This window comes from Shewanella sp. TC10, from assembly GCF_009663145.1.
Taxonomy (GTDB): domain Bacteria; phylum Pseudomonadota; class Gammaproteobacteria; order Enterobacterales; family Shewanellaceae; genus Shewanella.
Genome location: NZ_VKHR01000025.1, coordinates 1 through 57,671, shown reverse-complemented (window position 1 = coordinate 57,671; position 57,671 = coordinate 1). Strand labels below are relative to the sequence as shown.

Annotated in this window: 56 protein-coding genes (1 of these 56 running past the window's edge); 25 read left to right on the top strand and 31 right to left on the bottom strand. The window is 41.2% G+C overall.

The window, feature by feature from the left end:
* The 4 genes from FNZ24_RS10590 to FNZ24_RS10575 all read right to left on the bottom strand — a co-directional run.
* On the bottom strand, positions 1-2,020 hold the 5' portion of the coding sequence (locus tag FNZ24_RS10590; protein WP_153914454.1) for a TonB-dependent receptor. It extends 56 nt beyond the left edge of the window; 2,020 of the gene's 2,076 nt are visible here — the first part of the coding sequence; it begins with the start codon at positions 2,018-2,020; the stop codon falls past the left edge of the window.
* Between the two features lie 196 nt (positions 2,021-2,216).
* A complete protein-coding gene (luxS, locus tag FNZ24_RS10585; RefSeq protein ID WP_153914453.1) occupies positions 2,217-2,726 on the bottom strand; it encodes an S-ribosylhomocysteine lyase in 510 nt (169 codons plus the stop codon).
* Positions 2,727-3,021: 295 nt separating this feature from the next.
* Positions 3,022-3,321 (bottom strand): BolA family protein, encoded by a 300-nt coding sequence (locus FNZ24_RS10580; RefSeq protein WP_153914452.1) that lies wholly within the window; start codon positions 3,319-3,321, stop codon positions 3,022-3,024.
* A 152-nt stretch (positions 3,322-3,473) separates the two neighbouring features.
* Complete coding sequence (locus FNZ24_RS10575) at positions 3,474-4,112, bottom strand: alpha-ketoglutarate-dependent dioxygenase AlkB family protein (RefSeq protein ID WP_153914451.1); 639 nt, start codon at positions 4,110-4,112, stop codon at positions 3,474-3,476.
* A gap of 252 nt (positions 4,113-4,364) precedes the next feature.
* Here FNZ24_RS10575 and FNZ24_RS10570 point away from each other — a divergent pair, with 252 nt between their 5' ends.
* The gene (locus FNZ24_RS10570) at positions 4,365-6,077 is read left to right on the top strand and encodes a sensor domain-containing diguanylate cyclase (RefSeq protein ID WP_153914450.1); all 1,713 of its coding nucleotides are present in this window, start codon (positions 4,365-4,367) and stop codon (positions 6,075-6,077) included.
* 48 nt (positions 6,078-6,125) lie between these two features.
* On the opposite strand, the gene FNZ24_RS10565 is transcribed toward FNZ24_RS10570, so the two are convergent.
* Positions 6,126-6,467: a winged helix-turn-helix domain-containing protein gene (locus tag FNZ24_RS10565; RefSeq protein WP_153914449.1), complete on the bottom strand. Its 342-nt coding sequence runs from the start codon at positions 6,465-6,467 to the stop codon at positions 6,126-6,128.
* Between the two features lie 277 nt (positions 6,468-6,744).
* Here FNZ24_RS10565 and FNZ24_RS10560 point away from each other — a divergent pair, with 277 nt between their 5' ends.
* Both FNZ24_RS10560 and FNZ24_RS10555 read left to right on the top strand, forming a co-directional pair.
* Positions 6,745-7,578, top strand: a complete 834-nt coding sequence (locus FNZ24_RS10560; RefSeq protein ID WP_228768449.1) for a PH domain-containing protein — start codon at positions 6,745-6,747, stop codon at positions 7,576-7,578.
* On the top strand, positions 7,571-9,169 hold the full coding sequence (locus FNZ24_RS10555) for a PH domain-containing protein (RefSeq protein ID WP_153914448.1): 1,599 nt from the start codon (positions 7,571-7,573) through the stop codon (positions 9,167-9,169). Before FNZ24_RS10560 ends, FNZ24_RS10555 begins: the two co-directional genes overlap by 8 nt.
* A gap of 132 nt (positions 9,170-9,301) precedes the next feature.
* Here FNZ24_RS10555 and FNZ24_RS10550 read toward each other — a convergent pair whose 3' ends face one another.
* On the bottom strand, positions 9,302-9,733 hold the full coding sequence (locus FNZ24_RS10550; RefSeq protein WP_153914447.1) for a universal stress protein: 432 nt from the start codon (positions 9,731-9,733) through the stop codon (positions 9,302-9,304).
* A 447-nt stretch (positions 9,734-10,180) separates the two neighbouring features.
* Here FNZ24_RS10550 and FNZ24_RS10545 point away from each other — a divergent pair, with 447 nt between their 5' ends.
* From FNZ24_RS10545 to FNZ24_RS10530, 4 genes are all read left to right on the top strand, one after another.
* Positions 10,181-11,605: a coniferyl aldehyde dehydrogenase gene (locus tag FNZ24_RS10545; RefSeq protein ID WP_153914446.1), complete on the top strand. Its 1,425-nt coding sequence runs from the start codon at positions 10,181-10,183 to the stop codon at positions 11,603-11,605.
* A 161-nt stretch (positions 11,606-11,766) separates the two neighbouring features.
* Positions 11,767-12,471: a TetR/AcrR family transcriptional regulator gene (locus FNZ24_RS10540; protein WP_153914445.1), complete on the top strand. Its 705-nt coding sequence runs from the start codon at positions 11,767-11,769 to the stop codon at positions 12,469-12,471.
* 183 nt (positions 12,472-12,654) lie between these two features.
* Positions 12,655-13,749, top strand: coding sequence for an alkene reductase (locus FNZ24_RS10535; protein ID WP_153914444.1), 1,095 nt, complete (start codon positions 12,655-12,657; stop codon positions 13,747-13,749).
* 91 nt (positions 13,750-13,840) lie between these two features.
* Positions 13,841-14,935 (top strand): alkene reductase, encoded by a 1,095-nt coding sequence (locus FNZ24_RS10530; RefSeq protein ID WP_153914443.1) that lies wholly within the window; start codon positions 13,841-13,843, stop codon positions 14,933-14,935.
* A 109-nt stretch (positions 14,936-15,044) separates the two neighbouring features.
* Here the strand turns inward: FNZ24_RS10530 and FNZ24_RS10525 are convergent, their stop codons facing one another.
* The gene (locus FNZ24_RS10525; RefSeq protein ID WP_153914442.1) at positions 15,045-15,428 is read right to left on the bottom strand and encodes an MAPEG family protein; all 384 of its coding nucleotides are present in this window, start codon (positions 15,426-15,428) and stop codon (positions 15,045-15,047) included.
* 471 nt (positions 15,429-15,899) lie between these two features.
* On the opposite strand from FNZ24_RS10525, the gene FNZ24_RS10520 reads away from it, so the two are divergent.
* From FNZ24_RS10520 to FNZ24_RS10510, 3 genes are all read left to right on the top strand, one after another.
* On the top strand, positions 15,900-16,358 hold the full coding sequence (locus tag FNZ24_RS10520) for a hypothetical protein (RefSeq protein WP_153914441.1): 459 nt from the start codon (positions 15,900-15,902) through the stop codon (positions 16,356-16,358).
* Between the two features lie 136 nt (positions 16,359-16,494).
* On the top strand, positions 16,495-17,445 hold the full coding sequence (locus FNZ24_RS10515; protein WP_153914460.1) for a DUF692 domain-containing protein: 951 nt from the start codon (positions 16,495-16,497) through the stop codon (positions 17,443-17,445).
* A complete protein-coding gene (locus FNZ24_RS10510) occupies positions 17,442-18,284 on the top strand; it encodes a DNA-binding domain-containing protein (RefSeq protein ID WP_153914440.1) in 843 nt (280 codons plus the stop codon). The genes FNZ24_RS10515 and FNZ24_RS10510 overlap by 4 nt, the downstream gene beginning before the upstream one ends.
* 15 nt (positions 18,285-18,299) lie before the next feature.
* On the opposite strand, the gene FNZ24_RS10505 is transcribed toward FNZ24_RS10510, so the two are convergent.
* From FNZ24_RS10505 to FNZ24_RS10460, 10 genes are all read right to left on the bottom strand, one after another.
* Positions 18,300-18,749, bottom strand: a complete 450-nt coding sequence (locus FNZ24_RS10505) for a DUF3291 domain-containing protein (protein ID WP_153914439.1) — start codon at positions 18,747-18,749, stop codon at positions 18,300-18,302.
* 7 nt (positions 18,750-18,756) lie between these two features.
* The gene (locus tag FNZ24_RS10500; protein WP_153914438.1) at positions 18,757-20,097 is read right to left on the bottom strand and encodes an ATP-binding protein; all 1,341 of its coding nucleotides are present in this window, start codon (positions 20,095-20,097) and stop codon (positions 18,757-18,759) included.
* Between the two features lie 83 nt (positions 20,098-20,180).
* Positions 20,181-21,617, bottom strand: a complete 1,437-nt coding sequence (locus FNZ24_RS10495) for a sigma-54-dependent transcriptional regulator (protein WP_153914437.1) — start codon at positions 21,615-21,617, stop codon at positions 20,181-20,183.
* A 163-nt stretch (positions 21,618-21,780) separates the two neighbouring features.
* Complete coding sequence (locus FNZ24_RS10490) at positions 21,781-22,989, bottom strand: FtsX-like permease family protein (protein ID WP_153914436.1); 1,209 nt, start codon at positions 22,987-22,989, stop codon at positions 21,781-21,783.
* 22 nt (positions 22,990-23,011) lie between these two features.
* Entirely contained in the window at positions 23,012-24,325 is a 1,314-nt protein-coding gene (locus FNZ24_RS10485) for an ABC transporter permease (protein WP_153914435.1), read from the bottom strand.
* A gap of 20 nt (positions 24,326-24,345) precedes the next feature.
* Positions 24,346-25,095, bottom strand: coding sequence for an ABC transporter ATP-binding protein (locus tag FNZ24_RS10480; protein ID WP_153914434.1), 750 nt, complete (start codon positions 25,093-25,095; stop codon positions 24,346-24,348).
* Between the two features lie 91 nt (positions 25,096-25,186).
* Entirely contained in the window at positions 25,187-25,420 is a 234-nt protein-coding gene (locus tag FNZ24_RS10475; protein ID WP_153914433.1) for a hypothetical protein, read from the bottom strand.
* Positions 25,421-25,466: 46 nt separating this feature from the next.
* Positions 25,467-26,726, bottom strand: a complete 1,260-nt coding sequence (locus FNZ24_RS10470; protein ID WP_153914432.1) for an efflux RND transporter periplasmic adaptor subunit — start codon at positions 26,724-26,726, stop codon at positions 25,467-25,469.
* A gap of 352 nt (positions 26,727-27,078) precedes the next feature.
* Positions 27,079-27,903: a cobalamin-binding protein gene (locus FNZ24_RS10465; RefSeq protein ID WP_153914459.1), complete on the bottom strand. Its 825-nt coding sequence runs from the start codon at positions 27,901-27,903 to the stop codon at positions 27,079-27,081.
* 109 nt (positions 27,904-28,012) lie between these two features.
* Positions 28,013-29,050 carry a DUF2235 domain-containing protein gene (locus FNZ24_RS10460; protein ID WP_153914431.1) on the bottom strand — a complete coding sequence of 346 codons (1,038 nt, stop codon included), beginning with the start codon at positions 29,048-29,050 and terminating at the stop codon, positions 28,013-28,015.
* 333 nt (positions 29,051-29,383) lie between these two features.
* Between FNZ24_RS10460 and FNZ24_RS10455 the strand changes: the two genes are divergently transcribed.
* The 11 genes from FNZ24_RS10455 to FNZ24_RS10405 all read left to right on the top strand — a co-directional run bounded on the left by FNZ24_RS10455 (position 29,384) and on the right by FNZ24_RS10405 (position 40,207).
* Complete coding sequence (locus tag FNZ24_RS10455) at positions 29,384-29,926, top strand: hydrolase (protein ID WP_153914430.1); 543 nt, start codon at positions 29,384-29,386, stop codon at positions 29,924-29,926.
* 835 nt (positions 29,927-30,761) lie between these two features.
* Complete coding sequence (locus FNZ24_RS10450; RefSeq protein ID WP_153914429.1) at positions 30,762-31,046, top strand: J domain-containing protein; 285 nt, start codon at positions 30,762-30,764, stop codon at positions 31,044-31,046.
* A 7-nt stretch (positions 31,047-31,053) separates the two neighbouring features.
* Positions 31,054-31,587 (top strand): cold adaptation protein AtcA, encoded by a 534-nt coding sequence (gene atcA / locus FNZ24_RS10445; RefSeq protein WP_153914428.1) that lies wholly within the window; start codon positions 31,054-31,056, stop codon positions 31,585-31,587.
* Positions 31,587-32,348 (top strand): cold adaptation protein AtcB, encoded by a 762-nt coding sequence (gene atcB / locus FNZ24_RS10440; protein WP_153914427.1) that lies wholly within the window; start codon positions 31,587-31,589, stop codon positions 32,346-32,348. Before atcA ends, atcB begins: the two co-directional genes overlap by 1 nt.
* A 12-nt stretch (positions 32,349-32,360) precedes the next feature.
* On the top strand, positions 32,361-33,260 hold the full coding sequence (gene atcC / locus FNZ24_RS10435) for a cold adaptation protein AtcC (RefSeq protein WP_153914426.1): 900 nt from the start codon (positions 32,361-32,363) through the stop codon (positions 33,258-33,260).
* Between the two features lie 325 nt (positions 33,261-33,585).
* Positions 33,586-34,902 carry an ABC1 kinase family protein gene (locus tag FNZ24_RS10430; protein WP_153914425.1) on the top strand — a complete coding sequence of 439 codons (1,317 nt, stop codon included), beginning with the start codon at positions 33,586-33,588 and terminating at the stop codon, positions 34,900-34,902.
* Positions 34,903-35,051: 149 nt separating this feature from the next.
* Positions 35,052-35,861: a subclass B1 metallo-beta-lactamase gene (gene bla / locus FNZ24_RS10425; protein WP_153914424.1), complete on the top strand. Its 810-nt coding sequence runs from the start codon at positions 35,052-35,054 to the stop codon at positions 35,859-35,861.
* A gap of 106 nt (positions 35,862-35,967) precedes the next feature.
* Positions 35,968-36,348: a VOC family protein gene (locus FNZ24_RS10420; protein ID WP_153914423.1), complete on the top strand. Its 381-nt coding sequence runs from the start codon at positions 35,968-35,970 to the stop codon at positions 36,346-36,348.
* A 324-nt stretch (positions 36,349-36,672) separates the two neighbouring features.
* A complete protein-coding gene (locus tag FNZ24_RS10415; protein WP_153914422.1) occupies positions 36,673-38,379 on the top strand; it encodes an RluA family pseudouridine synthase in 1,707 nt (568 codons plus the stop codon).
* A gap of 262 nt (positions 38,380-38,641) precedes the next feature.
* Complete coding sequence (locus tag FNZ24_RS10410; RefSeq protein WP_153914421.1) at positions 38,642-39,061, top strand: GYF domain-containing protein; 420 nt, start codon at positions 38,642-38,644, stop codon at positions 39,059-39,061.
* 81 nt (positions 39,062-39,142) lie between these two features.
* Complete coding sequence (locus tag FNZ24_RS10405; protein WP_153914420.1) at positions 39,143-40,207, top strand: DUF4339 domain-containing protein; 1,065 nt, start codon at positions 39,143-39,145, stop codon at positions 40,205-40,207.
* A 473-nt stretch (positions 40,208-40,680) separates the two neighbouring features.
* Here the strand turns inward: FNZ24_RS10405 and FNZ24_RS10400 are convergent, their stop codons facing one another.
* The 3 genes from FNZ24_RS10400 to FNZ24_RS10390 all read right to left on the bottom strand — a co-directional run bounded on the left by FNZ24_RS10400 (position 40,681) and on the right by FNZ24_RS10390 (position 42,067).
* Entirely contained in the window at positions 40,681-40,962 is a 282-nt protein-coding gene (locus FNZ24_RS10400) for a hypothetical protein (RefSeq protein ID WP_153914419.1), read from the bottom strand.
* Between the two features lie 239 nt (positions 40,963-41,201).
* Complete coding sequence (gene ybaK / locus FNZ24_RS10395) at positions 41,202-41,672, bottom strand: Cys-tRNA(Pro) deacylase (protein ID WP_153914418.1); 471 nt, start codon at positions 41,670-41,672, stop codon at positions 41,202-41,204.
* Entirely contained in the window at positions 41,672-42,067 is a 396-nt protein-coding gene (locus FNZ24_RS10390; protein ID WP_153914417.1) for a VOC family protein, read from the bottom strand. Before FNZ24_RS10390 ends, ybaK begins: the two co-directional genes overlap by 1 nt.
* A gap of 161 nt (positions 42,068-42,228) precedes the next feature.
* Between FNZ24_RS10390 and FNZ24_RS10385 the strand changes: the two genes are divergently transcribed.
* Together FNZ24_RS10385 and FNZ24_RS10380 are read left to right on the top strand one after the other, a co-directional pair.
* Positions 42,229-43,290, top strand: a complete 1,062-nt coding sequence (locus FNZ24_RS10385; RefSeq protein WP_153914416.1) for a DUF3137 domain-containing protein — start codon at positions 42,229-42,231, stop codon at positions 43,288-43,290.
* Between the two features lie 59 nt (positions 43,291-43,349).
* The gene (locus tag FNZ24_RS10380) at positions 43,350-43,919 is read left to right on the top strand and encodes a LemA family protein (RefSeq protein WP_153914415.1); all 570 of its coding nucleotides are present in this window, start codon (positions 43,350-43,352) and stop codon (positions 43,917-43,919) included.
* Positions 43,920-44,112: 193 nt separating this feature from the next.
* On the opposite strand, the gene FNZ24_RS10375 is transcribed toward FNZ24_RS10380, so the two are convergent.
* The 3 genes from FNZ24_RS10375 to FNZ24_RS10365 all read right to left on the bottom strand — a co-directional run bounded on the left by FNZ24_RS10375 (position 44,113) and on the right by FNZ24_RS10365 (position 46,724).
* Positions 44,113-44,748, bottom strand: coding sequence for a Type 1 glutamine amidotransferase-like domain-containing protein (locus FNZ24_RS10375; RefSeq protein ID WP_153914414.1), 636 nt, complete (start codon positions 44,746-44,748; stop codon positions 44,113-44,115).
* Between the two features lie 59 nt (positions 44,749-44,807).
* Positions 44,808-45,050, bottom strand: a complete 243-nt coding sequence (locus FNZ24_RS10370; protein WP_153914413.1) for a DUF1059 domain-containing protein — start codon at positions 45,048-45,050, stop codon at positions 44,808-44,810.
* 327 nt (positions 45,051-45,377) lie between these two features.
* Positions 45,378-46,724, bottom strand: a complete 1,347-nt coding sequence (locus FNZ24_RS10365) for a serine hydrolase domain-containing protein (protein WP_153914412.1) — start codon at positions 46,722-46,724, stop codon at positions 45,378-45,380.
* Positions 46,725-46,887: 163 nt separating this feature from the next.
* Here FNZ24_RS10365 and FNZ24_RS10360 point away from each other — a divergent pair, with 163 nt between their 5' ends.
* Positions 46,888-47,787 carry a LysR family transcriptional regulator gene (locus FNZ24_RS10360; protein ID WP_153914411.1) on the top strand — a complete coding sequence of 300 codons (900 nt, stop codon included), beginning with the start codon at positions 46,888-46,890 and terminating at the stop codon, positions 47,785-47,787.
* Between the two features lie 176 nt (positions 47,788-47,963).
* Here FNZ24_RS10360 and cobO read toward each other — a convergent pair whose 3' ends face one another.
* From cobO to FNZ24_RS10320, 8 genes are all read right to left on the bottom strand, one after another.
* Complete coding sequence (gene cobO / locus FNZ24_RS10355) at positions 47,964-48,596, bottom strand: cob(I)yrinic acid a,c-diamide adenosyltransferase (protein ID WP_153914410.1); 633 nt, start codon at positions 48,594-48,596, stop codon at positions 47,964-47,966.
* Complete coding sequence (locus FNZ24_RS10350; RefSeq protein WP_228768450.1) at positions 48,593-50,110, bottom strand: cobyric acid synthase; 1,518 nt, start codon at positions 50,108-50,110, stop codon at positions 48,593-48,595. Before FNZ24_RS10350 ends, cobO begins: the two co-directional genes overlap by 4 nt.
* Before the next feature lie 178 nt (positions 50,111-50,288).
* Positions 50,289-50,840 carry a bifunctional adenosylcobinamide kinase/adenosylcobinamide-phosphate guanylyltransferase gene (gene cobU, locus FNZ24_RS10345; protein WP_153914408.1) on the bottom strand — a complete coding sequence of 184 codons (552 nt, stop codon included), beginning with the start codon at positions 50,838-50,840 and terminating at the stop codon, positions 50,289-50,291.
* Positions 50,840-51,616, bottom strand: a complete 777-nt coding sequence (locus tag FNZ24_RS10340) for an adenosylcobinamide-GDP ribazoletransferase (protein WP_153914458.1) — start codon at positions 51,614-51,616, stop codon at positions 50,840-50,842. The genes cobU and FNZ24_RS10340 overlap by 1 nt, the downstream gene beginning before the upstream one ends.
* 72 nt (positions 51,617-51,688) lie before the next feature.
* Positions 51,689-52,756: a nicotinate-nucleotide--dimethylbenzimidazole phosphoribosyltransferase gene (gene cobT, locus FNZ24_RS10335; RefSeq protein ID WP_416384832.1), complete on the bottom strand. Its 1,068-nt coding sequence runs from the start codon at positions 52,754-52,756 to the stop codon at positions 51,689-51,691.
* A 4-nt stretch (positions 52,757-52,760) separates the two neighbouring features.
* Entirely contained in the window at positions 52,761-53,882 is a 1,122-nt protein-coding gene (locus FNZ24_RS10330; protein WP_153914406.1) for a FecCD family ABC transporter permease, read from the bottom strand.
* A complete protein-coding gene (locus FNZ24_RS10325; protein WP_153914405.1) occupies positions 53,879-54,700 on the bottom strand; it encodes an ABC transporter ATP-binding protein in 822 nt (273 codons plus the stop codon). The genes FNZ24_RS10330 and FNZ24_RS10325 overlap by 4 nt, the downstream gene beginning before the upstream one ends.
* A gap of 411 nt (positions 54,701-55,111) precedes the next feature.
* On the bottom strand, positions 55,112-55,960 hold the full coding sequence (locus FNZ24_RS10320; RefSeq protein ID WP_153914404.1) for a histidine phosphatase family protein: 849 nt from the start codon (positions 55,958-55,960) through the stop codon (positions 55,112-55,114).
* 405 nt (positions 55,961-56,365) lie between these two features.
* On the opposite strand from FNZ24_RS10320, the gene FNZ24_RS10315 reads away from it, so the two are divergent.
* A partial coding sequence (locus FNZ24_RS10315) for a homocysteine S-methyltransferase family protein (RefSeq protein WP_194945039.1) occupies positions 56,366-57,671 on the top strand: 1,306 nt, incomplete at its 3' end.

Genomic DNA, 57,671 nt, shown 5'->3' with positions numbered 1-57,671 from the left:
CTAAAGTCGATTGTTGGCTCACTAAATCTTCATCTAAAACATTTTCGACGCGAACATAAATTTCATGAACCTCAGAAAGATGATAATTGGCGGCAATATCCACTTTCCACTGGCCATCAATTTGCTCACCACCATTAAATGCGGTCGCATAACCTAGTTCAGATTGATATAACCCTTGCGCCATAAAACTAAATGAACCAAAGATAACACCACTGCTTAAGGCGAGTTGTTGTTCAGGCACCCAAGGTAACTGTTCACCTTCCACATAAAGTCCAATTAAGTCATTAGTGCCTGATTCACCAAATTCTGCTTGGCTATATTGATATTGAACTGAAATCGGAATGGCAAAGCTGTCAAATGCAAACTGGTAGTCCGCTGAGAAATCTACGCCATTCACTGACACGTCTTCGATGTTCTCTTGAACATAACGCTGTGAATAGTCACACGCCATGTTCCACATACAGCTAATATGCTGATTATCAAAATCTTGCATATAAACGTTCATACCAAGGTTTAGCTTATCCGTTTGGTAAGTTAAGCCTAATTGATAGTGCATCGACTCTTGAGCTTGTCTTGTGGCATTACCCGCCGCTGCTGCGCTCCAAGCTTGTTTGGCAGCTAGTGCCGCTTTCCAAGAACCTGTGGTATAGGCAATTTCAAGTGATGGGATCCAGCCCTCATCGGAAAAATCAGCCTCTTCAATTCCGTAAGCTTCGGTACTCACTTCACGAGTGGTACTGACGTTTTCAAAGGCAAGGCCTAAATTAAATGACAAGGCGCCATAATTTAACTTTGCATCCGCAGTGGTAGTGAATACATTGACGTCATCAACGTACGCAAGCACTGCTTTATCAATATTAATGCTAGATAGACTTCTATCGTCACTCCATAACCAATCTTGTTGGCCAAACTTCATTTCAGCTTTATCCGAATGATAAAGTGCACCGTAAGTCACTTGATGCTCACCGTACTGGCTCGTACCTTCAGTTTGTAATCCATAACCAGCGTAATGATTATCTTCCAACATTGAAGAAAGGTTACTTGTGCCAACGGGGTTTGCGTCAAAGTCGGCAATGGCTTGTAACTCGCTAAGACCAATAAAGGTACCGTCTAAAGCATTAAGCTGGGCTTTTTTCTCATCGTAAGATTGATAATAAAAGTCAGACACCATTTGTGTGCCACCAGTTAAATCGACAATATGGCTCACTTGATACTTATGACGTTTACCTTCTTGCTTGTCATTTTGAGTCGCTGAGTATCGTGTTCCTGGGCTTGCAATCCAATCTTGTGCTGTTAACCCCAAATTTGAATAACCGCTATCAGAGTCTGTGTACTGGTACATAAATTCGGTTTGTTGCGGATTACGCGCGCCAACTAAGCTATCAGCATTAATCTTAAACATAATGTCTGTTTGCGTTTGCTCGTTATCAAAGCCGCTAACAAATCCTGCTTCTTCTGCGGTATTTTGATAATCCACCGCTAACATCATGCCGTACTCTTTATTCAAACCACTGGCAATAGCACCAACGTGGCCATCACCGTTCTCATTGATTTCAATATTGGCTCTTCCGCCAAGTTCTTCAGAAGTAATTTGCGCACTGGTGTAATTAACATGACCAAATGATCCCATGCCGCCTTTAGTCACATCCGTTAAGCTCAGTGTAGAGATTTTACTTTGCAGGGCTAAATTGGGTTGTAGCACCAGTTGAGGCGCAGCATAAGGAGAAGGAGAAAAGCTGACACGGTCTTGTGTGATAGCAACACCATTCATAGCGCCGCGATGCACAACTTCAGTGGCTTGACCATGACTACTCGGTAAAACAGTCATACCAGAAAACGCTAAAGGGATTGTGCTATCTCGGTAATGTAATGGAGCCGTCTGCGGCTGGGTTAGCACAACGGTATTGTTTGCTTCATCCATTGAGGCAGTAACTGAGGTTGCTGCAAAGCTTGGACCTGAATGACAAACAAAAAGCACAGCAGAAGCAATTACAGACAAGCTGAATTGACTTTTAGACATGATTAACTCCCAAAATACATCACCAGCATCGTTAAATTCGATACTTTATTGTTATGAATAACATCCTATTATCAACTGATAACAATAACGTTTTCACACAAATAAGAACAGTATTTTAATAAATAATTAACCACTTAAAAACAAAGCGGCCTAAGCCGCTTTTTATTGCACTATATCTAGCTCACTCACTGATGCCTTAGAGCGTACCTAATATGTCTTCGCTTAGCTTAAGGTCATCATTACGATTGACACTTACACCAGCACCGATAATAGCACGTGCAATATCTTGCGCTTGCTCAAGCGAGTGCATTTCAAAGGTGCCACATTGATATTCATTTAATTCAGGAATTTCTGTCTGCTCAACGACATTTAACACATCTTCCATAGCAGCTAACCAAGCATCTGCAACCGTGCGCTCAGACGGCACACCGATTAAGCTCATGTAAAAACCTGTACGACAACCCATTGGCGAGATATCAATAATCTCAACACTGTCACCATTTAAATGATCACGCATAAAGCCAGCAAATAAATGTTCTAGTGTATGAATACCACGTTCACTCAAGATGTCTTTATTAGGAGCACAAAAACGTAAGTCAAATACCGTAATGGTGTCGCCCTTAGGTGTGCTCATGTGTTTAGCTACACGAACTGCAGGAGCTTCCATACGTGTATGATCAACGGTAAAACTATCAAGTAAAGGCATTACACATTCCTTAAGGTTGGTAAAAATTCTGCTTGGCATCATAGCATCAAAATTAAAAGCGAACAGCTAAGCAAAAAGTCTGAGGTGATTCATGGTTACCAGTCAAAGATGTCAGGCACATGACAAGCAGGTTAAAAAGGCAAAATAATATGGCTAATTCAACTCTATATAAGAGCCAATTACTGGAGTATCTGCTGCGGCATCACAGATAAATACTAAGCAATAAAAAACCCCATACAAAGATGAGGTTTAAGGGACAAGATTAATTTTTTCGACGTTTGAATCGCTGATAAAATTAGCCTTTACAGTTAGGTGTTTTAGGCACTGCTTCAAGTGCTTGCCACTCTTCTTTGGTGTAAGCATTTATTGATAAAGCGTGAACACCATTAGCCAGTTCTTCGGCTAAAACACCATTGACAGCGCGATGGCGGGAGATGAGACGTTGCGACTCAAACTCATCACTCACAACAACCACTTTAAAGTGTGTTTCTGAGTTAGGTGGTACGTGATGACGATTACTTTCGTTCAACACATCTAGATGGATGGGGCTAAAAGACTGGTTCAGTTTTTGGGTTATCACTTGTTCAACTGACATAACAAACTCTTTTTATCTACATCTGAAAGGGTGAAGACTACTGTTTAACGTTTCAAAAATCAAACCCGCTTCAATTCAATAAGAGCTGTTTGGCAAAAAATTGTTACAACACAAACTTGCTCACTTTTCATTCCAATTATTCAACATGAAAGTTAATCATGAAAGCCTTTGATTAACTTTCGGAAAGTATAATTGAGTCTAGGTTGAGTCACTTTCATCCGCTTAGGTACACTGTGTTGCCAATTTTGTTGCATGTCGCCATGCATGATAAGCAAATCTCCCGAGGCTAATTCAAAGCTTTGCTTTTTTTTAGTGAGCTTATGCCTTAATACAAAGGTCCGTGTTGCACCTAAACTGATAGAAACTATGTCGCTGTTTGGTTCGATTTCGGCTTCATCATCACTATGCCAGCCCATGCTATCTAGGCCATTTTTATAGCGGTTCACCAACACGCCATTAGTATCGATACCAAATTGCCCCAATAATTGCTTTCTCAGAACTGTTAAACCTTCTGGCCAAGGCGTTGGTGTCACCAGTAAAGAGGAATAACGATACGCGCACCTTTTATCTGCAAACCACACCTGGCTTCGCGGTATTGGATGCTGTTTACCAAATACCGTTATTTCTGGCTGCTCAAACGGATAATTTAACGACTCCTTAAGTAAAGCTTGTTGCTGCTCTATATCTAAAAAGCCCCGAATAAAAGTAACTGGCGCAGTACTATTTTCAGACATGGAACTGAGGGTTTTATCATCTTCATCTGACAGGAAACCTAAGCCAAGTTGCCTCATATATTATTACCTGTTGATTTATAATGTATTTGAATTTTGACAATCTCACTTTTGTGACTAATTCTTTAGTATACAAATAAACATTTTTACATATTTTTAATGTTCAGCTTGATTATATTATGAGAATCTAAATTTCGGTAATGCAGTTACCGCCTCTAGCGCTAGTCACCTGCTCAGGCGTTTAAGAGTGCCTTTGGGCTATAAATGGAATTGCAGCGTGAACAACATAGATAATGGTATTTTATCGCACTTATGAAATGGATATGCATTCTAGCTGTTAGCTTATTATTTTGGTTGAACTTAAACCCAGCTCACGCTGAAGTCTTACACTTATCTGAAAACCACCCTGCTCCAATCGGCTATTCACTTTCAAAGTTTGTTGAGCAAGAAAGACTCAATGCTTCTCAAGCCTATGAAATTTACAAAAAAGGCCATTTTACTCCCGTTAGCCAAAGCATCAGTAACTACGGTATTAATGCTAAGCCCATATGGCTTAGTCTTACCATTGAAAGTGATGCACTAGAGCCAGTTAATAGAATACTTCATGTTGATAACTATTGGCTCGATGAAGTCAGTGTCTTTTGGTTTAATGAAGACAAAATTGCCCATTTTGAACACCAGGGTGACTTATCGCTTTTTTACCAGCAAACCACAATGCAACCGAGCTTCAATTTCAATTATCAATACCCTCCTGGTAAAACTAACGTGCTCATTAGAGTACAAACACCTGATCCCATGGTGATCCCCATTTACTTGTTCAACCAAGCAGAAATGGCACAAAAAAGTGCATTTAATAATTACAGTTATGGTTTCTTCTACGGCGCCATTACTGCCTTATTAATTTACAACTTCATCCTTTTTATTGGTCTGCGGCTCAAAAGTTATTTATTTTACAGCCTGTATCTAATTAATTTTTTACTGCTTCATTTTGCCTACAGCGGCCACGGCTCATTGTGGTTTTGGCCTAACTCCCCCTTTTGGCAACAATGGTCAATCCCATTGCTCATGGTCACCTTTAGCACCAGTGGGATATTATTTGCCTGCCATTTCTTACGGCTTAAATATCAACTGCCAACCCTTAATCGTATTTTAAAAAGCTTATGTATTATTTTCCCTGCGTTAATGCTGATGGCAGTGTTACTGCAAGATAGAATACTTGGACTTATTTTTGCCTTTGATCTTATGCTGTTATTTAGCGGCTTGATGATTGTCTTAGGCGTGTTATCGCTAAACTTTGGCAATATCTCTGCTAGGTTTTTCTTAATTGCCTCTATTTCATCAATGCTGGGTGTCGCGATTACTTGCTTGGCTGTTTGGGGTTATATCCCCTTTAATAATTTCACCTATCGTGCCGCAGAAGTTGGCGTTTTTATCGATGTATTACTACTGGCACTCGCATTAACTGAACGGTTTAGACGGGTTGAGAATGAAAAGACAATTGCTGAGAAAATGGCAAATATGGATCCTTTGACCCGTTTGAATAATCGCCGCGCGTTCTATCAATTAGTCGAGCCTTTATTTACTGAAGAAAAAATACAAAAATCGGCCTCAATATTAATGATAGATATTGATCGCTTTAAAGGTATTAATGACACTTATGGACATAATTTTGGTGACACAGTTTTAGTGAAGGTGGCAGCTCTTATTAGAGATACATTACGTAAAGATGATGTGTTGGCGCGTTGGGGTGGTGAAGAGTTCATTATTTTTTTACCGCACACACAAGATCAAGAAGCCAACACCCTCGCTGCTAGACTCTGCGAAAGTATCGCTAAGCTGCCTTTTAGCCAAATGCAGCATAAAGTAAATGTCACAGCCAGCATTGGGATAGTGACCAGTTGCAGCGCCATCAATCAACTGTCGATGTTAATTGATGTCGCCGATAAACATCTATACCAAGCTAAGCGTTCTGGTCGAAATCAAATTTGTGATGGTCGCGTATCTGAGCCCAGTATGACCGGCTAATGTGCTAGCGCTAGGGCCTGTTGAGACTAAGTCAACTCAATATCAAGACTATGCCAATTCAATATCAAGACTAAGACATATTTCTTCAAGATGCGTAACGATCCATTGTGGGTTAATCGGCCCCCAATCAACAAGTTGGTAGTAGCCAGCATTATGACGTTCACCATCTTGAACAAACTTTATCTGTACGCCAATATCTAACATGGCAGCTAATGTATCTTGGATGGTTCTTCGCGGCATTTTAGTTAATTGATGTAACGATAATAAATTGTGCTGCTGGTGATGAATTAAGTGGCACAAGAATATCTTTCGTAAAAAGGCTTTATGGGCCTTTGAAATCGATTGAGGAGCGCTCGCTTGAGAAACACTTGAAGAGTTAGAAGATTCCATAAATACTATTTCCATGTTTAGATATAAACAAAGTAATAGATTGCACTTTGATTAGAAAGCAGTTTTTAGATTTAATTGTTGAAATTAGCCTATTTATCAAACTGTATATTACTCTAAGTTCAGACTGTATATTACTCTAGGTTCAGACTGTATATTACTCTAGGTTCAGACTGTGTATTACCCTACATATTAGTGCAGTTTCTCTAATTATAAATAGCGATCTTGAAGTTAAAGATTTGCCAAGAATGCCTAAACGGAAACACGATAAGGACAATCAATGACGTCAAAGTCAGACTTACCTACTTCTCCAATCGCTGAGCAGCCCATGGTCAAAGACTCTCAAGCGCCAGATGTATCAGAGCTGGAGCTTCAACAAGCACAAGAAAACCTGCAAGAAGATCCTAAAGAAGAACAGTTACAGGAGCCGCAGCCAAACGATAAACAGTTATTAGACACTTCACAGTGGACGCCTTACACCGACTTAATACTTCAAGCGGTTAATAAAAATTACCCCAAACAAGTCGCACTTCAAACTGCAGCGTTAGTGTGCATTATAATTGCCGCGGTTATGTTTATCATGAACATAAAAGAGCAAGCGGGTTTAACTCTTTCTTTAAAAGTATCTTCAGTATTAGGATTGTTTGGTTTTATTGCGGTTTATCTAATATTTAAAGCCGCAAAGAATCTTTGTTACGGCGTGCTTGAGCATGAACTTGTGGTTCGAAAAGGGCTTTGGTGGATATCAACAACCACACTGCCGTTTACTCGACTGCAGCATGTCAGCCTGTCGCAAAACCCGCTACAAAGACGGTTTTCTCTGGCAACGTTAAAGTGCTTTAGTGCTGGTAGCGGCGCGGCAGAAATTTACTTACCCGGATTACTATTTAATACCGCAGAGCACCTCAGACAGCATTTATTGAATAAAGCCACAATTCATCAATCAACATCCCATCAATTAGCATCCCATCAATCAGCATCCCATCAATTAGCATCAGAGAAGGCTAGCCAAGTAGAACAAGATACCAGCATTCAAATACAGGCTACTAACACAAATAGCGACAAAACGAGCGCCTCTTCTGAATTGACTGAGAGTGACCTAAAAGATGACTGAGCCAAACGATCCACTATCGCCGTCCAAGCAAGTCGATGCTAAAAAGCGCTTTAGCCAGTGGCAATCCCTTTCTCCTTGGTCAATGCTCAGCTTTAGTTTTGGAACTGCAAAAGCGATTTTAACCAATGGTTACGCGCTCATTCCTATTTTTTTTGCAGGCTGGCAGAATGGGTTTAACCTGCAACTAGGTATTATTGCGGCCTTAATCATGATGACTCTACTGAGCATCTTTGCCTTCATTCAATGGCGCAAATATCGCTTTAAACTCAATACACAGCAACTCAATATAAAACGCGGATTGCTGTTTACTCGTAAAGATGAGATCCCTTTTAACAAAATTCAAAATATCCGTTTTGAACAACCTTTTTATTTTAAGCCGCTTAAGCTAGGCACTTTAGTCATTGAGACTGCAGGCTCTAAAGATGATGAAGCGCACTTAGCCGCACTTAATGCCGATGATGCCGCCTTAATCAAGCAGCAGTTATTACAATTATCGCCTGATGCTAATGAATCAGCTTTAAATCAAATACTCAGCACAAATCAATCAGCAGATGACAGTGAAGTTGAAGGTCAAGCAAAAAGCAAGACTAACTCGCCTAGCATCACCCTGATTTTTAAGCGTGACTTAAAACAGTTGGTACAATTCGGGTTTTATCAAAATAATTTAATCTGGTTAGCTGTTATCGCAGGGCCAATACTAGGCCAAGTAAACTGGGAGGACATAGCTGAAATACCCGTTATCCAGCAAATTTGGACAATGATAGTCAGTTTTAGTGGTGAAAGCATCGCCTTGCAAGTTGCCAGCGGCGCGCTGCTATTTATTTTTATTTACTGTCTATTCTCACTGATATCGATTCTCGCTGCAGTATTAAAATACTATCCCTACCGTTTAGAAAAAAGACAGCAAACCCTGCAGCGTAGTGGCGGAGTGATATCCCACCAACAGGATGCATTAGCGATTAAACGAGTGCAATTACTGCATTTTTGTCAGCCAGTACTTGCACGGCTTTTTGGCGTATGGACCCTTTACTTAAAACAAGTAAAAGGCCAAGAAATAGAACAAAAAACAGCGCAACATATGCTATTACCTACCGTTAAGACAGCAGAGATTGCTTCCATATTGAATAAGATCCCTGAGTTGTCTGTAGGAAGTTATGGCATACCTAAAAAGTACCAAAGTATTGCTTTAGCATGGTTTACAAGACGTGGTTTTATCGCCTTTTTACCTGCGATTTTACTCACTGTAATTGAAGGGGTGACGGTAATAACATCAGCCATTTGGTTCGCGGCTTTAATCATAATGGGATTAACGTTTTTACGTTATAAGCAGTGGGGTTATGTCATCGAAGCTGATGCAGTTTGGCAACACACAGGCCTGTTTAGTCGCAACTGGAAAAGAATTCCTTTTAGTAAGGTGCAGCATGTATCGATAACTCAAACAAAGGGGCAAAAGAGCAAAGGCTACGCCTACCTCACTTTAGGGCTTGCTAGCGGCAGCTTAACCTTGCCCTATATCAATCAACAAGATGCGCACCTCATCGCGGAAAAATCCATGTTACGCACCAAACTTGATTCGAGTAATTGGATTTAACTAACTTTTTAACACTAAGCCTCAGTCGCCAGTCACAAGTATCAGGCCCTAGCAATGAGCGACTATATCCAAGTTGCTCAAGTTTTCACTAACAGACAATATTGGTGTTTACGGCTGTAAAGAAGTGAATTGCTACTTAACCACTAACACTGGGCAATCAGCTTGATTAGCCACTTCTTCAGCCACATTGTCATGTAAGAAATGTGCAAGACCTGTTCTGCCATGGCTTGCAATAACAACCATGCCGACATCACCACTATTGGCTTCAGCTACAATCTCTTCAATCGCATCACCGCGTCTAATGAGTGTTTCAATTGAGAGGTCTGTTTGCAATTCAGATAATAGACTACGCATTTTTTCAGCTGCTGCTTCTTCCATGCTTTGAGCTAGCTCTTCTGGCGTTATTGCCAGAATCATATAGTTTTCATCACCTAAGGGCTGATCGACTACATGTAATATACGGATCCCAACTTGATATAAATTGGCCATTTCTATGGCATAACGTAAAGCATGCGATGCGGTTTCAGAAAAGTCTGTCGGCCATAAAATATTACGTGAACGCATAGTGATTCCCTCCTGCAGATTGAAAGTCAAAAAATGATTTACCTATATGGTTCAGATAACTCATCATTCTCGATACTGCTTAAACCTATAACAGGTTAACGATACTCTATTTGAATGTACCAAATATGAATATACCAAGGTTTTTTTAAATACGCTTAATAATTACACTTATAAAATCGATATGTGTCTATTTACCTTCTATTAAGTCTTTGTAAAATCGAAATATCACAACATATTGAGTTAGCTTTCTTGTCAATTTCTCCTGCTATTAAAAGTGTAGTGTATTTCTTAAATCAGCTCCTTGATGTAGCGCAAAATGTAGCTCTAATTTTAAACAACTTGCCATTTTCCTAATAGTAAGTCATAGTAAACTGACTAATCAGTCGGTTTATTTTAACCATTATAATTTAGCAGTCATCCACTTTAGGTTTAATGCTAGGAGATCTTATGAATATGGCAGTCACTGAAAATCAGCAAACGGCATTGCAGCAGCTACTTGAACAACAACGCTGTGCATACCAGTCAATGCCAGCTCCTAGTTACCATAGCCGAATCGATAAACTGAATAAGCTTAAAGCTGGGCTACTTAAATACAGTGATCAATTCGTCAGTGCATTAGCAACTGATTATGGCCACCGCTCAAGTAATGACACCATGATTTCAGACATCATGCCGTGTATTAACAATATTAATTACACCACAAAGAAACTTAAATCATGGATGAAGCCTGACAAGCGTCATGCGGGTTTACTACTTGCGCCTTCTTCTGTGACTGTTCACTACCAACCACTGGGCGTAGTAGGCATAATTGTGCCTTGGAATTTTCCAGTGATGTTGGCTGTAGGGCCTTTGATTACCGCTATTGCAGCCGGTAATCGTGCCATGCTTAAAATGTCAGAGTTCACCCCTGCAACTAACCAAGTGCTCACGACATTGCTAGCAGAAATATTTAATCAAGATGAAGTAGCTGTTGTTGAAGGTGAAGCAGATATTGCCGCTCAGTTTTCGGCGCTGCCTTTCGATCATATGTTGTTTACTGGCTCAACGACTGTTGGACGCCATGTTATGCGTGCGGCGGCTGATAATTTAACCCCCGTGACTCTAGAACTAGGCGGTAAATCACCTGTTGTTATTGCGCCAGATATCGACATTGCCACAGCCGTCGAGCGACTCATTTATGGTAAGTGTTTAAATGCAGGCCAAATCTGTGTCGCACCTGATTACATTTTATGCCCAGAAGATAAGGTTGATGAATTCATCAGTGAATATCAAAAGCGCTTCAATAAGATGTATCCTGACTTCGCCTCTAATCCTGATTACGGCAATGTCATTAATGAACGTCAATATTCACGCTTATTAGCTGTATTGGAAGACGCTAAACAAAAAGGTGCGACGATCCACTCTGCAACCGAATACAATATTGATGCTAATGTTCGTAAATTACCGACACAATTAATCACTGCGACCAGCGATGATATGACCGTGATGCAGGAAGAAATATTTGGCCCATTACTGCCGATCATCAGTTATCAAAATATTGATAAAGCCATTGGTCATATTAACCAAAATGAGCGTCCTCTGGCACTTTACATCATGAGTTTCGATAGTGCGACACAGCTGCACATTATTCAAAACACCCATTCAGGTGGGGTTTGTATTAATGAAACAGTATTCCATGTTGCAGCAGATGACGCGCCATTTGGTGGTATTGGCCCATCAGGCATGGGCCATTATCATGGCAAAGAAGGCTTCTTAACGTTTAGTCACGCCAAAACAGTATTAAAAAGTGGCAAATTTAACTCTGGTATCTTTGTGCACCCGCCTTACGGCACAAAAATCCAAGCATTATTAATGAAGATGTTTTTACGATAAGCAGTTTTCAATAGATTGCTTGTTGATTCAATAAGCTGTTGATTCAATCTATTCATCAATAGCTTATTGTCTCAATAAAATGGAGAATGCATTCTACATAATGCTGCTCCAAACTTTTGAGTACTTTTAGAACAAGAATTAAAACAAGATTTAGGTAACCTATGGCAAATACAGTGAAGCTGACTAAGACAGACAAAAAACAGGCGATACTCGATGCCGCATTGATACTTTTTGTTGAACAAGGTTTCCATGGTACTTCAACAGCCTCTATTGCTAAAAAATCAGGGGTTGCCACAGGTACCTTATTTCACCATTTCCCCACTAAAGAAGCGTTATTAAATCATTTATTCGTATCCGTTAAGCAAGAGTTTGCTGACTCAATTACTGCCTCAATGGCCAAAGCTTCAACTGATGAAGTGGCCATTCAATTAAGTGATGACACTATTATTGGCTCAGATGAATTAAATACCAGTCAGTCTGTTTCAGCAGACGTCAATTCTTTTCATGTAAAAAATGCCGCTACCCTAAAATATAGCGCTAACCGTTTGTGGCAACATGCCATCGACTGGGCGTTACTTTATCCTATCAAGCAGCGATTCTTCTTACAGTTTTCACTGTCATCAGAGATCGATGCAGAAATCCGCTCCCAAGCCATGAGCAGCATTTTGCATTTTATTGTTGAGCTTATTGCCAAAGGTCAGCAGCTAAATATCATTGCTAATTTTCCGTTAGCCCTGATGCTCGAAAATTGTCACGGTCAATACCTCGCTGCCATTCGTTACTTTACTGATAACCCGCAATGGGGCCATGATAAGAGTCATCGTGACGCGAGCTTTGAAATGTTTTGGCGTTCAATGAAAGCATAAACCCATTAGTCCCCTTCATGATTAGCAATAAGCTAACAATAGCTGCCAACTTCAATGAGCCTCAAAATATTACCAATAATGACTTTTGCATTTTTAACAAAAGTCATTTGTAATAATTGCCATTTTTGATAGCTAAGTTTGCCGTTAAGATAACCTCAATTAGCAAATCATTGAGGAAATATCATGACTGCAGCACTCTTTAATCCTATTAAGCTTGGCCAGTTAACTTTGGCGAATAGAATCGTAATGCCTCCTATGACCCGCTCTCGAGCCAGTCAGCCTGATGATAGTGCCAACGATATAATGGCAACCTATTATGCTCAGAGAAGTAGCGCAGGACTTATCATTGGTGAAGGTACTCAAATATCACCTATGGCTAAAGGATACGCTTGGACACCCGGTATTTACTCGGATAAACAACTATCAGGATGGAAAAAGGTGACTGATGCCGTACATACCAACAACGGCATCATGTTTGCCCAGCTTTGGCATGTGGGTCGCGTGACTCACCCAGATAATATTAATCACCAACAACCGATATCTTCATCAGCCATTAAAGCTGAAAACGTTAAAGTCTTTGTCGATGGGGGTGACAATAACCCTGGTTTTGTTGATGTGGTTGAGCCCCGCGAGATGACTAAAGCTGATATACAGCAAGTTGTCGCTCAATTTAAACAAGCTGCACTTAATGCTATTAAAGCAGGCTTTGATGGCATCGAATTACACGCAGCCAATGGTTACTTAATTAATCAATTTATTGATTCTGAATCTAACCTGCGTACTGATGAGTACGGCGGTTCGCTTACCAATCGTTTACGTTTTTTAGATGAAGTGATCGGCGCAATGGCAGCAGCTATAGGTAGCGACAAAATTGGCGTTCGCTTAGCCCCCTTAACCACATTAAATGGCACGGTTGATGCGACACCAGAACTCACTTATACCGCAGCAGCAAAACTACTTAATCAGCACAATATCGCCTATATCCACATCGCTGAGGCTGATTGGGATGATGCGCCAGTGATGAGCACAGAGTTTAAACAAGCGCTTAGAGCAGCATATAGCGGAGTAATGATTTATGCCGGTAAATACACCACACAAAGGGCTGTTTCTGCCATTGAATCTGGGCTTGCCGATATGATCGCTTTTGGGCGTCCTTTCGTAGCTAATCCTGATTTGCCCGCCAGAATTAAACATGGACAGGCTTGGGCAAAACATAATCCAGAAACCCTATTTGGCGGCAATGAAAAAGGGTTAACCGATTACCCTGTTTTCTCATAATTAGCTGACACTTTTTAGAACAGTATTATCAATACGGACTCATATTGACTAGGCCCTAAGCAAATGAGTTCAGTAAAAGTTAGGATTTTATATGTTATTTTCAGAATTTCCCTTAGCCGGTAGCACCCTAGCCAACCGAATTGTAATGGCACCTATGACACGTTCACGCACTTCACAACCTGGTGATGTGCCAAATGATTTAATGGCATCTTACTATCAACAACGTGCATCAGCTGGATTGATTATTGCCGAAGGGACGCCTATTTCTGCGGTAGCCAGAGGCTATTCGTTAACCCCAGGTATTTATACTCAAGCCCATATTGATGGCTGGAAGAAAACCACCGATGCGGTGCATCAACAAGGCGGAAAAATCTTCCTGCAGCTATGGCATGTGGGTAGACGTTCCCACAGCGATATTGCAGGTGAGCAACCCGTTGCGCCATCAGCAATAAAGCAACCAGATCAGGTTTATGGTCCATTACCAGATGGCGGATTTGGGATGGTTGAAACCTCTCGCCCAAGAGCCATGACACTTGAGGATATTGAGCAAACAATCGCAGACTTTGTTCAAGGGGCTAAAAATGCAATTGAAGCAGGGTTTGATGGGGTTGAATTACATGGCGCCCACGGCTACTTAATCGATCAGTTCATCCGAGAAGTCAGTAATCAACGACAAGATCAATACGGTGGTAGTCAGCAAAATAGACTGCGTTTTCCACTTGAGGTGATCAATGCTGTTAATGATGCAATTGGCGCTGACAAAGTGGCTATCCGTTTATCACCATTAGTGGGTGAAGGATTTAAAGAAGTTGATAGCGATATTATTGAAGTCACGGAGCTGCTACTGAAGCAACTCGCTCCTATGAAGCTTGCCTATGTTCATTTTTCAGAGAACATCGGTGACTATACTGAAGCAACTGATTGTTTCAGAAAACAAATTCGTGAAATCTACCCAAACCCAATCATGGTGGCAGGTAAGCTTAATCAACAAAGTGCCCAGGCACTTCTCGACAAAGGTTATGCAGACTTGGTTGCATTTGGTACACCTTATGTCACCAACCCTGATTTAGTAGAAAGGTTTAAACACAATATTGCACTTACAGAGTTTGACGCAGATGCAAGACTAACGCTTTATGGTGGTGATGCCACAGGTTATACCGACTACCCTGCTGCGGCAAAAGCTTAGATCTATTAAATCTGCTTCAATTCAAAAATTAAAACTAAAACTAAAACTAAACAAAAACGCTTATCGGGCACTGGCTACGATAAGCGTTTTTTTATAAATGAAAACTAGACTAAAAAGCTTGAAAGAAAATGCCCAAAGCACTAAAAATTCCCACAAACCATGCAAGGGATCGCATAGTGGCAATCCCCTTCAAATAAAGTAAGTGATAACTCACCCGAGCAACCACGTGCACAATCGCCAAGGTGGAAACTAATGGGCTGACCTTATCTGTTGCTATTACAACAAGGCAGCTAATACCAAAAATAAGCAAAGATTCAAATGCATTTTGGTGTCCTGCTAATGCTCTTGCACCTGCACCCGTTAATTGTGCTTGTTGTGACCTTGGATGCGCATTGTCATACCCTCCTAGCTTTGCCATGGCGACTGCCACAGGTCCTTTAGCTAAATAAGGTAATAGCATCGCGATGAATAAACAGATAAGTAAAGTTTGCATTTATGCTTCCCAGCTTGCAGAGGTAAATTAGCCGACAGTTAATCATTTTTTATTCATATTAAAAAGGCTTTTTCTCTTCAACTTCTATGATTATTTGCTGTTATTTGATTTAAATCGGCCATATTTTCAAATAAATTCTCCATCACTTGCTTTGACTAAACTTGTTTTAAATCAGCTTTAAAGCTGATATTTATCCAGCCTACACAGCAACATTTTCTTTACCTTTTGCAACTTACTTGAAATATCTCAATGGTGACCACGGTCATTATAGGTACCTGCTATTAAGACAGATAACCGCGGATAGTATCTATTAATCAGTAGGAGCAAGTTTAAGGATGGCATGTAAGTGTCTACTTTCTTACTAATTTAGCTTTCAACTTACTTGAACGTTAATTTTGTATCAAACGTTCAAGCCTAAGCAAGGAACTATTACAAAGAGCTCTTATTAATAGATCACACCAAGGAACTATCATGAATACGAAAACACAAACGGCACTATCTGGTGCAGCTCTTGCGATGGCAATGGCAGGATTATCAGGTCAAGCTGTAGCTGGCGAATCTAATACCGCACCATTAGCAGCAGGCGAAACTGATTTGGTCCATTGTTATGACGTTAATATCTGTAAAGGACATAATGATTGCGGCACTGCAGATAACGCCTGTAAAGGTCAAGCAAGTTGTGAAGGTACAGGCTTTGTGGCAATGCCTTCAAAAGCTTGTGGTGATGTGGGTGGTAAAGTCAAAGATGATTGGGTAGGTAAAATAACTAAAGCCGATTTGGTCCATTGTTACGGCGTTAACGTATGTAAAGGTCACAATGATTGTAAAGGTGCTGACCACGCTTGTGGCGGAAAGGCGAGCTGTAAAGGAACTGGTTTTGTGAATACCACAGCAAAATCATGTGCAGATATCGGCGGCAAAGCAGGTTAACGATCATTTGAGCGGACATTCATTAAGTGTTCGTGAATGTGAACAAGTAAAAATTATGGCTTGGCAAGATTCATCCCCTAATTGCCAAGCCATTAATTTTCCCCATCACCCTAAGCGTTCAATAAAAGGTAAACCAATGTCAGAACAGAAAATCACGCAGGACTTCATTGGTTTTGGTTTAGGCCTTCGAACCGATCATTTTGAATACATTCTGCAGCATCAACCGGCAATTGATTGGTTTGAAGTGCTTTCAGAAAACTACTTAGTGGCTGGCGGGAAACCTCGTTATTACCTTGAAGCTATCGCAGAGCAATATCCTGTTGTGATGCACGGCGTGTCTATGTCGATAGGCAGTACCGACCCGTTAGATATGGAATACCTAACCTCTCTTAAAAAACTCAGTAATGACATTAATCCCAAATGGATTTCTGACCACATTTGCTGGACCTCAATCCATGGCGTGAATAGCCATGATTTGTTACCGCTTCCCTATACCGAAGAAACCATCAAGCACGTAGCTGAACGCGTAAGAATCGCTCAAGATGTATTAGGAAGAAGGTTGCTACTTGAAAATGTTTCCAGCTATCTATCTTATAAAGATTCAACCATGGATGAGTGGGAGTTTTTATCTCAAGTGGCCGAAGAAGCCGATTGTCTTATCTTGCTTGATATTAACAATATTTATGTCAGTGCTCGAAACCACTTTTTTAATCCGCTGGATTACTTAAATAAAATCGATCCTCGTCGAGTGCAGCAATTTCACCTAGCGGGTCATTCAGATTACGGCGAATATGTGATTGATACCCATGATCATGATGTGCCACCCAGTGTGTGGACATTATATCAAGCCGCCCTCGAACGATTTGGTCCAGTCAGCACCATGATTGAACGAGATGCGAACATTCCCGACTTTCCAGTGCTGTACCAAGAGTTATTGGAAGCACAAAAGATTGCTGAACTGACTCTTCCGGGTCATCCTGATTTAGCACTATCTAACCTTGTACCATTAGCACAGCAAGCAAAAATCAGTAATAAATCAATGAGTCCAACCGACACTCATTTACCGAGCCGAAAGGTCGCGATATGAGCCAGTTAAAGCAGATCCAACAAGAGTTTATGCAGTATCTTCTCTCTGGTTCTAGTTCTGAGTCAGGATCAGAACCGGAACCTAACACAAGCACGATGCTAGATATCAGGGAGCGAGTGTCACAGCAAAGTGGAATATCGGCTAATGACCGGCTAAAAATCTATGCCAATGCTTATCGAATTCGCCTCAAAGAAACAATGGAAACCGATCATCAGATCCTCGGTTTATATTTAGGTGATGAATTATTTGATAAATTGGCAATTGAATACATAAATGCCCACCCTTCACAGGCGAAGTCTTTAAGAGAGTTTTGTGATAATTTGCCAGCGTTTTTGCGCACAGATGACTTCTTTTGCCAGTATCCAATTTTAGCTGACATTGCCCAATTTGAGCGCTTGTTACTCGCCGCTTTTGATGGTGCTGAATCTGCTCGAGCTGACTTTACAACCTTGCAGACTTTAGCACCTGAATTATGGCCTGACTGCTGCTTACGCTTTCACCCAAGCTTACAAATGTTTAGCTGTAAAAGTAACGCTGTAGAAAGCTGGCAAGCACTTAAAGCTGAAACCGCTCCTGACGCCCCATATTATCAACAGCAAAGGTATTGGGTTTTATGGCGTAACAGTGAAAGATTGACTCAATTTGAGTCTTTAAACCAAAGCCAATACGCGCTATTAACAGGTTTTATCGAAGGAAATGATTTTGCCCATCAATGTGAGGCGATGCTAAATTGGTACGATGAACAGACAGCACCTTTAATGGTGCTGCAGACATTACAATCTTGGTTTGTTAAAGGATTAATCCGAGAGTTAATTACCAGCGTAAAGACTCATAAATGACCGCCAAATTTTGACTTAGTTTTTTACCTCTGCAGCAGTAAAGTTACTCTTAAACGTAAATGCATAAGCACTATCTCCTTGCGCTCTTAAATGCATCAAACGTGCTTTAGCCTCACTGACATCTGGAACATGATCGTCAGCAATCCACCACAATACATAAGTATCTTCAGGTAAACGATAGAACCATTCTGCTTTACGACGCATAAAATCTCGATGATGAGTGCGAAACATAAAGTTTTTAAGTGCTTCAACATCCTCCCATACCGACATATTGACGATAAGTGTGGGGTCATCAAATGCTTGTATTTGAGTAGCATCACCAGACTCATCTTTTAGCCGCCAAATAAATCCCTTGCTAGCTTCTGCAATTGCGTTCACCTCATCGAGATTATCAACAAAATCTTTCATCTCTGGTGCTTCCAATGGGAATTTACACTTAGCGATATTTAATTGAGCCAGCTTCATATTGACCTTACTCCTTTGGTAGCCAAAGCTTAACGCTCAGCCCACCTTTAGTACGATTTTGCATAGTGATATGGCCGCCATGGGCTTCGACAATTTCACGGCAAAGCGGCAAACCAATCCCTGTGCCGGACTGTTTAGTCGAGTAAAACGGTAATAACGCTTGAGACAAGACCTCGCTGGACATCCCACTACCACTATCTTCAATGATAATAACAATGCCAGATACTGGATGTGTCACATCCTGCATGGCTAGCGTGACCAACTCTTTTTCCGAGCCAGATTCATGGGCATTTTTAAGCAAATTAATCAGCACTTGTTCAAGCTGCACACTGTCTAATTCAAGTGGCACCTGAGGTAATTCAGAGATTAACTTGAAAGGATATTGCTGAGCTAATTGCTGAACTAACTGTGCCCAATCAACCGGCGCTTTTCGTGGCAGTGGCAATTTGGCAAATTGAGCATAGTGGGAAATAAACTGGCTTAAATGAGCGGTTCTATTTTCAATCGTATCAAAGATTAACCCTAACTTGTCGTTGCCAACATCCTTAGTTAGTAGTCTTCCCGAATTCACCATAGAAGCAATAGGTGCGACAGAGTTATTCAATTCATGACTGATAATTCTGATCACTTTTTTCCATACAGCCACTTCTTGACGGTTAAGTTCTTTGGTTAATTGTTTAAGTAGAATTAAATGATGCTGTTGATTATTTTGGCTAAAACTGCCCCGAGAAATATGCCATGACTCCAATTCTTCAGCGCCAGTTGTCGCACTAGACTGATTGGTTGCATCAATAGAAAATAGCCCTTCATGCTTACTATTAAGCGCTTCTTTTAACGCATTTGGCAGTTCAGCGATTAAGTCACCGAGTAGCATTCCCTCAATACGAACACCTTGGTTAAATAGGTGCCTTGCTGCATCGTTGGCGTAAATAATTCGCTGATTATCGTCCACCAGCAACATAATATTAGGAGAGTTTTGAATGACTTTATCTAACATCAGTTCACGCTGATAGATAAACTGCCTTTCACTGCGCAGTTTAGCGGACGCTTGATTATAGAGTTCGGCAATGGAGTCGAGTTGAGGCTCGCCATAACCATGAAGCGATACACTAAACTCATTATCTTTAAAATTGAGCAGGCCAACTTCAAGTGCTTTCAAACTGTCATGTAAGGTTTGGGTAAGCCACATGCTCAACAAGAAACAGACGCCAGCAGCAACCACAATAGCAAGCCAAAGCTGCTGTTCCCCCAAACTAAACCAAACAGTCCAACCACACAGACCGCTTAAAGCAACACTTAACAAGTTACCAAGTACTAACTTACTACGTAATTGAAGCGTTTTTCTCATGGTTTTCATTCACTTTTATTGGTCATTTAAGCGTTATTATTAAGCCAGTTTACGAGTTTATATGTTGACGGTAAGTATTAATGCTACTTGGAAGATAGGCCATATTTATCCATGCGTCGATATAGCGCTTGGCGGCTTAAACCTAAGGATTTTGCCACTCTTGCTATCACGCCATTATGGGTTACCAGTGCTTGTTCAATCTGCTGCTTATCGGGATCTGCTGGTTGAGCTGATAGCAAAGATTCACCGACTTCCTCAGTAGATTGCTTTTCTTGACTGAGATTAGATCCTTGACTGAGATTAGAATCTTGATTGCGATTAAATTGTCGATTAAGTATTTGATGAGTCTGTGGCGACAAGCCTAAATCGGCCAAAGTCAGTACAGCATTGCTTGCTAATAACACCGCCCGTTTACAGACATTTTCAAGCTCCCTGACATTACCTGACCAAGCATGAGTTAACAGTGCTTGCTGCGCAGGTTTATCAAAACTAAATTCATTGCCTACAAAGTGTTGAGCTAAGGGTAAAATATCATCAACACGTTGATTAAGCGGCGCTATAGCAAGTTCAATGACATTTAAACGATAAAACAAATCTTCTCGAAAGCTACCGTTACTAATGTCATCAGCCAAATCGGCATTAGTCGCACTTATCACTCGTACATTCACTTTACGGGTTTGATGACTACCGAGACGCTCAAATTCACCCGTTTGTAATACTCTGAGTAACTTAACTTGACCCGATAACGGCAGATTGCCAATTTCGTCTAAAAATAAGGTGCCGCCATCAGCCGCTTCAAATCGACCAATACGGACTTTATTCGCCCCAGTGAAAGCGCCAGCTTCGGCGCCAAACAGTTCAGCTTCCAATAAATCCATTGGCAAAGCGCCAATATTGACCTTAACGAAAGGCTTATCTTTTAATAAGGAGTTAGCTTGAACTATATCGGCTATTTTATCCTTACCTGCACCATTGGGACCGGTGATCATCACAGACACATCAGATTTTGCCACTTGTAATGACAAGTCAATACAACGCTGCATTGCGCCACTTCCAAAAACCATGCCGCATAAATCTGCGCCATTAATAGCGCTCATTCGCTCAGAGTCGACTCTTGTCAGCTGGCTATTTTGCTTAGAAAGATGATAAATCGATAATAGATTATTGATACTCGTGAGCAGCTTGGCATCATCCCATGGTTTGCCCATGTAATCGGCAGCGCCAGCTTTAACTAATTCAACGGCGGTTTCTAATTGGGTCCAAGCTGTCATCAGAATAATCGGTAAATTAGGCTGCTGCTGACGTAAGGTATAAAACAGCTGCTTGCCCTCTTCACCCGATGTAGTGTCACGAGTAAAGTTCATGTCTTGGATCACTAAGCTAATATCTTGCTTAGTGACGATGTCGATTGCCTGCTCTGGCGTTTCACAACTCAGTGCTTTATAGCCATGAATATCCAACATTAAGGTTAATGCACTGCATATCGAACTGTTGTCATCTACGACTAAAATAGTGTCCATGTTGTCCATTTATCAATTTAAAATGTGTTATTGATTTAACGCCTTTATACGCTACCGTAAAACAATCATTTTTACGAGAAGGCTGAAATAAAATGTTGCCAGCATGAAGCAGCTAATGCTGGCACTTGTACTCACACAGATGTTTGCATTTTGACGAGCCTATTTACACGCTGCGAGTTGCCATCGCAGGTGATATCTTGGCCGCCTTCATAGCTGGCACAATGACCGCCAAAGTAGTAACCACTAACAAACCAACAATCGCTGCGATTGGATAGCTCATGGGTAACATAGGTAAACTGTATAAACTCATCAGCTGCTGTCCTAGTTGCAATGACAGTAAGCCACCGATAATGCCACCAGCAATACAAATCAGATAATTTTCCACCATAAAGTAGTTCACTATATCGCGCTTTTTCGCCCCTAAAGCACGGCGTGTACCTATCTGTTTAGTGCGGCGCTGAATGTTAAACATCACCATTCCAGTCAAACCTAGCGCAGTGATCAGTAGTAATAAAATCACCATCATACTGAGCAATGTCGCCATTAATCTATGATTGTTATAAGTCTCTTTCTTCATATCAATCAGCGATGAAAAACCATCAATCACTCGGTTAGGGTTTTCTGCATGGAAGGCTTTAACAATGACCTCTTCCAAAGCTGGAATATGTTCAGGTAATGCTCGAACAATATAAGTTTTGTTTTTAAGGCCACCACCAAAATCGATATTTTGAATCACACTGTACTCAAAGTTCTCATGATTCACCCATGCACCTTGGAGTTTATCTATCACACCAACAATTTCGATAGTTTGCTTACCTTGATACATGGTTTTGCCGATTGGTGATTCATCTCCCCAAAAAGCAGTCGCTAGTGGTTGAGATACCATCGCCACCATGCCGTTTTGATCTAACTGAGTATTGATTTCTTCAGGGCGGAAGTTACGCCCTTCAACCAGTTTTGCGCCCATGGTTTCAAGTAAATGTTCGTTACCTAAATACAAGGCAAACCCAGGTGTACTTTCAGCGGTATCTTCATCCGGACTATCCACATAACGATCCATCCACCCACTGCCACTCAACGGCATCATATTCGTCGAACTTGCCGCAATAACATTAGGCAAGCCACGTAGTATCTGTTGGTCGATAACATTTTGCTGCACATTGTCGATTGCAGGGTCAAAATTATAAACATTAAAACTTAAAATCTGCTCTTCAATTAAGCCCGAATCACGCTGCATCAAGGTAAGGCGCTCGTGAATAATAAAGCTCGCATTCGCTACAATCGCCACTGATAAAATAATCTGCAATAGTAGTAATACTGGGCCGCTTTTGCTGCGCATTAAACTCGATAAAATAGGTTTGATATGTAACATGTCGAATTCCTTTCTGGGTTCACTACTGCGCTTTTAAATACACACTTGGTTTAGTACGGCACACAACCCATGCAGGGTAAATCCCGGCAATAATGGCGGTGGAAATAGCAATAAGTGGCGTGATAATCCACATACTGGCATCAAGTCCTGTCACGCTTTCTTTCATATTGAATTCAGCATGTAACATAGACAGTGCTCCCCAAGCCCATAACAAACCAACAATGCCGCCAATAAAACCAATAATGCCCACTTCAACCATATACTGACTGAATATCTGTGCACGGCTGGCACCAATCGCGCGGCGTACCCCTACTTCTGGCGCTCGCTTTAAAAACTTAGTCAGCAATAACCCCAAAATATTGACCAAACACACACTTAAAAACAGTACGCTAAGTCCCACTAGCACCTTGTTGTCCTCAGGAACCACATCATTATTTTCAAGCCATAATTGAATGTTACTGATTTGGAATGATTCAGCGGGTGTTTTGGCGGTATCAGTAAAGCGGCCAAAGTTTCTTTGCTGCTCTACATAACGGCTTAACCAAGATTCAAGTTGCGACTTTTGATCTTCGTTTTCAAGGAAGGTCCAAAACTGCAGCCACGTTTTTTCAGAATTTAAGCGGTCTTGGTAGGTCAACATTGGCTCAAATTTCCAGCCACTGGTATTGCCCCACACGTCAAACTCTTCTTGCTCTGCCAATAAGAAAGGAATAAAGATTTCTTCTGCGTCGTTAAATGCGCCATTAAGTGGGTCGTAGTATTTAGGTTGCGGGTTCCACTCTTTAATCACCCCCACAATCTGATAAGGCTTACGGTTGAGGTAAATTGTTTTACCCACACTATTTTGACCATCAAAAAAGGTTTGATTGAGTTTTTCACCAATGACGACTTGATAAGCAGGTTGGCTATCTACCGTTTTATCCCAAGCATTACCGTACAAAAATGGCACATCGAAGATGCTAAAAAAATCACTGTCTGTGACGCGCACACTTTCTAAGATCGGATCGATAGTGGGATCATCAGATTGCATTGCTAAACCCGTTCTAAATGTCGCGGCTTTTAATGTCAGTTCATTGTTATTACGCAAGTTAATCACGTCGGTATAAGTGACATTCGATTGAAAGTCATCCCATGTATCTAAACCCTGACTCCATAATTGGATTGAATTGATGTTATCGCTTCGCTCACCAGCCGGGTTGTAGGACATGGTTTTATACACATTTAACGTCGTAATAGTAATGCCAATACCAATCGAAATAGCCAGTACCATTAACATTGATAGCATCGGCGTCTTTTTGATGCTGCGCCAAGCAAGATCGCAATAATATAAAAACATAAGCTTATCTCCTGCTTGAATTAACAGTCGCTACTCGCGGCTTTTTGTAAGTCTGCAACTTGTTGTAGGTCGGTGACTACCGATTGATCAGCTTTTTGGTACATCGAAAAATCACATACCTGACCATCAACAATTTGAATATTACGCTGCGCACGGCGTGCAAGCTCCGCATCATGGGTCACCATAATAATCGTGGTACCCGTTTGGTTAATATTCTCTAGTAGTTCCATCACTTGGCGCGCCATTAAGCTGTCTAAATTACCCGTTGGCTCATCGGCTAATAAAAAGCGTGGTTCACCTGCTAGCGCTCTGGCAATGGCCACACGCTGCTGCTGACCACCAGATAATTGGCTTGGTAAGTGCTTCATTCTTGCGGCTAGACCCACTTGCTCAAGTGCAGACTCAACTCGGCGTTGACGCTCAGCGCGATTAAACCCACGATAACGAAGTGGTACTTCAACATTTTCAGCAAGGTTTAAATCAGGGATAAGATTAAAGCCCTGAAAGATAAACCCGATTTTCTCGTTTCTGACTTTCGCACTCAGATTGTCATTCAAGTTAGAGACATTTACCCCATCAAGACTAAATTCACCCGAGGTAAAACCTTCAAGTAATCCAGCAATATTAAGAAAAGTGGTTTTACCTGAGCCAGACGGGCCAGTTACAGCAACAAATTCGCCTTCTTCCACCTCAAGATTAAAATCTCGTAGCGCATGGGTTTCCACTAAATCCGTTTTAAATACTTTGCTAATATTTTTCATTGATAACATGAGTTCTTTCCTTGTTTAACTAGCTAATGCTCTAGCGCTAGTTATCATTATTTATTCGGTAAATCGGTTATTAAAATGGTTTCTTACAGCGCTAGAACTGCACAATAATCTGTATGGCAGTGGCAAAATCTAACTCAAATAACACTTGCACCATGTCATTGTTTAAGCCGTAACTAACTTGTTCAGACAGCTGGTCTGTAAGGTCGATAATTTGAAAACTAAACGACAACCAATTAAAGCTTTCATCAATTCGATAGCTCACGGCTAAGCTCAGTAACATCAATGCGATAAAGCCAGTCATTGGTTTTGTTTGAGGTAATTTCATTGTGGTGTCCTTACTTAATTCTGTCGTAATCCAATAGGGTTAATATCTATCTAATTTGAATCTGTTCATCGTTTCTAAAAGCTTCGGTGCCTGAAACCACCCATACATCGCCTTCTTTCCCGCCATCGACAACTTCCACTTGGCTCATACTTCTGGCACCTAGGATGACAGGGGTTTTAATCGCCATATCGTCATTCATCACAAATGCAGTTGAGCCGCCACGATTTAAAAAGTCACCGCGTTTTATCATTAATACATTAGGGCGATTTTCCAGTAATACTCGGGCAGATAAACGTTGGTTTTGACGAAGTGATAAACTGTTATCAGCACTAAAACGAACTCGTGCTGTCACTTCGCGATTTCTTACCTCTGGTGAAATTGAGGCTAAATGTCCCATGACATTGATGCTGCCAAAACTCAGTTCAACGTCCATACCTATCCCTAAGTCATCTGCATAAGATTCCGGTACGGCAAGCTCTGCTTCAAAAGCACTTAGATCAACCACAGTTAAGATAGGTTGGCTGGCACCAAGCCGAGCTTTTTGTTCAACTAACCAATTACCAATAATGCCTTTGACGGGGGCTTTTATATCGAGTGCCGCAATTTGGCGTGCCAGCTCAGTCACCACTAAGGCTTGTCTATCAACCTCTAGAGCGCGGTTTTTAAGCTCGAAGGTTAAGGTGTCGCGCATCAAATCCACTTCCTGAATGGCATGTTTATGTAAAAGTTTGGCTTTATGGAGGTCATCTTTGCCTTTTTCAAAATCAATTCGGCTAATAAGACTGTTTTGAATCAATTGATCGCCGCGACGGCTCTCTCTGTCTGCCGCCTCTAAATCAACTTTGGCCATATCTAATACTTGACTCACTCGCAGTTGTTCACGTCGAGCATCCAGTTTGGCGCGCTCTAAGTCACTTTCCATTGCTGCAAAAACTGACTGCTCTTGTTGAAAGCTGCTACGTAATTTAGGGCTGTCAATTTGGGCAACGACTTGGTCTTGTTCAACTTCGTCACCTGGCTGGCTGAGCAGTGTCACGACACCTTGTTCAGTGCTGTATAAAATGGGCGCATTGGCGGCAACAATTTTACCCGTTGTTGCAATATCTCTGACTAACGTGCCACGAGTGATAGTGGCTAAACGTAAATCCTTACCTTCAATAGAACGAATCGAAGCGTCATGTCCAAGACTTGCCCAAACTAACGCGCTCATTAACACGCCAACTGTGCCAAGAATGACTGGCATACGGAGTTTTTTAGATGCACTTGCTTTAATAACCGTATCTTGTCCGCTGGTATCTTTAATCATCTCAGTTCCTTGAAACTCACTAGCTGTTTTTTGTTTATCGGACTTTTTGTTTACATGGCTTATGTTTACAGAGCTTATGTTTACAAAAGTGGCTGTATACACGACTGTCTGTTTGCAAAAATGTCCGATTAAACTCATCTAGCGTGCTATATCAGTATTGTTACCTTGATAAAGCACAGGCTATGCCAATTAATTTAAAACCAATAATTTCAGAACCTTAAGGTAAAACTTAAGTTATTAAGAATAGAAATGTGTCCGCGGACACCCTGTAAAAGTGTCCGTACAATAAAAAAGTGTCCGAGTGGACACTTTGAATGGGTTTAGCGTAAAAATGTGTACGCTTAATTAACGATTACTGTGTGGCCCTTACCTTATCCAGTGACTCACAAAGTGCCTGCACACCTAAAATCGCACGGGGTGATGCTCGATGCAGTAAGTCGGCATTTAACTGATAAATATGTTTATTTTTCACCGCTGGCAACTCAGGCCACTTCGACCAATCCACACCAATTACATTGCCTTCATCTTGGCTCTGCAAGATGACTTCAGCACCTGTAAGCAGGACATTTTCGACACTAATTTGTGGATATTCACTAGCAGCATCAATAAAAACATTATCTCCATGACAAGCACTAATAATATGCTCAATCCAACTGCCTTTCGATACCGTCATTAATGGTGACGACCATAGTTGATAAAACACTTTTACAGCAGGTTTTTGCTGGTTTTGCATACGTATACTAGCTAATTGCTGGCGATAATCATCTGCAACTTGTTTGGCCTGTAATTCATTGCCAGTTAACTCGCCTAGTTGCTCAAGCTCTTTTGCCACATCATCTAAGCTCTTTGGATCACTATTAAATACCTTAAACCCTAGCTGAGTTAATTGACTAATATCTTCCATTTTATTGCCGCTTTGCCATACCACGACCAAATCAGGGTTTAGCTCAATCACTCGCTCCATTTGAATACCATAATAACCGCCAATACTTGGGATACTCTTAGCTTGTTCGGGAAAGTCTGCATGATCCGTAGTAGCAACAATCGTTTCGCCAGCGCCAATGGCATACAGCATTTCAACCGCATGAGGAGATAACGCTATAACCCGTTTTGCAGGATTGACAGGTTCAGCAAATGCTTGAAAGCAAGACGATGAAAGTAGCAATGCAAATAACATCGCAAATATAAAGCTTCGATTTACTGAGTGTGTCAATGTAATACCTTTAATGAATTTGAGTCCGTTGATAAGCATCTTGATAAAGAATTTATTATGTTAATTTAGCGAGTTATAACACTAGTTCAGTCGGCCAGCCAAATTTATCCACTAAAGCTTGAAGATTTTTAGGGCGATATTTCTCATCGTTATCCCAGCGTTGCTTAACTGATTGATGGATTAACATTGGCTCACCCATTGGCGCCATATCTCGATAAAGCTTACGTTTGACGCGATAAAAATTACGACGGGAATTATGCAATTTAGCTAATGGCGCGGCTGATACTTGATTCATTAAGTGCGACTCAATCGTTAGCTTTTTAGCTTGAGCCTCTCCAAGCATCCACAACAAGGCATTATCCGATAACATCTGCCCTTGATTATCGGGTTGATAGCTACCACCAATATTACTGTGCGCACCAGCAAACCAAACCTGCTTCATATCCATGGTATCTCTTGGCTGCCAAATTGTGGGTTCAAAATCTTGTCGATGCTCATCAATGGCTAATGCATGGCGGGCCACTTTGACATTACTGCCAATTTTAGTGTCATAGAACTCATCTTTATCTTCAAATAAGCCTAAAAATGAACTTGGGATCCCCATTGCACCGACAGTATCCCACACTCCGACGAACTCAATATCACGTGAGGGGTGTGAATATTTCTCCCTAAACTCCAATGACTTCACCCCTTCAGGCGCATAGCTAGTGGCTTGGGTTTTATAATGCTCGAAAGCCTGCTGAATGAGTTTTGCATCAGGACGTTTTACAATGCCGCAGTTGTTAATCAGTCCGCAAAGGCAGCGCATAGTGTATGAACCACGGCTGAAGCCAAATAAATATATCTCATCGCCTGGTTGATAGTTCTGCACTATGTAGCGGTAGCCATCAAGAATATTCTTATGCAGTCCTCTTCCTGTCGCGCCGCCGATGATACCGTCGTAATAAGAGCCTACTCCCCAGTCATAAAATACCTGCTGGGGAGTGCCATCGGCAGCGACGGGGCTAATGGCTCGGGCGAGTCTAAGCACATTAGTAGCCTGATCTTCATTAATATCTTCTTCAGGGCGATTCCAAGTGCCATCAGCACAAATAACAATCCGTTTATTCATTTTTATTCCTTGGGTGCTTACAACTGATGTTTACCGCTAAATAAGGTTCACTTTCAACATGAGCAACATGGGCAACATGTTACCAAAATCATTTTGTTCGACTTTTAGACGATAGTCATTAGCGCAAATTACAATCCGTTTAGTCATTTTTGTTTCATGGACGCTTACAACTGATGTTTACCGCTAAATAAGGTTCACTTTCAACATGGGGAACATGGGCAACATGTTACCAAAATCATTTTGTTCGACTTTTAGACAATAGTCATTACAGCAAAAGTATCGTTTACTCATTATTCCTAAATACCTTAATGCTAAAGCAGTAAAGGAATGCCCATGTTAACAACTGAACAATCGGTATTAGTGATCATTGATGTCCAAGGTAAGCTTGCTCAAGTCATGCAACAATCAGCTGAATTACATAAGCAACTTGGGATTTTAATACAAGGAGCCAAGTTATTTGATATCCCTATTTTATGGGTAGAACAGCTTCCTGATAAATTAGGCGGAACCACTGCTGAATTAGCAGAACTATTAAGTAGAACAACTCAAGCCATTCCTAAATCTTTCTTCAGTGCTTGGCAAAGCCCTGATTTTCAGCAGCAACTGGCCAGACTTAACCGCAGCAATATCATTCTTGCTGGTATTGAAACCCATGTGTGTGTTTATCAAACCTGCCAAGACTTACTCGCTAATCGCTATAAGGTTCACTTAGTTGCCGACGCTGTATCGTCGCGCACCAGTGAGAACAAGCAACTAGGCATTCAAATGATGACCCAATTAGGCGCGAAAATAACCAACACTGAGTCTTGTTTGTTCGAACTTCAACATCAAGCCTGTGGAGAGCGCTTCAAGTCTCTTCTTACATTAATAAAATAGTGAGCAAAATGATTAATAAGGCAATTAATTTAATCACTTAACATGCCATGACAATTGTCATCGACACTCATGACAATATTCACTTACTGCAAAAAGGCAACTTTAATAGACTTATTCCATCGACATAACATATCGGTTTGAAGACTTTCATCAATACAGTAAATTAAAGGAGCACGTCATGGGATGGGAACATATTGCAATATTAAGTCTATGTATTGGAGCGATTAATCAAGTAGTGCCAGTCATTTTAGCCTTAATCGAGAAAGAAAAAAGCTAACATCAGAGCAAACTTACGGAGTCACTCTCCTATTTTAACTAAGAGCACCTCGGGTGCTCTTTTTATTTTTAGTGAAAAACTGAGCTTAAATAAAGCCAGTGTCACCCAAAGTGGACAGTGGCTTTATTAAATCTGTATTATTTTTATTCAATTTGAACATCTGAATTTTGTAATGAGCTAAACTAATTGATAGTTTTATGGAAATGATTGTATTTCTGTTATTATTTATACCCATGTTACCTCAATATGCTTTGTCAGGCACAAGCTCGGATAACAATGCAAGGCGTAAGCTGAGGTCATTGTTATTCACTTTTCAAAGCTTACAACGTAGCAGTGGTTTTCGAGCTTGAGCCCCGTAGGGCAAGGCAAATAGCACCAATCTGCGTTGTTATAAAATATCTATGTAGAATAACTATACTTCAATTTTATGCCTAACATCTTGGCACTATTTTGCCTTGCTGACTTTGCATCTTGAAGTATCATGGGTATACAACCAAATAATCATAATTTAGTGGATTAGCAGCAGTCTATCCAAGTTCATATGCCATAGGTAAAAATATGATTAACCACTTCACAGTCCTCGGTGTTAAAGCCAGTGCCAAAGAAGACGAAATAAAGAAGGCCTATAAACGTTTATCAAATAAGCTTCATCCCGATAAACTGATTAATGCTTCAGAAGAAGAAAAACATCTCGCGGCCCAGCAGTTGCATCGAGTAAAAGATGCCTATGATGTTTTGTCTGATAAGAAATTAAGAACGGCCTTTATTAAAGATTTTAATAATGTCATCGTAACCAATCCTACAGCGGCAATGACCGAGCTGTGGGACCAATTTTATTCTTGAGAACCCCATGAGCAAACCACTTAATATCTCACGTATTAATGAGTTAAAAAATAATGCCTATGACAATATCGAGTCGTATAACGATCCCGATAGCCCAGAAGCATTAGCTAAATTCACTGACTCAATGAAAGCTATTTTGTTAGCCGACCCGTCGATGCTTGCAGCTGTACCAGAATACTTACCAGTTGCCCTATTCAATCGTGTTCGCTTTTCAGATGCTGCTAAAACCAAGTGGGCAACATGGATAGATACTGCGACTATGCCGTCGTGGGACGAGTTTAAAGTTACGATTCAATTTAATAATGACGATGTACCTTTAGTTCTAGCTGTGCGCAAATATTCAGAAGAGTTACTGATAGAAAGCTGCGCCGTTGTTTACTTGCTTAATACTCAAGATAACGTCGTCGCCCCAAGTAAGTCATTCAGCAGTTCTGATCCAGATGCAAGCGATGACGGTTATGATCCATATAATGATGATGGTGATTACGATGACAGCGATGAAGAAGGTTATTACGATCAATATGATGACGAGGAGCGCTAATGAGCAACAACCTTATTGAACTTACCGCTGCAGAGATTAAAGATCTTGCAGATGTAGAGCCACAACAAGCCAGCAAGCGCTTCGAAATTATTGCTAATACCATGTCTGACGATCAACTTGTTGATGTTATCGAACACATGGATATTGTGACCTTGACGCAAATTAACAGTCATCACGATATCTCTTGTCCATCGATCATGTCTGAATTGATGTCGCCAGAACAAATTCGTGACATCGTCTGTCAGCAGCCACTGTATTGGGAAGAGCAAATCAAAACCAATGCAGATGAATTGATGCACCATACTTTTGAGTTCTTAACTTACCTTATCCGTATTCAAGGAACTGAAGAGAAGCAAGCCGCTATTTTAGAATGTATTGCAGAAGATCCAGCGGGTTTATTCTACCTTTCAATCCCGTTTATTGAGCTTATTCTTGCACCTTCTGCAGAACAAGATGGCAACACCATTTACGAAAGTTTTGATGACGAAGATGATGGTGAAACCGTAGGTTATAGCAACTGGCAAGCCGATGAAGAAGCTCACAGTTTAGCCATTGATGATCCACGCAGCTTACTTGCGCTGATTAAGCAGCTTGCGCCAGATGTTGCCACATCAATTAAGAATTTACTCCGCAATGAAAGCTCTGGTTGGGAGCAAATCATCGGTAAATTCGTTAATGAGCTTGTACTGCAGGCCAAAGAGAAAAACGAAGTGGCTGATGAATACGCTGAAGTCGATGACATGTTTACTTTTCTTGATTAAGGAATCGAGTTAATGCAATTAGCATTACGTGATAATAACCAAGGTCCCTATTTCAGTCGTGTACTTGAATATGGACGTATAGAAGAACGATTAACCGACGAACATGTCACTCAAATAAAATCCAAAGCGATTTTAATGAGTTTAAAACTGGCAGATAAGTTTTATAACAAGCATAAAATGCATTTGCTTGAGCAAGCAGCACACGATGTTATTGGTGTTGTAAGCTTGGGATTGATTGCACTAACAGGTCAAGAACCTGCTGGTTCTGTGGCTCTTTTGCAAAAGCCTGATGGCGTGCTTAAGTGTTTTCAAAAAGGCTGGAGTATGCTGACAACTGTCAGTAAACACATGCACGGAAGTGATAATTCGCTTTACGGTGGTATCAATCAACTGTTGTTAGAAAAAATATCGACGCCACCGGATGCGGAAGAGTGGCTGGGATGGCAAGACTACCAAACAGCACTGAAAGATCATCACAACCAAGAAGCCACTCAGGTTCTACTAGAAACCTTTTACGCTAAGGTGGAGCTTGATCCATTGTTCAGCCTAGGGCTTGAAAGTGTTTTAGCTGAAGCAGTGTTGTATCGCATCATGTTTGATGACGCTAGAGTCCGCGAAGACATGAAAAAGCGCTTGCGTAAAATTGAGCTTGATGAAAAGTGGTTCAGTATTGATGCGGTAACCATACATACTGAGCGTGCTTTAAGCCATTTACCTGACACTCTGGCGCAAACGATTCGCGAAGACTTAGGCAAGCATTTCTACCAAGAGTTACTGCGTACACTTAAGTTTGCTAAGAAGTATCGTGAGCTTGCGCTAGATGATGCTAGCCCAGAAAAGCTAGAACGCTTTGAGCAAAAGCATGGCTTACAGAGTGTGCTGTTAGGCTGGCAAGATACTATTGAGTTTTAAACGCTGAATTCTAGAAGTTAAATACTAGAGTTTGAATTTGGAGGCTAGCCTTAGATCTTAGAAACTGAGCTCTAAAACGACATGCTAGCTATCAAATGCTTTCTTCAGAACTCAGAGAATGACTGAAACAAATATTAAGGACAACGAAGCAAACTTCGTTGTCCTTTTTTATTGTGTACTCCATTTGTAGTAAATATCTCACTCACTATCAGGTTGATCTAAATCCAGTTAAACACGTATTCTTAATAAGCCGTATTATTGAAGCAAATGGATGAAGAATGAGCCTTCAGCAGTACCTCACTTTCCTTCAAAATGAGTTGTCACTATGAGTAAAGAAGTCGCTAAAGTTCCAAGTAGTCGTTTTTCCAGACTAAGTAAAATGGGTGGCCTTGCCTCACGTTTAGCTGGAAATGTATTGGTGGAAGGGGCAAAGCAGCTCAGCAAAGGCCAATCACCAAAACTTCAAGAGCTGGTACTTACGCCTAAAAATATTTCTCAAGTGGCCGAAAAACTTGCCCAGCTTCGCGGCGCTGCAATGAAAGTCGGTCAAATGATTTCAATGGACACCGGCGACTTACTTCCTGCCGAGTTAAGTGAAATTATGGCAAGGCTGCGTGATGACGCTAAAGCAATGCCCCACAAGCAACTAGTCGAGATCCTCAAGCAACAATGGGGTCAAGATTGGCTCGCACCTTTTGCACAATTCGAACTACGCCCCTTTGCTGCAGCCTCGATTGGTCAAGTGCACCTTGCTTACCTAGACTCAGGTGAAAAGCTGGCTGTTAAAATCCAGTACCCAGGCATTAAAGACAGTATTGATAGCGATATTGATAATGTCGCCACCTTACTTAAAGTCGCTCAACTTGTCCCAGACCACATACAGTTTGATAAGTTACTCAACGAAGCTAAAGCCCAACTTCATCATGAAGCAGACTACCAGTATGAAGCTAATCTACTAAAGCAATACCAGCAATGGGTAGCTAACGATGAACGATTCATCGTACCCAAAGTTTACGATGCATTAAGTACAGACAGTATTTTAGTGATGGAGTTTATTGAAGGTGAGGCCATTGAAAATGTCGCCCGCCTCGACCAACAAACCCGAGATAATGTCGCGACACAATTGTTAGCTTTGTTTTTAGATGAACTATTTGAATTTAAGTTAGTTCAGAGCGACCCTAATTTTGCCAACTTTATGTATCAAGCAAGTAGCGACAAAATCGTGCTTTTAGACTTCGGGGCAACTCGCTCTATTTCTGATACTCTTTCTGCGGGTTACCGTAAATTGATGCAAGGAGCGATGACGAGCGATAAAGCATTGATGACACAAGCCGCTTCAGAGATTGGCTTCTTTCAAAAAGACATCACCCCTGAGCAGCAGCAACTCATCGTAGATATTTTCTATCAAGCATGTGAACCGCTTAGAAGTGAAGCTGAGTATGACTTTGCTAGCAGTAATCTTGCAAAACGCATTACTGATGCAGCTAAATCGATGAGCACGAAACCAGATGAGTGGCATACCCCACCAACAGATGCGATTTTTGTGCACCGAAAACTGGCTGGAATATACCTTCTCGCTTCACGAATAAACGCCAAAGTCGACGTTAAAAAGCTCTTTTTAAGCCATCAATCATGCCGCTAAGATTATCTTTCTCAACAAATATTAATCTGAACAGTCTCTGTAATTGTTTAAATCTGGCTGAGTTGTGGCAGTATAGAATTTCAGTTAAATAAGCTAATGCTGATACTTATTTTCATGTTCGGCAGCGGTTAATTATTCGAGACTCTTATATGTTCACCTCCTTCATTAATAAGCCCATTCAGTTATTAACTAAGTTAGTTAGCATCAGTATTGTCATCGTCGCTTCCTTGATACCTGCTCAAGCAACTTCAATGCAAACACATGAACATAAACAGCCTGCAAAAGGAGAGTTACGCATAACCCCGCTTTCAGACACATTGTATGTCCATGAATCGTTTATGCAGACTAAACAGTTTGGTTTTGTTGGCTCTAACGGACTCATTCTAATTGATGCTAACAAAGCCTATTTAATTGATACGCCATGGAGTGAAGCTGATACAGAAAAACTAGTTGAATGGATTAGGCAACAAGGCTTTTCATTAGAGGCTAGTGTATCAACTCACTCCCATGACGATCGCACTGCTGGAATAGATTATTTAAATAGCATCGGCGTAGCTACCTACGCATCTGAACACACGAATAAACTGCTTAAACAAGCTGGTAAAGCAACTGCCAGTCACAGCTTTAAAGAAGGACAATTCAACCTTATCGAAGATAAGATTGAAGTCCACTTTGTTGGTGCTGGGCATACTGTCGATAATCTCGTAGTGTGGTTTCCTCAAACAAAATTGCTTTATGGTGGCTGCTTAGTCAAAAGCCTTGGCAGCAAAAGTCTAGGTTATTACGGCGAAGCTGATTTAACCGCTTGGCCAAAGTCGATTAGCAACTTACAAACTCAATTTAGCCAGAGTGTCCAAGTCCTTCCAGGGCACGGGAAAATCGGCGATCAGCAGCTACTTAGTCATACGATTTGGCTATTGGAGAAACACGAAGCTAAAACTGCTACTCAGCAGAAATAGCCACAAAATTAAACCAGTTTATGCAATACAAAATGACAATCCCCTGTCCTTCTAATACGTGCATAATCAGAATTTTAGCTATAAATACCCACACGGAGAGTTAACTATGTTCAGCCATATTATGATCGGTGCTAATGACATCGAAACATCAAAGAAATTTTATGATGCAACATTAGCCACACTAGGTCATGCACCTGGCAATATAGACCCTAAAGGTCGCTGTTTTTACGTCACTGATACCGGTGTTTTTGCGTTAACAAAACCCATTAATGGCGAGAGTGCCTGTCACGGTAATGGCACAACAGTAGGCTTTGCTGCAACAAGTGAAGAACAAGCATATGCATGGCACGCAGCTGGTCTTGAAAATGGTGGCGTCAATTGTGAAGACTTACCAGGATATCGAGAGTCACCAATGGGGCCATTATTCTTGGGTTACTTACGTGATCCAGCCGGTAATAAGATTTGCATACTTTACCGCCCTAAATAACATCGATTGTTAGGCTAGGCTAAAGCAAGTACAAGCAGTAAAGTAAGGCTTTAATCGTCTTACTTCACTGTTTATTTAACTTTTTCCGCTCCCCTTCATTGCTAGCTTTTTCCCCTAATTCCCAAACCGCTTTTAATGCTGGCTTCGAAACAGTACTTACTATAAAACGATTGATTACAGCAATAGATTGAAGCGGCCTTCTCAAATAACTAATACGCGCGTCCATAGCTAATGCCTTTTAACCGCAATCAAGGTAAACTTAGCCGCTAATATAGAAAGGCTAATTCAGTTTTATCGCCAGCTCAACGGTTAAGGTTTTTCCTCATGTCACAGTTCGATCCCCTTTTTACGCCTTTTAATGAATCGATTGCTGATATCCCCTTACCGGAAAAATTTACCTTCCCTTTCTATTATCAACCACACCCTCTAGCTGTAATAGCCGCAAAGCAATTACAAATCCACTTAACGCAGCAAACTGATTGGAAACACAATTTTGGTTTAGAAGAGCAAACCAAACCTTGTACACAAGCACAAAAACTTAAGCCTATTGGTAAAATGTTTGGCGTCTTAGTCGTTAAAAATACTCAAGGTGAAATCGGCTATTTATCGGCTTTTTCTGGCAAAATCGCTGACCAAAATATATTGCCTAATTTTGTGCCACCTGTATTTGACATGCTCAGCAAAGACAGCTTTTTCAAGCTTGAATACGAAGAGATAAATCAGTTAAGTCATAAGCTTAAGTTATTAGAATCTCACCCTGAGTTAACGAAGTTTCAGCAAGCGTTAATTGCCGTCACCGACGCTGCAGATCACGTAATTGCACAACATCGTAAGCTGATGATTGAAAATAGAAAAAACCGTAAAGATAAGCGAAATAACATGGAAGGCTTATCAGATACGGAGCAAACAACTTTATCTATTGAGATGAGCAGACAGAGCGTTCAAGATAAGCATCAATTAAACGCACTTAGGCGAGATTGGGACGATAAAATCGCCCAAGCTCAGCAACAACTTGCTGAAATAACAGATCAAATAGATCACTTAAAGTTGCAACGTAAGCAGGTTTCTAATGCATTACAAGATAAGCTATTTGCCCAATATCAATTTCTTAATATTAATGGTCAAAGTCGAGATTTAAGTGACATATTCCATGATGCACCTAATCATCAGCCGCCAGCTGCAGCAGGTGAGTGCGCTGCGCCTAAACTACTTCAATACGCTTTTAAGAATGCACTAACCCCTATTGTTATGGCTGAGTTTTGGTGGGGCATGTCACCTAAGTCTGAAATTAAACAGCATCAAAACTATTACCCTGCTTGCCATGGTAAATGTCGGCCAATTTTAGGTCATATGCTCGAAGGGATGGAAGTTGATGAAAATCCGCTTTTAACTAACCCAGCACAAGGCGTCGATTTACCGATTGTTTATCAAGATCCGTATATAGTAATCGTCAATAAACCTGCAGAGTTCCTCTCTGTACCGGGTAAGAGTATTACCGATTCTGTTTTCAGCCGCATGAAGCAAAAATTCCCAGATGCGACAGGCCCACTTATTGTTCATCGATTAGACATGTCTACATCAGGACTAATGGTCATTGCTTTGTCAAAAGAAGTGAATAAACACTTAGTTCAGCAATTTATCAATCGAACGGTGACAAAGCGATATATTGCCAAAATAGACGGTATTCTTACCTCAGAGAGTGGCACTATCAGCTTACCTCTTAGGGTGGACTTAGATGATAGGCCAAAGCAGCTGGTATGCTATGAATACGGTAAGCATGCTGAGACATTTTGGCAAAAAGTTTCCATCGAAAACGGCGCTACATTAGTACACCTTTACCCAAAAACAGGCCGGACTCATCAATTGAGAGTTCACTGTGCTCACCATGACGGATTACATATGCCAATTTTAGGTGATGATTTGTATGGTAAAACAGAAAAGCGCTTACATTTACATGCGCAATTTTTATCTCTACTTCACCCTCACACCAACCAGCCAATGACATTCGAAGTTAACGCCGACTTCGAATAAAACGACCGTTTCAAACAAGCATTTAAATAGTCAAAAAAATGGCTGTTCGATCTATGTGCAAAAACTTGTAGATTTAACTATTTCTAAGTAGAAATGTTAAACAATTTAAGTTAATGTAACCAGTTCGTATGATATGCGGTTTTATAAACAATAACCCTGCGAGCTGACGTTTTCCTTCGTTGTATTTTTGAAATCACCAAAAGCTGTTGATTGTATTCATAAAAACATTAGCTTACTACACTATTAAGGATAAGAGTGGACTATGAAAGAGTGGTATTTCTCAAATAATGGTGAAATCAGTGGACCTTTGGGCTTAGCTGATTCCAATAAATTTATTGCATCAAATCCCGATGTATATGCTTGGCACCCTTCTTACGCACAATGGGTACCAGTAAGCCATGTAGAAGAATTTGACATCATTGTGTCTCCGCCACCGCCTCCTGCGGAGATCCCACAGCAGTTGATTGAACGTTTTACTGCTAAAGAACGTGAACTTAATTCAGCTCTTGGCCGAATTGATAACACACTTAAAACGATTAATTCTTCAATGTCAGATATTGGACGAGATTCGAACCGTTACAAAATAACGACTAAAGAATTGAACGAAAAAGTAGAAGCGACGCTTCGTAGCGTTAATGAACAATATGCTGCCCTTCAGAAAACACTTTCAGGTGTAGGTTAATTGAGTTTTACCCGACTTAAAAACTGAATTTACTGAGTAGCATATAACAATTGTTGTTAACTAAATAAAAAGAATACGACTATGAAAAAATGGTATTTTTCCAAAAATGGTCAAGTAACAGGGCCGTTAAACGAAGTTGAAGCAAAAGAATTTCTCTTGAAAGATGGTGACTGTTACGGTTGGCATCCTTCATTCACACAATGGAAGCCGGTAAGTTGCATTAAAGAATTTGCCCACATTGTACCCGCTTTGGTGCCACCAGCACTTATCCCTCAAACTCTAATTGAAGAGTTTGCAGCGAAAGAAAAAGCATTAGAAGTTAAAGTCGCTAGCATGGAAGAAAGCGTACTTGCAACTAAAGGTGTGCTGGTTGAATTCGAACAAGAAATCAACACATACAAGAAGCTAACGATCAATTTAACTGATGAAGTTAAGTCAAACATCGATCCTTTTGAGAGCAAGTACAATTCTTTCAAAGGCTCTTTTGATGAATTAATTTCTGCGTTATCAATTGCTAAAACAGAAGTGAGTGAAGTCACAACTGATTTCAATCAACGCGTTGCAAAGCAAAATGCTGAAAACACTAACAGCATTAGCGCACCAACAGTCGCTTCAGTTGCAGCGCCAACTCCTGTTAAAGCAGATAACGGAAGCATATCACCTGATAATGTTTCTGAAATCAGCAACCAGATCCAAAAAGCATTGGCAGAAAGCATGCTTAAGTCTGCTGAAGAAGACAACGCTGCAAATGCAGCCGCAGAGCTTACAGCAACGAAAACGGTAAGCGCGACTAAGAGTCTTGACCCAGTCGCTGTCGCACCGAAAAAACCAAAACCAAAACCAAAAATTGATAAAATCGAGTTCTCTGAAGATATCTCTGAAGACAAGCAAGCTGATGAAGCAGGCGTAACCGGTGTTACCAGCATCATCAAGTCAGTCTTCAAGGGGGACACTAAGAGAAATGAAAAAAAGTCCGAAACGTCGGATGATGTAGATCAACTGGCGGCGAGTACCGAAGTAAAAGCTAAAAATGAAAATGAAAAGTCTGCGGATTCAGCAAATGATGGAACAGCAGAGGAAACTGAAGAAGAAAAAGAAGGTCGTATGAGACGTCGTAGAAGACGCACTCATTACATTGCTTCTTAAAAATCGGCTTCTTGGCTTCTTGGCTTCTTAATAGTCTCTTCAATGGCGTCTTAAGAGGTTGTAATAATCGTACTCGTGCAGAGATCTGTGTTTGATAATCAAACTGATGTATATACCCATGTTACCTCAGGATGCTTTGTCAGGCACAAGCTCGGATAACAATGCAAGGCGTAAGCTGAGGTAATTGTTATTCACTTTTCGAAGCTTACAACGTAGCAGTGGTTTTCGAGCTTGCGCCCCAAAGGGCAAGTCAAATAGCACCAATCTGCGTTGTTATAAAATATCGATGTAGAATAACTATACTTCAATTTCATGCCTAGCATCTTGGCACTATCTGCCTTGCTGACTTTGCATCTTGAAGTATCATGGGTATAGGTTTAATAAAAAGGCTTATCGAAAGATAAGCCTTTTTTTATGCCTTGCTAAAATTGATACAACTCGCTGTATAAACAACCTTGCAGGTTCAACAACCCCTAAAGAACCACCACAGACTCTGATTCAGTCACAGTTTTAGCATCAGCTCTATCAATAATTTTAATCAATGCCGTTTGAATCACTTCATCTTGCCTTGCATCAGCAGTGCTTTTAAACTTTTCCTGCTGCGCTTCTGCACCTTCTTCAAATATAAACTCAACCACCACTTGCTGAGCGATATCGGCGCTTTCACCTTGGTAAACGATATTAATTAGCGGGTAACCTTTAAAACCTGCTTTCACTTTTTTAGCAATTCTCTTCTTTGACTTATCTAGATTCATTTTTCATTCCTGAGATACAGCTTTAACGTGGTTGACACTATTGAGGTGCAAGATACTAAATGACGCTTTAGTCTTAATCACCAAACTTAATCATATAACTTAATCACCAAGCTTAATCACCAAACTTAATCACTTAGCATAACCTATAGGCTGATAGCATCTTATCGGGTTTAGCAACAATGAGATAGTCATAGTAAAAGATAAAAATCGATATTTACCAAGCTATAAAATACAAGCCATTACACTGCAATGTCAGCAAAGGTGGCTTTAGTTAACAAACAAAGATCGTCAGGCGACAACCCCATATCAAGCCCTCTCTTCCCCGCGCTCACATACATTGTGGTTAATACTTTGGCAGAACTATCAATGACAGTACGTAAGTGCTTTTTTTGCCCTAGAGGGCTGACTCCGCCTAAGACATAACCTGTGGTTTTCTCAACTAATACTTTATCTGCCATCGCAGATTTTTTAGCTGCTACAGCTTTTGCCATAAGCTTAAGATTAAGCTTCTTACTCACAGGGATCACGGCTACTACCAGCTCTTTATTATCTGTCATCACAACCAAGGTTTTAAAAACCTGCGCAGGCGGTAAACCAAGCTTAGAGACGGCCTCCTCGCCAAATGATTCAGCATTTGTTGCATCATGCTCATACCCTAGTACTTCATGTGCAATTTGACGTTGCTTAGCTAGGTTGATTGCTGGCGTCATTACAAGACCTTTTGGTTCATTTTTACCTTGATAGCTTCATAATCAAGACTGGTTATTTCAAAAGGATTTCCATCGGGATCGCTAAAATAAATGGACCAAGTGACCTCATGGTCACTCACAGTAAAAGCGACTTCATTCGCTGCGAGTTTTTGCTGCCACAAAAAGAAATTATCGCCATCGACACCAAATGCGACAGTGGTCCTCTTTTCCACTTTTGACTCAAATAAAGCTAAATGCAACTCTTGATGGCACAGCACTAAAGGTCCATTTCCCACAGCCCAAAAAGCTAATGATTCAACGGCACTAAACCCCAACACCTGTTGGTACCACACCTCTGCCGCTTTTCTATCTTTCACATAGATATGAATATGATCGAAGCGATCCAACTTAGCCATAAAAGTCCCTTAATGCTGTCATGATGTTTTGAAAGGCATTATACAAATTATTACTCGTATCATCATTTATCTCAAGTTTATTAAAAACAATGCTTTACACATTTTTTTCGCCTTGTAATATAGCGATATTATTTAATTAAGGATGTAGGCAAGGATGAAATATGTCTCAAGTTCAATCCCCGGAGCCAGAGCTCGTCACCACGGATAAACCCGCGAACAACAAGGCTCTTAGTCAATTTCTCGCTGAATTAAAATCACAAGTTACCCACTCCGCATCTATTGATGTGGTGAAATCAGCGTTAGACAAAGCCATAAATTACCCAAACCAGTTACGTTATAACAATACCAGTTTATACATAGGCATGGTTGCTGCGATATTTTCAGGTGTTGGATATTGGCTTCATTTAGAGCAGCAAGGTCGTTATTATCGCTATTCAGATATCGATTTCGCTGTGTTTATCGCTTGTATTGTCGGACTGGTTATTGCGGTATCTATGTTTTTCGCACGGCGTAAGAAACTCGATAAAGTCTCGCGACTGTTTCGAGATGAAACCCTTAAACACCTTTATAATATGACCGACTGTCCGCGTCAGTTTTTGGATAATGCCGAACATAAATTTGTTGATTTTAATCGAGGTAATTACTCTCAAGATGTTGAATGGGGGAAAGAAATCGACTTTCATTCAGAAGCAGGCTTATTACGCGCCTCGGTGGTTTATCATCATTACGTCGATAGAAGAACAGAAACCTATACTGAATCAGATGGTAAAGGCGGCACTCGAACCCGCACAAGAACGGTTTATGACCACTACTATCGTCAAGGCGTCATATTGCCACCTTTAAATAAAACCACGCGCTTAGTATTAAGTGAGTCTCGTCTATCAAAGCGTTGGTCGCAAAGCTTTATGCCCGCTTCACGTGAGTTTGAAAAAAACTTTCGTGTCCAAGCAGACTCTCAATTTGACGCAGCTAAATTTCTTGAGCCAGCAGTCGTGGTTGCCTGTGAGCAGCTAGGGAATAAGCTTAAAAATCTGACAATTGAGTTCGCCCATGACGGCAGCTTATTGATCAATCAGCACAATACTAACCTACTGAATCCGGCCATGGATCACGACATTACTAACCCTGTGGCGTTTAAAGAAGAGTTGCTCAATGACACCTCATTGTTTACCGTCAATAGTATCTTTGGATTCGTGAACCAAATCATTAGGCACACAAGTTAAGTTAACTGTTCATCAAAATTTATAATTAATTGACTGTTAGTCATACTCAAGGAACCATCATGGAAATGTCTTATATTTTACTCGCGATTGTCGTCATTGCTGCCATCGCAGGCTTTATGATTTATAACGCCATTGTTAAAGAACACAATGCGGTTCAACGTGGCTGGGCTGATGTATTAACCCAAGAAAGGCAGCGTAGCCGCATTATTCCTGAACTTGATAGAGTGCTGCAAGAGCACAAAGACTACGAAAAAGAGTTGCTGCCTAAAATTACTGCTTTGCGCCAAGGCATTAATGCACTGCAAGATAATAACATTGATACCAAACTGCAAAGTGACGTTGATAGAGCCTCGCAAGAGCTAATAAAAGGCATTAATGTCGCAGTAGAGGCGTATCCAGAATTAAAAGCGTCAGAGTCTTTTTCTAAGTTTATGAATGAGATTACTGAACAAGAAGAAAATGTCGGTGCAGCTGTGCGTATCTTTAACCAGAACGTAGCCAACTTTAACTCTTGTATTCAATCATTTCCGAACAATATCGTGAACTCAATGTTCAATAAAAAACAGACCATTGAAGTGTTTACTGACAGCAAAGCTCAAGCCGCTTTCGAATATACGCCAAAGTTCTAGTTTAAGTTCTAGTACAAGTTTTAGTATAAGTTTTAGTTTTAGCTCTGATTTAAACTTTAAACCTAAATCTAAGTTCTAACACTAAACCTAAATCAAGCAGTCAGCTTGATTGGCCGAATAAAAACGGGGCTCATCAGCCCCGTTTGTCTTTTCTAAAATGGCCTAACGGATAACTTTTTGGAAGAATTAAGGATTACTGCAGCAGTTGTGGTGTGCCGAATAGTTGCTGCTTGTAGCCTAATACCGTGACCGCATCTGCATCACTTAATAGCAATAAATCATAAGGGCTTTGCTGCTGAAACATCTTAAATTCAGTCTCATTTTTTAATGGCAAACTCACATGAGGCACCACTAAAAAGCTAACTAAATTCAATCCAACCGTATCAGCTAAATCAACTTGGTTTTGATCACCACACAAGACTGCAGAGTCGATACTAGGCGTCATAATCATGGCTCCAGCACTGACACCCACAATGGGCTTACCTTCATCAGCGAGGCATCGCAATGTTTTATCTATTCCGCGTTGTTTAAGCCAATATAAAAACCGATAAGTATCACCACCCGATAAATGCACCATGCCGCTTTGTTTAAGCACTCGCTCCAAATTAGGGTCAAAGCCTTGCTCAAGCTCCATATACTCCACTTGTTCAAATCCAAGCGCTTGGTACATATGCTTAATCGGCTCAAAATATTGTCTTTGTGGATCAGGTTCTGAGGCTATATACACCACAGGCAACTTCAGAATATCAGAAGATAAATTCTCAATAAGCACAGAAATAGCATCTAAAGAGGCTACAGAAGAGGTATTACTTAATAACACTAGGTTCATTGAAACTTGATGTCCTTATCTTTAGCTATCGTTAGCAATCAATAGCCCTTACTTTACAGCTAATGCTCATCGTCAGGCAATGCATCAAACTGTTTGCGCTTTTCATCCATATAAGATTGCATCGCCCCTGGTTGCTGCATCAAAGTCGACATTTCAGCCATCACCTTCATGTGCGCGGGATCTTGTTGCTGAAACATCGCCATACCGTGCTGTTTGCTAAGCTGCGCCATTTGCTCAAAAGTTTCAGCTTGAAACACTTCATCACACGCGCCGCCAAGTTGTCTACAAGTCATCGTTTTCATGTAAATATCCTTATATGTCTTATTAGCTAATTACGTTTACAAAAGCTCACTAATGAAAAATAGCACATTGCAAATGAACGAGAGCAATAAGGTTAAACTGTAACGCGCATAATGCATACTTACAAAAAAGCCAGTTGCACAAATCATTGCACAACTGGCTTTTTAGCCATTCAATTATTGTATAAACAATATGCCGTCAATAATGATTTAAGGTTAGTCATGACGCCATAAAAGAGCCGAATTCAGCGATAAAAAATGAAGTCACTTAATCCGTATCTAATAGCTATTCACATCATTGAGTCGTTAAAATCCGTTAACCAAACCAGCCTATAAGCTCTTAGCAGCTGAAAGGCTTTTCTTTTCATAATGATTTGCGACAGCTTCAAACGCGGCTAAACGAGGTAAATTAGTCGACCTTGCGGCATTTGAGGCTGATTCTGCAGACGAAAAAGTCGCGATAACTAAGTTCTGCTCTTGATTGATATACAAGTGTTGGCCAAAGACGCCTCTGAATGTCGCTATGCCTTTTTCACTATCATGAACCCATAAATAGTTCTTGTAACCTTCTAACCATTGGTCATAAACAGCAGAATCTTCAGCCTTATAGACACTACGGTCCATATGCCCTTTCTCATCTTCTGTTAAATTGAACGTATCTTCTATCCATGCTTTTGAGAACACTTGCTGACCGTTAAATTTTCCGTTGTTAGCCATAGCGATTCCGACTCTAGCAAAGTCTCTTAACGTGGTTGCAAACCCACCTGTTGCAACAGGAGTGAATGCCATATCAGTCATAAAAGTGGCATCGTGTTCAACACCAAGCTTATACCAGATATTTTCAGCGATAAAATCTTGTAACGGTTGCCCTGACACCCGGGCAATAAGCCATCCAGCGACATCAACATTTGGCGAATGGTATTCATACTTATGATTCACAGCTAATGCTGAATTTTGCTTAAACTGGGGAGCAAATTCTAATAAACCGCGCGGGGTATCGTCTTTAGTAGGGTCGAGCGCCATTAAGTCATATGCCGGTACTAAACCTAAACGACGAAAGTACTCATAATGCATAGTACCAGGGGTGATATTGGCATAATCTTCACTGTAATCTAAAGCAGATGTCATGTTTAGCACGGTTCTCACCGTTTGCTGACCAAAATGACTGCCCTGCAATTCTTCAATATAGCTCTCTACCGTTTTATTTGGATCTAGCTTGCCTTGCTCAACAAGGATCCCAATTGCCTGCCCAACGAGTGATTTAGTGCTTGATGCCCACATGTGATGATCTTTAGGCCCAAAAGTACCAAAGTACTCTTCATGAACAATCTCACCATCTTTAATGATCACATAACCATCAGTACGGTCATTTATCATTGCCTCTTTAACAGTAAACTCTTGTTCACCGAACTCAAAGTTCAGTGCTGCTAATCTTGGGTCTAGGTTTTCAGATAATACTGATACATTACCGTCACGAGGCACCATTACACTTGGGTGAATACCCATATTTTGAAATGCCCAATGATTGTAATCAGGATGCGCCCAATTGCCTAATGTCACCTGCTCTTTCGCATCAGTTGTCGTAGAGTACATCGCCTTCGCGTTATCGTTAGCCGAGACAGAGAACACTGAACATGTTGTAAGTGCAATTGAGATTGCCAGCGATTTAAGTTTCATGTTTGGGTCCTTACTTACTATTTATTATCGAAGCTAAATTGAATATCAACATTAGTGACATTCAATTTTGCAATTAATCATTGAGCCCATAATACGTTCGACATTCAATACATACGAATACATAATGTACGTAAAACACGTACATAAAAACTAAGAGGAAGCGATGGTTACTTTGGAGCAACTATCTTGTTTTAAAGCGGTATACGAACTTAACAGTTACAGTAAAGCTGCAAGAGCAACGGATAAAACCAGAGCAACGGTTCGCGAAAGAATTAAAGCATTGGAAGATGTTTTGGGGTTTGAACTCTTTGAAACTCAAGGGAAATCGCTAGTTCCTTCAGAGAATGCTAGGCATCTGTATCCTAGAGCTAACAACTTAACCAGGCAATCAAAAGAGTTTTATAGCGTCGCATTGTCCACTTTCAGCACTGAAATCACCTCCATCGTCTTACATCATGATGACTTGATACCACTGTGTTTGTTATCGGATATCGATGATGCAATTGAACGTGAATTCCCCAATATTTCAATAAATTGGCTTCAAAGAGACCGTCAATCTAGTTTTAAAGATATCGAGTCTGGTGATGCGCTATTTTCAATTATGCCGACAATAGGAAAAATCTTCCCGAACACGAAAGTCGGTATTGTCAATTTAGGGACGTATCAATATGCACCTTACACTTCTATGGATTCCGACATTTCCCATCAGGAAATCGACCTTAATCAATTAACAACCGAGGATTTTCTGCTGACTGAAAATTCGGTATTAAATGAAATGAGATATGCAAATATCAGTAATCGAAAGCATCTTGTTTCGAACAATGACATGTTGCTACATAAGATCCAGAAAAAAGGCTGGACCTTACTCAGCACCGCAAACGCCCAAGATTTTATAGAAACGGGGAAATTAAGAAGAATCAAAATCAAAGAAACTATTGTTAATTTGAGACAAGAGATGGTGTTGTTTTATCCATTACATTCAGAAATGGATTCAACAAGAAACCGAATAATTGAAATAGCTAAGGAGTGTGCAACTAACTTTGCCAACAGCCCTTACGCTTAATTTATGCATCAATATAAGGTATGCATCTTCACTGGAATTACTGACTCTTTGATTTGTCTGTATTTGTGGCAATGATAAGCATAAAAAACCTCTTCTCATAACCATAAGAAGAGGTTTTGCTACCTATAGGGACGTTCAGTACAAAGCTCGTCTAATTAAAAGCTAATAATTAAAAGCTAATAATCAAAACCGATTTGCGCCTTTATCCCATCATTAAAGGCATGTTTTATCGGTTGCACTTCAGATACCGTATCAGCAAGTTCGATAATTTCTCTATGACAAGCGCGGCCAGTAATGATCACATGTTGCATTTTAGGACGATTATTTAGTGCCTCGATAACACGCTCTAACTCAATGTACTTATAGGTCACCATGTAAGTCAGTTCATCCAGCAGCACTAAATTAATCGACTCATCTTTAAGCAATTTTTCAGCATCTTCCCAAGCAGACTCGGCTGCGGCAACGTCCTTTTCTCTGTCCTGAGTTTCCCAAGTAAAACCTGTACCCATGACAAAAAACTCAACGCCGACTTTTTCAAGTAAGTTACGTTCGCCGCACTCCCAGCCACCTTTAATAAACTGTACCACAGCGGCTTTTTGGCCATGGCCTGCACAACGGGTTACTGCGCCAAAACCAGAAGTGGATTTGCCTTTACCATTGCCTGTCAGCACCAGCAAAATGCCTTTCTCTTTAGTGGCTGCGGCAATTTTCGCATCAACGCCTTCTTTTACTTTTTGTTGGCGCGCTTTATGACGCTCGGCTTTGGTTTCATTCACTGATGTATCATTCACTGCATCTGACTGTGTCATACAAGACTTCCTGTTAATTTTTCCATATCTAGATGCGCTTCTAGCACATCTGCTAATCGTTCAAGTTGTTGTTCTCTAATTTGATTAATATCCACAGTTTGAGCATGCTCTAATCCTGCCCAGGTCAATATCAACTGACAAGCACTCGGGCTGTCGAAAAGTCCGTGGACATAGGTTCCCAGAATTTGATTGTCGGCTGTTAAGTAACCTTCTTCAAACCTTTCTTGCACTGGTTTATCGTCCTGAAACACAAAAGACAAAGATAGCGGCAGGCTTTGTGTTTGCTCTTCTACATGCTGACTTTGGCCACAATGGATTTCATAACCGTTAACACTCGCTTGTTGCTCATTCAGCGTTAACTGTCCTTGCACTTGCTGCAAGGTTTTATGTTCGGTCAGCTCCGTTATCATCTCAATGAGACCTAAGCCTTTGCTGCTACCAGCCACATCTTCGATACCATTAGGGTCATTAATTTCAGTACCTAGCATTTGATACCCGCCGCATACGCCAATCACTTTACCGCCATAGCGTAAATGTCGATTAACCGCCTTATCCCAACCTTGCTGTCGCATAAAGTTCAAGTCGGCGCGAACATTTTTACTGCCTGGTAAAATGATCAGGTCGGCTTTAGGGAAGTCTGAACTGCCAGATTGGGTTTGCATACTGACATAATTAAATTCGACATTAGGATTAAGGCGCAGTGGGTCAAAGTCAGTGTGATTGCTAATACGCGGAAAGACCAACACCAAAACCTTAAGTTTCTCGTTGTGACTATTATTAGCCGTTTGCGGTGTATCCACCAGCGCATCTTCAGCATCAAGGTGTAAATCATGTAGGTAAGGTAAAACACCTAAAACAGGCTTATTGGTGTAACTTTCTAGCCAATCAATGCCTGACTGCAATAGGCTGATATCACCACGAAAACGATTAATTACAAACCCTTTTACGCGGTTTTGCTCTGATACACTGAGCAGGGCTAGCGTGCCCACCAAGTGGGCAAATACGCCGCCTTTATCAATGTCAGCGATAATAATCACTGGACAATCTACCGCTTCAGCAAAGCCCATATTGGCAATATCACCTTCACGTAGATTAATTTCTGCAGGGCTCCCTGCACCTTCAACCACCACCATTTCATATTGAGACGTTAGCCGTTCAAACGACTGCAATACCGCGTTCATTGCAACCGACTTATAGTTACGACTTTCTGGCCCGAAAAACGCTTGCGCCTCAAGTGAGGTTAACGCTTTGCCATGAATGATGATTTGCGATCCTGTGTCTGAACTTGGCTTGAGTAACACTGGGTTAAAGTCAGTATGGGGTTCTAGTTTACAAGCCACAGCTTGCAACGCTTGCGCTCGACCGATTTCGCCACCATCGATGGTCACAGCACTATTGAGTGCCATATTTTGCGGTTTAAATGGGGCGACCTTGTTACCTTGTCTTGCAAAAACTCGGCATAACCCAGCGACTAAGGTGCTTTTACCCGCATCTGATGTTGTGCCCTGAACCATCAAGGTTTTGGCTTTACCGGCGTGATAATGATGTTGCTCTGCAAATGCCAGCACAGAATCAAGCTCACTATTAATATCATCAGGTCTATCTTGATTGCTCATTAATGCCAATCGTCCTTAACGTGTTTTTGTATGTATATCAGTGAAATAATGAAGAGATGAAATGATGTGTAAAGCACTAACCTTTTAACAATAACGGAATGCCTGCGACCACTAAACTCACCTTATCTGCTCTGGCTGCGATGGCTTGATTAAGCCAACCTGCTTCATCAGCAAATCGACGAGTGAGCTCACCTAAAGGCACGATACCTGAGCCCACTTCGTTACTGATAAAAATGATTTTTCCTTTAAGCTTAGGTAAGCAAGCAAGTAAGGCTTTTTTCTGTTGTTGCCACAAATCATCAACGCCATTACGGTGGGTTTCTTCGCTCGCAATTAAATGGTTGGTTAGATACAGGGTAAGGCAATCGACCAAAATAACCTTATCTTCGCCACTTTGCTCAACTAAAGTCGATGCCAGCGCTAATGGGGTTTCGATTAATGTCCAATCCACGTTCGCATCTGCACGGTCTTGTTGGTGTCTTGCGATACGTTGCTGCATTTCATCATCTAAGGCGGTTGCAGTGGCGATATAAACACAAGCATCACCCTGCTCGGCATATTGCTGAGCAAGTGACTCTCCATATCGGCTTTTTCCTGAACGCGCGCCGCCTAAAACAAGATGGATCATTAATTCAATCCTATGGTTAACATTATGCAGTAACACATGAGTTCACTAATTTGTTGAGCCGCACCTAAGGTATCGCCTGTGTATCCACCAATTTGACGATTGAATCCCCAAATCAATAATTGTCTAAGCGCAACTAATGCCAGCAACAACACAAATGCTACAAGGCCATTTAAACAAGCTAAAACGGCGAACCCACTAAGACATAAAATCAATAAATCATTAATGTGTTGGTGCTGCGCTAACGGCTTAGATTTACTACCGTCATCTTCAGTGACATATTGCTCAGAGAAAATCATGCTCGCGGCAACGACTCGACTTAAAGAATGTGCCACAATCAGCGCAATTGCTGCTTTTAGTGGACTATAAAGTGCAATTTCAACCAATAGTTGCCACTTTAACAGTAAGGTTAACCCCACAGCCAAGGTGCCATAAGTGCCAATGCGGGAGTCTTTCATGATCTTTAATTTGTCAGCAACTTTCCAGCCACCACCAAAACCATCTGCGGTATCCGCTAAGCCGTCTTCATGAAAACCACCAGTAATTAATACGCTAGCAATTATCGCTAAGATCACCGCAACACTGTTTGGCAATATAAATTGGCTGAGCCAAAATACCGCAGCACTCAACACGCCAACAATGACTCCGACAACGCCAAAGTAACGGCTGGCTTTATTGAGCTTATCGCTATCAAATTCAACCCATGCAGGAATAGGAATTCGAGTAAAAAAACTCATTGCGATAAGCAGTAAGTTTAGTTGTTTCCTGAACCAGCCCATATTGAAATAGGAGCCGATATCTGAACCCTGAGACATTCTCTAATCCTTGATAGCGTTATTGTTAATAGCAGCCTAAACCACATTGCTCACACCAGCATTTTCAAAACTGGCCATGTCATTGTAAAAATTAACTGCTGATTGAATAATCGGTAACGCCAGTGCTGCGCCTGTGCCTTCGCCAAGTCTTAACCCTAAAGATAAAATAGGTTTTGCATCCAAGGCTTCAAGCATTTTCACATGGCCTTGCTCATCTGATTGATGAGCAAAAATTAAATAACCTCGGGCATCTGGGTGCAGTGCTACAGCTGCTAATGCTGCTGCAGTCGCGATAAAGCCATCAATCACCACCAGCATTCTTTTCTCGGCAGCGGCTAAAATAGCCCCGGTCATTTGCACAATTTCAAAGCCGCCCAAACAAGCCAAAACATTAACCGGATCATTAAGATTATTACGATGTAGGTTCATCGCCACAGTTAATAATTCAGATTTTAATGCAAACGCTTCATCATTAATCCCAGTTCCGCGGCCAACACAGTCTTTGACATCAAGCTTTAATAGGCCTGCCATCACCGCTGCGGCTGATGAGGTATTGCCAATGCCCATTTCACCTAATGCAATTAAATTACATCCTGAGTCATAATGGCGCTGCACCACTTCATTGGCGTAGCTAAAGCCATCTTTCACTGACAACAAGGTCATTGCAGGCTTTTGATGAATCGCTTGGGTGCCTGAGCCGAGTCGATGATTAGTCACACTTGGATGGTCACTTGGGGTGAGCATACCGCAATCAATCACTTCAAGGTTTAAGCCCATTTGGCGGCAGAAAACATTAATTGCAGCGCCGCCGGTGGCAAAGTTTGCCACCATTTGTTTAGTCACTTCACTTGGTGCAATAGACACCCCGTGGGCAGCAATACCATGATCCCCTGCAAACACTAACATTGCAGGTTCTTTAATCGACAATTTATGTCTGCCATTAAATTGTTTGGCAAACTGCACTTGAGCAATTTGCTTTGCCAAGGTTTCTAAAAGACCTAGCGCGCCCAAAGGCTTAGTTTTTTGGTTTATTTTATGTTGGATCTGCTCATCGATATGATGGTTAACCGGATCTACTGCAAACATTTTTATACTCCAAAACAGCGTCTTATCGACGATGGCGTAAAACAAATAAGAAAAACACACTACCAATAGCAGCAGTAATGATTCCAACAGGTAACTCTTGATTAGCCAGCAAACAGCGGGCAAGTACGTCTATCCAAATCATAAATAGCCCACCAACGAGTGCGGTGATTAAAATGGGCTGATGACCAGGGAATAGTAGCCGAACGGTATGGGGGATCATTAACCCCACAAAGCCAATGCCGCCACAACTTGCGACTAAAACTGCCGTAATTAACGAGCACAATAACAGCATATACAAGCGCAATTTAGCCACGTTAACGCCAAGAGAATGGGCGGTTTCATCTCCAGCCTGAATGGCAACCACTTGACGTTTAAAAGCTAATATAATCAATATACTACTGCATACAACAACGGCAGGTATAACCAGTCCATCCCAACTTGCTTTAGCAAAGCTACCTAAGCTCCAAAACAGCACTGAAGCCGCCGCTTGCGGGCTAGAAAAATACAAGACTAAACTGGTGAGAGCCCCAAACATAAACGAAGTAGCCACACCCGATAACAGCATTCTTTCGACTTGGCTTGCGCGGCCAAACCCCGATAAAGACAAGACTAATAACACTGAAAAACAAGCGCCAATAAATGCGCCAATTGGCAAGCTAAGGGACGACCAAGACCACCAAGCATCATGGCTAAACCAACCAGAACGCAATAAAGCATCAGCTAAATGACTGCCAGACTCCGATAGCCATTGCTGCACTAGCCCTTGGCTACCAAAAAAGCTCAATACTAATACCGCCCCAAAAGAGGCTCCTGAACTTATACCAAATAAATAGGGATCGGCTAATGGATTTCGCGTGACAGTTTGCAACACACTCCCTGCTAACGCTAAACCTGCGCCAGCAATAAAGGCCAACAGAATGCGTGGTAAGCGAAGTTCGAACACGATACGCTGAGTTATCGCACTGGTATTATTTGAAGCAAAGGGCTCTATACCAAAAATAGATGAGCTAAATAGGGTGATAACTTGCTCAAAACTAATATTGGCGGCGCCAAAACTCGCTGCTGCAATCGGGGTGATTAACGTCAGTAAAGCAGTTACAAACAGTAAGGCTTTATACTTAAATGAAGTTGCAGCTAAACTCATGAGTCATGCTCCCCACCATGTGGCTGGCCAGTTTGATAACCGTAAAAGTAGGTAATCAAAGGTTTACCATGTTGAGGGTGTTTCGAAATCTGACAACACACGTCAAACACATCGCCAATAATGGCCTCAGTTAGCACTTCATCAGGTAAGCCTTGAGCAATACATTTCCCTTCATCCAATAACAACAAACGATCACATACTGCACTAGCAAGGTTCAAATCATGAATAGATGCGATAACGCTGATCCCTAGTTGCCTAACCAGTTCTAATATTTGTATTTGATAACGAATATCTAAATGGTTAGTGGGTTCATCGAGGATCAACAACTGCGGCTTTTGCACAATAGCGCGGGAGATTAAAGCACGTTGTTTTTCGCCACCTGATAGCTGCTCATATTGCTGTCGTGCTTTGTGTAGCAAACCGACTTTATCTAGTGCTTCTGCAACATGCTGCTTATCAGCTAGAGAATCTGTTTCAAATAAGCCCTTATGCGGTGTTAAGCCCATTGAGGCGATTTGCTCTGTGGTCATTTCGAAATAGTGAGGAGTTTCTTGCTGTACCACGGCAACTTTGGTCGCTAACCGTTTTTGGCTTAAGCCACTCATGTTTTGCCCAAAAAGCTTAATTTGGCCTTGGTCTGGGGTGATATAACGGTACAAGCAACGTAACAGGCTAGATTTACCCGCTCCGTTTGGACCAATAAGACCAAGCATTTCACCTTGGGATAAGGCAAAACTGACTCGTGAAAGGATCTGGTTTTCATCCACAGACCAACTGAGTTGTTCAACGTTTAACGCTAAAGCAGGATTTAAGCTCATATTTTAATAGCCTTAGCCATTAAAACTGCCGCTTTGTGCAATGAAGCACAGGTAAAAATTAATAACATTCACACTCCGCCTGAGTCACCCGCACAGGTTGTATCACGCTGATAACAGCAAGGAAAATGGCGCTAGGTATCTGACTTTATGAAAATACGACACTGTTTAAGCAAAGTGTTTTCACATTACAGTTGCGGGTACAGTTCATGCTAATCATCATAAGTTACCTTATGAGAACCATGATTCCCTATTCATTTGATGCCAGTTAATCTAGATAAACTTTTGCAACAAATTAACGCTATTTAGTTTTATAAATAACCTGAACACAGGCTAACAATCTTATCGAACTGGTTTAGTGACAACATTGTACGACATATCTGGCTGAGTTTTAGCGCTTTTCAGTAATATCTTTTAGCTTGGCCAATTCAATCTGTATACAGGCTTTATCGCAGAAGAAGGTGCTTGTTTATTTGCGCTAACCTTAGTGGAATCAGCTTTTACTGAAACCAGACTATCTCCATCGTTATTAGCCTGACTTTCAGGCCAAAAAATATCGATAGTCACACTGGCTGCATAATCAATGGCTAATTGCGCATATAAACCTTTGCAACGTTCAAGCCCGAGCACTTGACCGATAATATGTCTTATCACTCCGCCATGAGTCACCACCAATGCGGTGGCGGGATTATCTTGTTCGCTTTGAGCTTTGCTAGACTCAAGTTGCTTGTCTAGCATAGCTGTGATCATCGCAAGCCCTTGTGTCACTCTCGCTTCAAAGTCTGCCATAGGCTCGCCATTAGGTGGCGTATTGTCCCATGGGTTATCCCAGTATTGATCTAACGCTTGCGGATGTTTTTGATATAACGCATCAAAGCTTTGCCCGTCCCAATCACCAAAGTCCACTTCTTGAAATTGCGGCAGCAAATTAACTTGCAGTGGCAGGTTCTTATCCTGTTGCTGCTCTTGCTTCTGTTTAAGTGAATAACTAGCTGAAGCTGCAAACTGAGTATCATTATTTTCAGAGAATAAACGTGCTTGATTGATATCTGCGGCAAACTCCTCAGCAAATAGGCTACATCGTATTAAAGGCGAGCTAAAAATTAACAGGGAGTTCGCTTGATTAATCAATCCAAGCTTTTTAACACTGGCCTGCATGTTCGCCAAGCCAAACGGCGTTAATGAAACATCGGTTTTTCCCCGCAAAATATTGCCGCCTTCGCATTGACCATGGCGTAGTAATATCAGTTTGGCTTGTTTCATTTATCCCTTTCACCTTTATAAACGATTATTGATTGGTTACTTTTTTGTCTAAAGATATGTTTGTTCCGTCTCTAGATTGTGGATGTTCAGTCACTGATTATAGAGATTTCAAAGACAGTGAATTTAACAATGCGGCCAGCTTAGTTCAGTAATGCGCTTGCTCTTACAATCCATTTAAACGTATTATGGACGTCTATACGTTTAAATGTCCAAACAAAAATCCCATCCATATAGAAGATAGGATTAAAGATGAAGATTGGGACGAGTATTTCAGCGGGGATTTTTTAACAATAGCCGCCTTTTATAAGATAAATAAAGGTATGCTATTTTTATTCAATCGCACTGCTTCATCACCCAATAAATTGGCCTATAGCACCAACTAATAAGTAATAAAGGTATTCCGATATGACGAAGTCGACTTCTTACAGTCAGGTTCTTGAACAACTTACAAATACGCTTAATGAGCGCATTGTAATTCTTGATGGTGCCATGGGCACCATGATCCAAGACTATAAATTGGAAGAAGCCGATTACCGAGGTGAGCGTTTTAAAGATTGGCATTGTGACGTAAAAGGTAACAACGACATGTTGGTACTGAGCCAACGCCAAATCATTAAAGATATACACACCAAGTACATGTTGTCTGGCGCCGACATTATCGAAACCAATACCTTTAATGCCACCACCATTGCCATGGCTGATTACGACATGCAGTCGCTGTCAGCAGAGATCAACCTTGAAGGTGCCCGTGTTGCCCGTGAAGCAGCTGATGAAGTGGCAGCCCAAACTGGCACGCCGCGTTATGTAGCAGGCGTTTTAGGCCCAACTAACCGCACTTGTTCAATTAGCCCTGATGTAAACGACCCAAGCTTTCGTAATGTCAGCTTTGATGAACTGGTCGATGCGTATGTGGAATCCACCAGCGCCTTAATTGAAGGCGGCGCAGATATCATTATGGTCGAAACCATCTTCGATACCTTAAATGCAAAAGCCGCATTATTTGCCATTGAAAAAGTCTTCGATACCCTTGGAGACAGATTACCTGTGATGATATCGGGCACCATTACCGATGCCTCAGGCCGTACACTCACAGGGCAAACTACCGAAGGTTTTTATAACTCACTGCGCCACATTAAGCCGCTTTCAATCGGCCTTAACTGTGCATTAGGCCCTAAAGAGCTGCGTCCTTACGTTGAAGAATTATCACGTATTGCAGAATGTTTTGTCTCTGCTCACCCTAATGCAGGCCTGCCAAACGAGTTTGGTGGTTATGATGAAACCCCACAAGAAATGGCTGAAGTGATTCAAGATTGGGCCGCCGAGGGCATGCTCAATATTGTCGGTGGTTGTTGTGGTAGTACGCCAGATCATATCAACACCATTCGCGAGTCAGTGATTAATCACCAGCCTCGTCAGATACCTGATATTCCAGTGGCATGTCGCCTTTCAGGATTAGAGCCACTAACCATTGATGGCAACTCATTATTTGTGAACGTCGGCGAACGCGCTAACGTTACAGGTTCAGCTAAGTTCTTACGCTTAATCAAAGAAGAGAAATTTGAAGAAGCGCTCGATGTCGTGCGCGAGCAAGTTGAAAACGGCGCGCAAATCATCGACGTCAACATGGATGAAGGCATGCTCGATGGCGCTGAGTCGATGAAAAAGTTCTTAAACTTAATCGCCTCAGAGCCTGAAATATCTCAGATCGGAA

Coding starts and splice junctions, on each gene's coding strand:
- luxS (WP_153914453.1), bottom strand. CDS start 2,726: ATGCCTTTACTTGATAGTTTTACCGTTGATCATACACGTATGGAAGCT.
- FNZ24_RS10580 (WP_153914452.1), bottom strand. CDS start 3,321: ATGTCAGTTGAACAAGTGATAACCCAAAAACTGAACCAGTCTTTTAGC.
- FNZ24_RS10575 (WP_153914451.1), bottom strand. CDS start 4,112: ATGAGGCAACTTGGCTTAGGTTTCCTGTCAGATGAAGATGATAAAACC.
- FNZ24_RS10570 (WP_153914450.1), top strand. CDS start 4,365: ATGAAATGGATATGCATTCTAGCTGTTAGCTTATTATTTTGGTTGAAC.
- FNZ24_RS10565 (WP_153914449.1), bottom strand. CDS start 6,467: ATGGAATCTTCTAACTCTTCAAGTGTTTCTCAAGCGAGCGCTCCTCAA.
- FNZ24_RS10560 (WP_228768449.1), top strand. CDS start 6,745: ATGACGTCAAAGTCAGACTTACCTACTTCTCCAATCGCTGAGCAGCCC.
- FNZ24_RS10555 (WP_153914448.1), top strand. CDS start 7,571: ATGACTGAGCCAAACGATCCACTATCGCCGTCCAAGCAAGTCGATGCT.
- FNZ24_RS10550 (WP_153914447.1), bottom strand. CDS start 9,733: ATGCGTTCACGTAATATTTTATGGCCGACAGACTTTTCTGAAACCGCA.
- FNZ24_RS10545 (WP_153914446.1), top strand. CDS start 10,181: ATGAATATGGCAGTCACTGAAAATCAGCAAACGGCATTGCAGCAGCTA.
- FNZ24_RS10540 (WP_153914445.1), top strand. CDS start 11,767: ATGGCAAATACAGTGAAGCTGACTAAGACAGACAAAAAACAGGCGATA.
- FNZ24_RS10535 (WP_153914444.1), top strand. CDS start 12,655: ATGACTGCAGCACTCTTTAATCCTATTAAGCTTGGCCAGTTAACTTTG.
- FNZ24_RS10530 (WP_153914443.1), top strand. CDS start 13,841: ATGTTATTTTCAGAATTTCCCTTAGCCGGTAGCACCCTAGCCAACCGA.
- FNZ24_RS10525 (WP_153914442.1), bottom strand. CDS start 15,428: ATGCAAACTTTACTTATCTGTTTATTCATCGCGATGCTATTACCTTAT.
- FNZ24_RS10520 (WP_153914441.1), top strand. CDS start 15,900: ATGAATACGAAAACACAAACGGCACTATCTGGTGCAGCTCTTGCGATG.
- FNZ24_RS10515 (WP_153914460.1), top strand. CDS start 16,495: ATGTCAGAACAGAAAATCACGCAGGACTTCATTGGTTTTGGTTTAGGC.
- FNZ24_RS10510 (WP_153914440.1), top strand. CDS start 17,442: ATGAGCCAGTTAAAGCAGATCCAACAAGAGTTTATGCAGTATCTTCTC.
- FNZ24_RS10505 (WP_153914439.1), bottom strand. CDS start 18,749: ATGAAGCTGGCTCAATTAAATATCGCTAAGTGTAAATTCCCATTGGAA.
- FNZ24_RS10500 (WP_153914438.1), bottom strand. CDS start 20,097: ATGAGAAAAACGCTTCAATTACGTAGTAAGTTAGTACTTGGTAACTTG.
- FNZ24_RS10495 (WP_153914437.1), bottom strand. CDS start 21,617: ATGGACACTATTTTAGTCGTAGATGACAACAGTTCGATATGCAGTGCA.
- FNZ24_RS10490 (WP_153914436.1), bottom strand. CDS start 22,989: ATGTTACATATCAAACCTATTTTATCGAGTTTAATGCGCAGCAAAAGC.
- FNZ24_RS10485 (WP_153914435.1), bottom strand. CDS start 24,325: ATGTTTTTATATTATTGCGATCTTGCTTGGCGCAGCATCAAAAAGACG.
- FNZ24_RS10480 (WP_153914434.1), bottom strand. CDS start 25,095: ATGTTATCAATGAAAAATATTAGCAAAGTATTTAAAACGGATTTAGTG.
- FNZ24_RS10475 (WP_153914433.1), bottom strand. CDS start 25,420: ATGAAATTACCTCAAACAAAACCAATGACTGGCTTTATCGCATTGATG.
- FNZ24_RS10470 (WP_153914432.1), bottom strand. CDS start 26,726: ATGATTAAAGATACCAGCGGACAAGATACGGTTATTAAAGCAAGTGCA.
- FNZ24_RS10465 (WP_153914459.1), bottom strand. CDS start 27,903: ATGTTATTTGCATTGCTACTTTCATCGTCTTGCTTTCAAGCATTTGCT.
- FNZ24_RS10460 (WP_153914431.1), bottom strand. CDS start 29,050: ATGAATAAACGGATTGTTATTTGTGCTGATGGCACTTGGAATCGCCCT.
- FNZ24_RS10455 (WP_153914430.1), top strand. CDS start 29,384: ATGTTAACAACTGAACAATCGGTATTAGTGATCATTGATGTCCAAGGT.
- FNZ24_RS10450 (WP_153914429.1), top strand. CDS start 30,762: ATGATTAACCACTTCACAGTCCTCGGTGTTAAAGCCAGTGCCAAAGAA.
- atcA (WP_153914428.1), top strand. CDS start 31,054: ATGAGCAAACCACTTAATATCTCACGTATTAATGAGTTAAAAAATAAT.
- atcB (WP_153914427.1), top strand. CDS start 31,587: ATGAGCAACAACCTTATTGAACTTACCGCTGCAGAGATTAAAGATCTT.
- atcC (WP_153914426.1), top strand. CDS start 32,361: ATGCAATTAGCATTACGTGATAATAACCAAGGTCCCTATTTCAGTCGT.
- FNZ24_RS10430 (WP_153914425.1), top strand. CDS start 33,586: ATGAGTAAAGAAGTCGCTAAAGTTCCAAGTAGTCGTTTTTCCAGACTA.
- bla (WP_153914424.1), top strand. CDS start 35,052: ATGTTCACCTCCTTCATTAATAAGCCCATTCAGTTATTAACTAAGTTA.
- FNZ24_RS10420 (WP_153914423.1), top strand. CDS start 35,968: ATGTTCAGCCATATTATGATCGGTGCTAATGACATCGAAACATCAAAG.
- FNZ24_RS10415 (WP_153914422.1), top strand. CDS start 36,673: ATGTCACAGTTCGATCCCCTTTTTACGCCTTTTAATGAATCGATTGCT.
- FNZ24_RS10410 (WP_153914421.1), top strand. CDS start 38,642: ATGAAAGAGTGGTATTTCTCAAATAATGGTGAAATCAGTGGACCTTTG.
- FNZ24_RS10405 (WP_153914420.1), top strand. CDS start 39,143: ATGAAAAAATGGTATTTTTCCAAAAATGGTCAAGTAACAGGGCCGTTA.
- FNZ24_RS10400 (WP_153914419.1), bottom strand. CDS start 40,962: ATGAATCTAGATAAGTCAAAGAAGAGAATTGCTAAAAAAGTGAAAGCA.
- ybaK (WP_153914418.1), bottom strand. CDS start 41,672: ATGACGCCAGCAATCAACCTAGCTAAGCAACGTCAAATTGCACATGAA.
- FNZ24_RS10390 (WP_153914417.1), bottom strand. CDS start 42,067: ATGGCTAAGTTGGATCGCTTCGATCATATTCATATCTATGTGAAAGAT.
- FNZ24_RS10385 (WP_153914416.1), top strand. CDS start 42,229: ATGTCTCAAGTTCAATCCCCGGAGCCAGAGCTCGTCACCACGGATAAA.
- FNZ24_RS10380 (WP_153914415.1), top strand. CDS start 43,350: ATGGAAATGTCTTATATTTTACTCGCGATTGTCGTCATTGCTGCCATC.
- FNZ24_RS10375 (WP_153914414.1), bottom strand. CDS start 44,748: ATGAACCTAGTGTTATTAAGTAATACCTCTTCTGTAGCCTCTTTAGAT.
- FNZ24_RS10370 (WP_153914413.1), bottom strand. CDS start 45,050: ATGAAAACGATGACTTGTAGACAACTTGGCGGCGCGTGTGATGAAGTG.
- FNZ24_RS10365 (WP_153914412.1), bottom strand. CDS start 46,724: ATGAAACTTAAATCGCTGGCAATCTCAATTGCACTTACAACATGTTCA.
- FNZ24_RS10360 (WP_153914411.1), top strand. CDS start 46,888: ATGGTTACTTTGGAGCAACTATCTTGTTTTAAAGCGGTATACGAACTT.
- cobO (WP_153914410.1), bottom strand. CDS start 48,596: ATGACACAGTCAGATGCAGTGAATGATACATCAGTGAATGAAACCAAA.
- FNZ24_RS10350 (WP_228768450.1), bottom strand. CDS start 50,110: ATGGTTCAGGGCACAACATCAGATGCGGGTAAAAGCACCTTAGTCGCT.
- cobU (WP_153914408.1), bottom strand. CDS start 50,840: ATGATCCATCTTGTTTTAGGCGGCGCGCGTTCAGGAAAAAGCCGATAT.
- FNZ24_RS10340 (WP_153914458.1), bottom strand. CDS start 51,616: ATGGGCTGGTTCAGGAAACAACTAAACTTACTGCTTATCGCAATGAGT.
- FNZ24_RS10330 (WP_153914406.1), bottom strand. CDS start 53,882: ATGAGTTTAGCTGCAACTTCATTTAAGTATAAAGCCTTACTGTTTGTA.
- FNZ24_RS10325 (WP_153914405.1), bottom strand. CDS start 54,700: ATGAGCTTAAATCCTGCTTTAGCGTTAAACGTTGAACAACTCAGTTGG.
- FNZ24_RS10320 (WP_153914404.1), bottom strand. CDS start 55,960: ATGAAACAAGCCAAACTGATATTACTACGCCATGGTCAATGCGAAGGC.